This window comes from Collinsella tanakaei (genome assembly GCF_016902615.1).
Taxonomy (GTDB): Bacteria; Actinomycetota; Coriobacteriia; order Coriobacteriales; family Coriobacteriaceae; genus Collinsella; species Collinsella tanakaei_A.
Genome location: NZ_JACJMB010000005.1, coordinates 57,672 through 113,196, shown reverse-complemented (window position 1 = coordinate 113,196; position 55,525 = coordinate 57,672). Strand labels below are relative to the sequence as shown.

At 65.1% G+C, this 55,525-nt stretch carries 58 protein-coding genes and 5 tRNA genes; 54 read left to right on the top strand and 9 right to left on the bottom strand.

Annotated elements, in window-relative coordinates:
- Positions 1–233 precede the first annotated feature (233 nt).
- The 27 genes from rpsP to H6A21_RS03080 all read left to right on the top strand — a co-directional run bounded on the left by rpsP (position 234) and on the right by H6A21_RS03080 (position 25,102).
- Positions 234–587: a 30S ribosomal protein S16 gene (gene rpsP, locus H6A21_RS03210; RefSeq protein WP_204560135.1), complete on the top strand. Its 354-nt coding sequence runs from the start codon at positions 234–236 to the stop codon at positions 585–587.
- 62 nt (positions 588–649) lie between these two features.
- Positions 650–895 carry a KH domain-containing protein gene (locus H6A21_RS03205; RefSeq protein WP_204560169.1) on the top strand — a complete coding sequence of 82 codons (246 nt, stop codon included), beginning with the start codon at positions 650–652 and terminating at the stop codon, positions 893–895.
- A gap of 32 nt (positions 896–927) precedes the next feature.
- Positions 928–1,434, top strand: coding sequence for a 16S rRNA processing protein RimM (locus H6A21_RS03200; protein WP_342636042.1), 507 nt, complete (start codon positions 928–930; stop codon positions 1,432–1,434).
- 9 nt (positions 1,435–1,443) lie between these two features.
- Positions 1,444–2,232: a tRNA (guanosine(37)-N1)-methyltransferase TrmD gene (trmD, locus tag H6A21_RS03195; RefSeq protein ID WP_204560133.1), complete on the top strand. Its 789-nt coding sequence runs from the start codon at positions 1,444–1,446 to the stop codon at positions 2,230–2,232.
- A complete protein-coding gene (gene lepB / locus H6A21_RS03190; RefSeq protein WP_342636041.1) occupies positions 2,229–2,789 on the top strand; it encodes a signal peptidase I in 561 nt (186 codons plus the stop codon). The genes trmD and lepB overlap by 4 nt, the downstream gene beginning before the upstream one ends.
- Before the next feature lie 133 nt (positions 2,790–2,922).
- On the top strand, positions 2,923–3,825 hold the full coding sequence (locus H6A21_RS03185; protein ID WP_204560132.1) for a glycine--tRNA ligase subunit alpha: 903 nt from the start codon (positions 2,923–2,925) through the stop codon (positions 3,823–3,825).
- Position 3,826: 1 nt separating this feature from the next.
- On the top strand, positions 3,827–5,920 hold the full coding sequence (gene glyS, locus H6A21_RS03180) for a glycine--tRNA ligase subunit beta (protein WP_204560131.1): 2,094 nt from the start codon (positions 3,827–3,829) through the stop codon (positions 5,918–5,920).
- 197 nt (positions 5,921–6,117) lie between these two features.
- Positions 6,118–6,459, top strand: coding sequence for a 50S ribosomal protein L19 (gene rplS, locus H6A21_RS03175; protein ID WP_204560130.1), 342 nt, complete (start codon positions 6,118–6,120; stop codon positions 6,457–6,459).
- Positions 6,460–6,610: 151 nt separating this feature from the next.
- Entirely contained in the window at positions 6,611–7,399 is a 789-nt protein-coding gene (locus H6A21_RS03170) for a ribonuclease HII (RefSeq protein ID WP_204560129.1), read from the top strand.
- Between the two features lie 176 nt (positions 7,400–7,575).
- A complete protein-coding gene (locus tag H6A21_RS03165) occupies positions 7,576–8,043 on the top strand; it encodes a YraN family protein (RefSeq protein ID WP_204560128.1) in 468 nt (155 codons plus the stop codon).
- Positions 8,025–9,554, top strand: coding sequence for a YifB family Mg chelatase-like AAA ATPase (locus H6A21_RS03160; protein WP_239462600.1), 1,530 nt, complete (start codon positions 8,025–8,027; stop codon positions 9,552–9,554). Before H6A21_RS03165 ends, H6A21_RS03160 begins: the two co-directional genes overlap by 19 nt.
- Positions 9,541–10,467 (top strand): DNA-processing protein DprA, encoded by a 927-nt coding sequence (gene dprA, locus H6A21_RS03155; protein ID WP_204560127.1) that lies wholly within the window; start codon positions 9,541–9,543, stop codon positions 10,465–10,467. The genes H6A21_RS03160 and dprA overlap by 14 nt, the downstream gene beginning before the upstream one ends.
- Before the next feature lie 29 nt (positions 10,468–10,496).
- Positions 10,497–11,834 carry a methylenetetrahydrofolate--tRNA-(uracil(54)-C(5))-methyltransferase (FADH(2)-oxidizing) TrmFO gene (trmFO, locus tag H6A21_RS03150; RefSeq protein ID WP_204560126.1) on the top strand — a complete coding sequence of 446 codons (1,338 nt, stop codon included), beginning with the start codon at positions 10,497–10,499 and terminating at the stop codon, positions 11,832–11,834.
- Positions 11,835–11,836: 2 nt separating this feature from the next.
- Positions 11,837–12,781, top strand: a complete 945-nt coding sequence (locus H6A21_RS03145) for a tyrosine recombinase XerC (RefSeq protein WP_342636040.1) — start codon at positions 11,837–11,839, stop codon at positions 12,779–12,781.
- A 236-nt stretch (positions 12,782–13,017) separates the two neighbouring features.
- Positions 13,018–13,785: a 30S ribosomal protein S2 gene (rpsB, locus tag H6A21_RS03140; RefSeq protein ID WP_204560125.1), complete on the top strand. Its 768-nt coding sequence runs from the start codon at positions 13,018–13,020 to the stop codon at positions 13,783–13,785.
- A gap of 57 nt (positions 13,786–13,842) precedes the next feature.
- The gene (tsf, locus tag H6A21_RS03135; RefSeq protein ID WP_204560124.1) at positions 13,843–14,715 is read left to right on the top strand and encodes a translation elongation factor Ts; all 873 of its coding nucleotides are present in this window, start codon (positions 13,843–13,845) and stop codon (positions 14,713–14,715) included.
- Between the two features lie 201 nt (positions 14,716–14,916).
- Positions 14,917–15,639 carry a UMP kinase gene (pyrH, locus tag H6A21_RS03130; protein ID WP_204560123.1) on the top strand — a complete coding sequence of 241 codons (723 nt, stop codon included), beginning with the start codon at positions 14,917–14,919 and terminating at the stop codon, positions 15,637–15,639.
- A gap of 2 nt (positions 15,640–15,641) precedes the next feature.
- Positions 15,642–16,175: a ribosome recycling factor gene (gene frr / locus H6A21_RS03125; RefSeq protein WP_204560122.1), complete on the top strand. Its 534-nt coding sequence runs from the start codon at positions 15,642–15,644 to the stop codon at positions 16,173–16,175.
- A gap of 1 nt (position 16,176) precedes the next feature.
- Positions 16,177–16,968, top strand: coding sequence for an isoprenyl transferase (locus H6A21_RS03120; RefSeq protein ID WP_204560121.1), 792 nt, complete (start codon positions 16,177–16,179; stop codon positions 16,966–16,968).
- A gap of 111 nt (positions 16,969–17,079) precedes the next feature.
- Complete coding sequence (locus tag H6A21_RS03115) at positions 17,080–17,961, top strand: phosphatidate cytidylyltransferase (RefSeq protein ID WP_204560120.1); 882 nt, start codon at positions 17,080–17,082, stop codon at positions 17,959–17,961.
- Entirely contained in the window at positions 17,958–19,151 is a 1,194-nt protein-coding gene (gene dxr / locus H6A21_RS03110) for a 1-deoxy-D-xylulose-5-phosphate reductoisomerase (RefSeq protein WP_204560119.1), read from the top strand. The genes H6A21_RS03115 and dxr overlap by 4 nt, the downstream gene beginning before the upstream one ends.
- Positions 19,152–19,176: 25 nt before the next feature.
- Entirely contained in the window at positions 19,177–20,532 is a 1,356-nt protein-coding gene (locus H6A21_RS03105; protein ID WP_204560118.1) for a M50 family metallopeptidase, read from the top strand.
- A 12-nt stretch (positions 20,533–20,544) separates the two neighbouring features.
- Positions 20,545–21,612 carry a flavodoxin-dependent (E)-4-hydroxy-3-methylbut-2-enyl-diphosphate synthase gene (gene ispG / locus H6A21_RS03100; RefSeq protein WP_204560117.1) on the top strand — a complete coding sequence of 356 codons (1,068 nt, stop codon included), beginning with the start codon at positions 20,545–20,547 and terminating at the stop codon, positions 21,610–21,612.
- A 157-nt stretch (positions 21,613–21,769) separates the two neighbouring features.
- Positions 21,770–23,473 (top strand): proline--tRNA ligase, encoded by a 1,704-nt coding sequence (locus H6A21_RS03095; RefSeq protein ID WP_204560161.1) that lies wholly within the window; start codon positions 21,770–21,772, stop codon positions 23,471–23,473.
- 241 nt (positions 23,474–23,714) lie between these two features.
- Entirely contained in the window at positions 23,715–24,296 is a 582-nt protein-coding gene (locus H6A21_RS03090; RefSeq protein ID WP_204560116.1) for a haloacid dehalogenase-like hydrolase, read from the top strand.
- A 150-nt stretch (positions 24,297–24,446) separates the two neighbouring features.
- The gene (locus H6A21_RS03085; RefSeq protein WP_204560115.1) at positions 24,447–24,701 is read left to right on the top strand and encodes a hypothetical protein; all 255 of its coding nucleotides are present in this window, start codon (positions 24,447–24,449) and stop codon (positions 24,699–24,701) included.
- A 5-nt stretch (positions 24,702–24,706) separates the two neighbouring features.
- A complete protein-coding gene (locus tag H6A21_RS03080; protein ID WP_204560114.1) occupies positions 24,707–25,102 on the top strand; it encodes a hypothetical protein in 396 nt (131 codons plus the stop codon).
- A gap of 42 nt (positions 25,103–25,144) precedes the next feature.
- Here the strand turns inward: H6A21_RS03080 and H6A21_RS03075 are convergent.
- From H6A21_RS03075 to H6A21_RS03065, 3 genes are all read right to left on the bottom strand, one after another.
- Positions 25,145–25,217, bottom strand: a tRNA-Ile gene (locus H6A21_RS03075).
- Between the two features lie 50 nt (positions 25,218–25,267).
- Positions 25,268–25,340, bottom strand: a tRNA-Ala gene (locus H6A21_RS03070).
- Between the two features lie 284 nt (positions 25,341–25,624).
- A tRNA-Ala gene (locus H6A21_RS03065) sits at positions 25,625–25,697 on the bottom strand.
- A gap of 272 nt (positions 25,698–25,969) precedes the next feature.
- Here H6A21_RS03065 and H6A21_RS03060 point away from each other — a divergent pair.
- The 25 genes from H6A21_RS03060 (at position 25,970) to H6A21_RS02945 (ending at position 47,380) form a co-directional block, all read left to right on the top strand.
- Positions 25,970–26,839: an HAD-IIB family hydrolase gene (locus H6A21_RS03060; RefSeq protein ID WP_204560113.1), complete on the top strand. Its 870-nt coding sequence runs from the start codon at positions 25,970–25,972 to the stop codon at positions 26,837–26,839.
- A gap of 141 nt (positions 26,840–26,980) precedes the next feature.
- A tRNA-Val gene (locus H6A21_RS03055) sits at positions 26,981–27,055 on the top strand.
- A gap of 71 nt (positions 27,056–27,126) precedes the next feature.
- The gene (locus H6A21_RS03050; protein ID WP_204560112.1) at positions 27,127–29,172 is read left to right on the top strand and encodes an ABC-F family ATP-binding cassette domain-containing protein; all 2,046 of its coding nucleotides are present in this window, start codon (positions 27,127–27,129) and stop codon (positions 29,170–29,172) included.
- Positions 29,159–29,455 carry a hypothetical protein gene (locus H6A21_RS03045; protein ID WP_204560111.1) on the top strand — a complete coding sequence of 99 codons (297 nt, stop codon included), beginning with the start codon at positions 29,159–29,161 and terminating at the stop codon, positions 29,453–29,455. Before H6A21_RS03050 ends, H6A21_RS03045 begins: the two co-directional genes overlap by 14 nt.
- A 9-nt stretch (positions 29,456–29,464) precedes the next feature.
- Positions 29,465–30,148, top strand: a complete 684-nt coding sequence (locus tag H6A21_RS03040) for a site-2 protease family protein (RefSeq protein ID WP_204560110.1) — start codon at positions 29,465–29,467, stop codon at positions 30,146–30,148.
- A 121-nt stretch (positions 30,149–30,269) separates the two neighbouring features.
- Positions 30,270–31,073, top strand: coding sequence for a segregation/condensation protein A (locus H6A21_RS03035; RefSeq protein WP_204560109.1), 804 nt, complete (start codon positions 30,270–30,272; stop codon positions 31,071–31,073).
- Between the two features lie 3 nt (positions 31,074–31,076).
- Complete coding sequence (scpB, locus tag H6A21_RS03030; RefSeq protein WP_204560108.1) at positions 31,077–31,793, top strand: SMC-Scp complex subunit ScpB; 717 nt, start codon at positions 31,077–31,079, stop codon at positions 31,791–31,793.
- Positions 31,786–32,637: a pseudouridine synthase gene (locus H6A21_RS03025; RefSeq protein WP_239462599.1), complete on the top strand. Its 852-nt coding sequence runs from the start codon at positions 31,786–31,788 to the stop codon at positions 32,635–32,637. Before scpB ends, H6A21_RS03025 begins: the two co-directional genes overlap by 8 nt.
- Positions 32,634–33,317, top strand: coding sequence for a (d)CMP kinase (cmk, locus tag H6A21_RS10905; RefSeq protein WP_239462598.1), 684 nt, complete (start codon positions 32,634–32,636; stop codon positions 33,315–33,317). Before H6A21_RS03025 ends, cmk begins: the two co-directional genes overlap by 4 nt.
- Positions 33,318–34,046: a lysophospholipid acyltransferase family protein gene (locus H6A21_RS10900; protein WP_239462597.1), complete on the top strand. Its 729-nt coding sequence runs from the start codon at positions 33,318–33,320 to the stop codon at positions 34,044–34,046.
- Positions 34,047–34,049: 3 nt separating this feature from the next.
- On the top strand, positions 34,050–34,919 hold the full coding sequence (locus H6A21_RS03015; RefSeq protein ID WP_204560107.1) for a 4-hydroxy-3-methylbut-2-enyl diphosphate reductase: 870 nt from the start codon (positions 34,050–34,052) through the stop codon (positions 34,917–34,919).
- The gene (locus H6A21_RS03010) at positions 34,909–36,426 is read left to right on the top strand and encodes a DUF512 domain-containing protein (protein ID WP_204560106.1); all 1,518 of its coding nucleotides are present in this window, start codon (positions 34,909–34,911) and stop codon (positions 36,424–36,426) included. The genes H6A21_RS03015 and H6A21_RS03010 overlap by 11 nt, the downstream gene beginning before the upstream one ends.
- Before the next feature lie 12 nt (positions 36,427–36,438).
- Positions 36,439–37,785: a ribosome biogenesis GTPase Der gene (gene der, locus H6A21_RS03005; RefSeq protein ID WP_204560105.1), complete on the top strand. Its 1,347-nt coding sequence runs from the start codon at positions 36,439–36,441 to the stop codon at positions 37,783–37,785.
- Positions 37,785–38,468 carry a glycerol-3-phosphate 1-O-acyltransferase PlsY gene (gene plsY / locus H6A21_RS03000; protein ID WP_204560104.1) on the top strand — a complete coding sequence of 228 codons (684 nt, stop codon included), beginning with the start codon at positions 37,785–37,787 and terminating at the stop codon, positions 38,466–38,468. Before der ends, plsY begins: the two co-directional genes overlap by 1 nt.
- An 11-nt stretch (positions 38,469–38,479) precedes the next feature.
- On the top strand, positions 38,480–39,487 hold the full coding sequence (locus H6A21_RS02995) for an NAD(P)H-dependent glycerol-3-phosphate dehydrogenase (RefSeq protein ID WP_204560103.1): 1,008 nt from the start codon (positions 38,480–38,482) through the stop codon (positions 39,485–39,487).
- A gap of 30 nt (positions 39,488–39,517) precedes the next feature.
- Positions 39,518–40,204 (top strand): ribulose-phosphate 3-epimerase, encoded by a 687-nt coding sequence (gene rpe / locus H6A21_RS02990; RefSeq protein WP_204560102.1) that lies wholly within the window; start codon positions 39,518–39,520, stop codon positions 40,202–40,204.
- Positions 40,201–41,364 carry a cysteine desulfurase family protein gene (locus tag H6A21_RS02985; RefSeq protein WP_428840754.1) on the top strand — a complete coding sequence of 388 codons (1,164 nt, stop codon included), beginning with the start codon at positions 40,201–40,203 and terminating at the stop codon, positions 41,362–41,364. Before rpe ends, H6A21_RS02985 begins: the two co-directional genes overlap by 4 nt.
- 6 nt (positions 41,365–41,370) lie before the next feature.
- A complete protein-coding gene (locus tag H6A21_RS02980) occupies positions 41,371–42,189 on the top strand; it encodes a Nif3-like dinuclear metal center hexameric protein (RefSeq protein WP_204560101.1) in 819 nt (272 codons plus the stop codon).
- Positions 42,186–42,905 (top strand): zinc ribbon domain-containing protein, encoded by a 720-nt coding sequence (locus H6A21_RS02975; RefSeq protein WP_204560100.1) that lies wholly within the window; start codon positions 42,186–42,188, stop codon positions 42,903–42,905. Before H6A21_RS02980 ends, H6A21_RS02975 begins: the two co-directional genes overlap by 4 nt.
- Positions 42,906–44,111, top strand: coding sequence for a bifunctional phosphopantothenoylcysteine decarboxylase/phosphopantothenate--cysteine ligase CoaBC (gene coaBC / locus H6A21_RS02970; RefSeq protein ID WP_204560099.1), 1,206 nt, complete (start codon positions 42,906–42,908; stop codon positions 44,109–44,111).
- Positions 44,112–44,373: 262 nt separating this feature from the next.
- Positions 44,374–44,450, top strand: a tRNA-Pro gene (locus H6A21_RS02965).
- Between the two features lie 254 nt (positions 44,451–44,704).
- Positions 44,705–45,460 (top strand): CDP-alcohol phosphatidyltransferase family protein, encoded by a 756-nt coding sequence (locus H6A21_RS02960; protein WP_204560098.1) that lies wholly within the window; start codon positions 44,705–44,707, stop codon positions 45,458–45,460.
- 41 nt (positions 45,461–45,501) lie between these two features.
- Positions 45,502–45,936: an FHA domain-containing protein gene (locus H6A21_RS02955; RefSeq protein WP_204560097.1), complete on the top strand. Its 435-nt coding sequence runs from the start codon at positions 45,502–45,504 to the stop codon at positions 45,934–45,936.
- A 2-nt stretch (positions 45,937–45,938) separates the two neighbouring features.
- On the top strand, positions 45,939–46,814 hold the full coding sequence (locus tag H6A21_RS02950; RefSeq protein WP_428840753.1) for a MerR family transcriptional regulator: 876 nt from the start codon (positions 45,939–45,941) through the stop codon (positions 46,812–46,814).
- 32 nt (positions 46,815–46,846) lie between these two features.
- Positions 46,847–47,380 (top strand): adenine phosphoribosyltransferase, encoded by a 534-nt coding sequence (locus H6A21_RS02945; protein WP_204560096.1) that lies wholly within the window; start codon positions 46,847–46,849, stop codon positions 47,378–47,380.
- 403 nt (positions 47,381–47,783) lie between these two features.
- Here the strand turns inward: H6A21_RS02945 and H6A21_RS02940 are convergent, their stop codons facing one another.
- Positions 47,784–48,431: a DUF1836 domain-containing protein gene (locus H6A21_RS02940; RefSeq protein ID WP_239462596.1), complete on the bottom strand. Its 648-nt coding sequence runs from the start codon at positions 48,429–48,431 to the stop codon at positions 47,784–47,786.
- 147 nt (positions 48,432–48,578) lie between these two features.
- Between H6A21_RS02940 and H6A21_RS02935 the strand changes: the two genes are divergently transcribed.
- Positions 48,579–49,454, top strand: coding sequence for a DegV family protein (locus tag H6A21_RS02935; protein WP_204560095.1), 876 nt, complete (start codon positions 48,579–48,581; stop codon positions 49,452–49,454).
- Between the two features lie 650 nt (positions 49,455–50,104).
- On the opposite strand, the gene H6A21_RS02930 is transcribed toward H6A21_RS02935, so the two are convergent.
- Entirely contained in the window at positions 50,105–51,046 is a 942-nt protein-coding gene (locus H6A21_RS02930) for an NAD(P)/FAD-dependent oxidoreductase (protein ID WP_204560094.1), read from the bottom strand.
- Positions 51,047–51,201: 155 nt separating this feature from the next.
- Between H6A21_RS02930 and H6A21_RS02925 the strand changes: the two genes are divergently transcribed.
- Positions 51,202–52,512: an MGDG synthase family glycosyltransferase gene (locus H6A21_RS02925; RefSeq protein WP_204560093.1), complete on the top strand. Its 1,311-nt coding sequence runs from the start codon at positions 51,202–51,204 to the stop codon at positions 52,510–52,512.
- Positions 52,513–52,592: 80 nt separating this feature from the next.
- Here the strand turns inward: H6A21_RS02925 and H6A21_RS02920 are convergent, their stop codons facing one another.
- From H6A21_RS02920 to H6A21_RS02905, 4 genes are all read right to left on the bottom strand, one after another.
- Positions 52,593–53,906, bottom strand: a complete 1,314-nt coding sequence (locus H6A21_RS02920; protein ID WP_204560092.1) for an NCS2 family permease — start codon at positions 53,904–53,906, stop codon at positions 52,593–52,595.
- 65 nt (positions 53,907–53,971) lie between these two features.
- Positions 53,972–54,415, bottom strand: coding sequence for a dUTP diphosphatase (gene dut, locus H6A21_RS02915; protein ID WP_204560091.1), 444 nt, complete (start codon positions 54,413–54,415; stop codon positions 53,972–53,974).
- A gap of 4 nt (positions 54,416–54,419) precedes the next feature.
- On the bottom strand, positions 54,420–54,863 hold the full coding sequence (gene nrdR, locus H6A21_RS02910; RefSeq protein WP_204560090.1) for a transcriptional regulator NrdR: 444 nt from the start codon (positions 54,861–54,863) through the stop codon (positions 54,420–54,422).
- A 124-nt stretch (positions 54,864–54,987) separates the two neighbouring features.
- Positions 54,988–55,410 carry a LysM peptidoglycan-binding domain-containing protein gene (locus tag H6A21_RS02905; RefSeq protein WP_204560089.1) on the bottom strand — a complete coding sequence of 141 codons (423 nt, stop codon included), beginning with the start codon at positions 55,408–55,410 and terminating at the stop codon, positions 54,988–54,990.
- Positions 55,411–55,525: the final 115 nt, after the last annotated feature.

Here is a 55,525-nt window from a genome sequence, read left to right as displayed (position 1 = left end):
GCGCGACATCGCCCCGGTGGCACCAAACCACCCCGCCCCCGATGGAGACAAGGGAGATGCATGGTTTGTGAAGAGCTTGCATTCTGGACGGTAGTGGTCAAAATATGGATTTGCCTGCGGCCATTCCGAAGAAGTCGCTCTCACGGGCTTCACCAGCTCGGGTCGTTGGCGTATGATAACAACTTGTTTGTCTGTAGTTGCAGCTGAATGCTGCGTAGTTGGAGGAGTTTTAAGTGGCAGTTAAGATCCGCCTCGCTCGTCATGGTTCCCACAAGCGTCCGTACTATCGCGTTGTCGTTGCCGACGCCCGTTCGCCGCGCGACGGTCGTTTCATCGAGGAGGTCGGTCGCTACAACCCGCTGACCAACCCCAAGACGATCAACCTCGACATCGAGAAGATCAACGACTGGAAGTCCAAGGGCGCTCAGCTCACCGACGCCGTGGCCGCCCTGGTCCGCGCCGCCGAGGAGGGTCCGAAGACCGAGACCGTCGTCAAGAAGTCCAAAAAGCAGCTCGCCCGTGAGGCCGAGGAGGCCAAGAAGGCCGCCGAGGCTGCCGCTGCCGAGGCTGAGGGCACCGAGGAGTAACGTTGTCCGAAGAGCTCAACGAGAGCGTCGAGACACCCGAGGAGCTCGAGGGCGCAGAGGGGATGCTGTCCGATCGCATCGCCGACCTCGTCGAGTACCTCGTTGTCAACATTGTCGACGACGCCGATGCGGTGAGCCTTGAGGTGATCGATAGCGAGACCTCCTCGACTATCGAGGTCATGGTCGCTCCTGACGACGTGGCCAAGGTCATCGGCCGTCACGGTCGGACCATCAAGGCGATTCGCACGCTGTCCCGGGCGCTTGCAGCCCGGCTCGGCACTTCGGTTGAGGTAGAGGTCTTGGGGTAGCCTTGACGATTGCTTATCGAAACATAGCCCGTGTGGTCGCACCCCACGGGATCAAGGGGGAGGTCACCGCGGAACCGCTGCGGGGCCTTCCTTTCCTTTTGCATGAGGGCATGACGGTCGCGCTTACGCCGCCGGCGCTCAACCGCGACCGCTTCTGCCGCGTCATCTCGACCGACGCGGCAAGCGGGCTCACGGCGTTTTCGGGCATTGACTCTCTCGACGCCGCGGAGGGCATCGCCGGCTGCTATGTGCTCGCCTGCACCGATGAGGTCGACGCGGGGCCGCTGGTGGCCGCAGCCGACGACCTTATCGGGCGCACCGTCATCGATGCGCGCTACGGGGAGCTCGGCCGCATCATCGAGATCATGGAGACACCCGCCAACGACGTGTGGGTGTGCGACGGGGGCGCCTACGGCGAGGTCCTCGTACCCGTCATCGAGCCGGTCCTCGATGCCATTCCCGAGGCGGGTGCTATCTCCGTGCACGTGATGGACGGCATCGTGGACGCTCCGGCGCCCGAGGCCGACGCCGGAAAGTAGGGGGAGACCATGCTCATCGAGACCCTGTCGGTGTTCCCCGAGATGTTCGAGCCGGCCATGTCGACGTCCATTCTCGGGCGCGCGCGGCGCTCCGGCCTTTTCGACTTCGCCGCCTACGACCTGCGCGACTGGACGCACGACCGCCACCGCACCGTCGATGACGAGCCCTATGGCGGGGGCCAGGGCATGCTCATGAAGGTCGAACCGCTCGCAGAGGCGATCGACGACATCGCGAGCGTGGGACCGAGGCCCCATGTGGTCTTCTTCACGCCCTGCGGCGACGTGTTCGACCAGACGGTCGCCGAGCGCCTGTCCCACGAGGAGCGCCTGCTGTTTGTCTGCGGCCGCTACGAGGGGATGGATGAGCGGGCATACGCATATGCAGACGACCGCCTCTCGATCGGCGACTACGTGCTCACAGGCGGCGAGCTCGCCGCCATGGTCGTGACCGATGCCGTCGTCCGGCTTCTTCCCGGGGCTTTAGGCGACGAGATGTCGAACGTGGACGAGTCCTTCTCGACGGCCCCCTCAGGCGGTCTGCTCGAGTACGCTCAGTACACGCGCCCGGCTGAGTTTCGCGGCGCGCGCGTCCCGGACATCCTGCTGTCGGGCGACCATGCCAAGGTGGATGCCTGGCGGCGCGAGAACGCCATCGAGCGAACCTGCCGCTGGCGGCCCGACCTGATCGGGCGCGCCGACCTGAGCGCGCCGGAGCGCGCGCGGGCGGAAGAGCTCATCGAGCGCTTTCACGGCGCCGCATCTGCTAACGACGGTGAAGAGGAGGAGACGGTATCGTGACATCGAACGGCAACTCGTTTTTCCGCAGCATCCTCGAATGGGTGGTCATCTTCGCCATCGCCATCGGGGCCATGCTGCTCATCCGCACCTATGTGGTCGAGCCCTACGTCGTGCCGACCGGCTCCATGGAGACGACCATCGAGATCGGCGACCAGGTGTTCGCCGAGAAGGTGACCATCAATCTCGGCAACATGCCCCAGGCCGGCGACATCGTGGTCTTCCATAACCCCGACGCCACCAACGAGCACGATGTTCTCGTGAAGCGCGTCATCGCCACCGCGGGGCAGACCGTCGACTTCCAAGACGGCAAGGTCGTCGTCGACGGGCAGGTTCTCGACGAGCCCTATGCGCAGGGCAGCTCCTACCCGCTGGCCTCGCAGGCACCCGGCGTTGCGCTGAGCTATCCCTACACGGTGCCCGAGGGGTGCGTGTGGATGATGGGGGACAACCGCGAGAACTCCGCCGACTCCCGCTATTTCGGACCCGTCTCGCAAGACGAGCTCATCGGCATCGCGGTCGTGCGCTATTGGCCATTGAACCGCATCGGCCTGCTGTAGGCCACCGCACGCGTCCAGCGCCTGGAGCTTTCAGGATTAATTTGCAACCACTGCGTTTCAGCCCATCCGCGCGTGTGCCGGATGGGCTATCATTTTGGACCGTATGAACATACTCGTCGAGGGGAACACAAGGATGGACAATTCCGCCCTCTCCTTCCAGGAGATCATCCTGCGCCTCCAGCAGTACTGGGGCTCACACGGCTGCGTCATCATGCAGCCCTACGATTCCGAGGTCGGCGCCGGCACGTTCCACACCGCAACGACCCTGCGCAGCCTCGGTCCCGCCGCATGGCGCACCTGCTATGCGCAGCCCTGCCGCCGTCCCGCCGACGGCCGCTACGGTGAGAATCCCAACCGCATGCAGCACTACTACCAGTTCCAGGTGCTCATCAAGCCGAGTCCCGCGAACTCGCAGGAGCTCTACCTCGACTCGCTGAAGGCCATCGGCCTCGACCCGGCCGACCACGACGTGCGCTTCGTCGAGGACGACTGGGAGTCTCCGACGCTCGGCGCCTGGGGTCTCGGCTGGGAGGTCTGGCTGAACGGCATGGAGGTCACTCAGTTCACCTACTTTCAGCAGGTGGGCGGCATCGAAGTCGATCCCGTGCCCGTCGAGATCACCTACGGTCTCGAGCGCCTCGCCATGTACGTCCAGAACGTCACCTCCGTCTACGACCTCGTCTGGAGCTATCTGCCCGACGGCACGCCCATGACCTACGGCGACGTGTTCCTGGAGAACGAGCGCGAGTTCTCGGCATACAACTTCGAGGTCGCCAACGTCGAGATGATGCGCCAAAAGTTCGACGACTACGAGCGCGAGTGCCATTCCTGCCTCGAGGCGAAGCTGCCGCTGCCGGCCTACGACTGCGTCATGAAGTGCAGCCACGCCTTCAACATCCTCGATGCCCGCGGCGCCCTGTCCGCCGTCGAGCGCGCCAACTACATCCTGCGCGTCCGCACCGTGGCCAAGGCCTGCTGCGAGGCCTATCTGGCCGAGGTCGCCGGCGAGAAGCATACCGAAGGGGAGGTCGCCTAACATGGCAGAGATCCGTGACGTTCTGTTCGAGATCGGTACGGAGGAGATGCCCTCCGCGCCGCTCATGAATGCCGTGAAGCAGCTGCCGAAGCTCGTAGCTGGCGGTCTCGACGCCGCCGGGCTCGCCCATGGCGACATCCGCGTGCTCTCCACGCCGCGCCGCCTGGCGGTCCTCACCTCCGTGGCGACCGAGACCGAGGCGGTCCACGAGGTGAAGCGCGGCCCTGCGGCCACTATCGCCTTCGACGAGAACGGAGAGCCCACGAAGGCGGCGGCGGGCTTTGCCCGCAAGTGCGGCATCGACGCCTCCGCGCTCGTGCGCCGCGAGGACACCGACGGCCGCGAGTATGTCTTCGCCGAGAAGGACATTCCGGCGGCTCCCGCCATGCCGCTGCTCTCGACCCTGTTCCACGACGTGATCGCGAACCTCGAGTGGCCGAACTACCGCAGCCAGCGCTGGGGCTCCACGCACGAGACGTTCGTGCGCCCGATCCGCTGGATCTGCGCGCTGATGGGTTCCGAGGTCATCCCGGTGACGTATGCCGACGTGACCTCCTCCAACACGACGCGCGGCCACCGCGTGCTCGGCCCCGGAGACCACATCGTTGCGGAGCCCGCCGTCTACGAGCAGGTGCTCGAGCAGGCGGGAGTCCTGTCCGAGGAGCGGCGACGCTCCGTCATCGACGAGGGCATCGCCAAGATCGAGGCCGAGCGCGCCGGAGCGCACGTCGACACCCCGAAGAAGGTGCTCGACGAGGTCGTGAACCTCTGCGAGTGGCCGACGGTGCTCGTGGGCAAATTCGACGAGGAGTTCCTCGCCGTCCCGCATGAGATCATCTGCGAGTCCATGCTCTCGAACCAGCGGTACTTCCCGATCTACGACGTCGAGGGCAACCTCACGCGCGAGTTCGTCGTCGTGGGCAACGGCAAACCGGAGAACGCCGAGCGCATCATCGACGGCAACGAGCGCGTCGTGCGCGCCCGTCTTTATGACGCGAAGTTCTTCTACGACGAGGACCTCAAGGTCCCGCTGGAGGAGTTCCGCAGCCGTCTTGCCTCCGTCGGCTTCCAGGAGAAGCTCGGAACGGTACTGCAGAAGTCCGAGCGCATGGAGGATCTGGCGCTCGCCATCGCCCAGGCCGCCCATATTGGCGCCCATGCGGCATCCGACGCCCAGCGCGCCGCGCATCTCGCCAAGGCCGACCTCGTGAGCTCCGCGGTCGTGGAGTTCACGAGCCAGCAGGGCGTCATGGGCGGCTACTACGCCCTGGCGGCGGGAGAGTCCCCTGAGGTCGCCGCCGCCATCCGCGACCACTACCGTCCGCGGTTCGCCGGCGACGATCTGCCCGAGGGCATCGCCGGCTGCATCGTGGCGGTCGCCGACAAGCTCGACACCATCGCCGGCATGTTCGCCATCGACGAGCCGCCCACCGGCTCCAAGGACCCCTTCGCGCTTCGCCGCAGCGCCATCGGTATCCTGAACATCCTGCGCGAGCGCCTGCACTGCGGGTACGAGGAGCTCGTCGGCCCCGCGCTCGACGCTTATGCCGAGCAGGGCCTCGCCTTCGACCGCGACGCCGTCGCCGCCTCCGTGTGCGCCTTTATCAAGGGTCGTATGGAGCAGATGGCCCGCGACGAGAAGATCTCGGCTGACACCGTCGCCGCCGTCTCCGCCGGCTCGGTTTGCGCACCGGTCGATTACTTCGCGCTCGCCCACGCCCTCGAGGACGCGCGCGAGAGCGACCCGGAGGCGTTCGAGAACCTCGCGACCGCATACGCCCGCGCGAGCCATCTCGCCGACGGCGCCCTCGGCTGCGATGTCGACGCCGCCCTCATGGGGGAGGCCGAGCTCTCGCTCATGCACGCCACGGACGCCGCGCGCGAGTACGTCCAGACCGCCCTTGCCGACAAGGACTTCAAGGCGGTCATCTCCGGCCTGGCCGGTCTCCGCGAGCCCATCGACCGCTTCTTCGATGACGTCATGGTCATGGACGACGACCAGGCGCTTCGCGAGAACCGCCTGCGCCTGCTCAACCGCTTCGAGGCCGTCTTCAGCGGCATCGCCGACATGGGCGCCCTCGCGAAGAGGAAGTAGTCTACACCCCCTTGAAGCTCGAGCGCGTCCCGCCTGCCTCGCAAGACGGCTCCGGCGGGACGCGGTGTGCGTTCATCACAGGAACTACGCGACTTCGGCCTTGCGCAGCCTTTCGGCTTGCGTATAATAGTCACGTTTGTTCAACCCATGTGTCGTCACGAGCGTGCGGCACCTCTGGCAAGAGTTAGGAATCGATTATGGATTACATCCGCGCAATCGAGCGCCAGGATATCCGCGAGGATATCCCGCAGGTCCGCGTTGGCGACAACGTGAAGGTCCACTACCGCATCAAGGAAGGCGACCGCGAGCGTATCCAGGTCTTCCAGGGCGACGTCATCCGCATGAGCGGTGGCTCCTCCCGCGAGACCTTCACCGTCCGCAAGATCTCCTTCGGCATCGGTGTCGAGCGTACCTTCCCGCTGCACAGCCCGAAGATCGCCAAGCTCGAGGTCATCCGTCACGGCCGTGTCCGTCGCGCTAAGCTCTACTACCTGCGCGACAAGATCGGCAAGGCCGCTCGCATCCCCGAGAAGCGCTAGTCGATTCGCAAACAGGAAGCCGTCCTTCGGGGCGGCTTTTTTCATGTACCGATTTCGCGCGAACCACAGATGGCGTGCGGCTCCTGTTTTCAGCACACGACCCCTCGCGCTATCCTTGGGGGAGCAAAAGACAGCAAGCGAGGGGATGCAGATGGCGAACATGACGAGCTCGCGGCCGGCGAGCCAAATCGCTGCCGAGTTGAAAAGCGCCCAGATCGAGGAGATCGAGGACCTCGCGCTGAGGTATCGCGAAGACCCGCGCGTACAGGTGCAGAAGGCCCTCGCGAGCGCCCTTCGCCGCCTCGAGAAGACCCGGGCCGAGCAGCAGCGCGTCGAGCAGATGTACCGGACTATGGCTGAGCTCGGCGGCACGGGTGTCGTCGTGGGCGTCGACGAGGTCGGCCGCGGCTCCGTTGCCGGTCCGCTGACGGTCTGCGCCGTCCAGCTTCCCGCAGAACCCATCATCTGGGGCCTGAACGACTCCAAGCAGCTCACGCCCGCCCGCCGCGAGGCGCTCGCCGCCCGCATCGCCGAGGTTGCGCTCGCGATCGGCATCTACCATGTTCCTCCCGAGGATATCGACCGTGACGGCATGGCCAAAAGCCTGCGCGTGGCCGTCGCCGGCGCCGTAGCCGACACGGGCGTCGCCCCTGACCGCGTCCTCATGGACGGCAATCCCTTGGGCGCCGTGCCCGGCGAGGTCGACGTAGTGCATGGCGACGCCACGGTGGCCTGTATCGCCGCCGCCTCGATCGTGGCCAAGGTCACCCGAGACGAGATGATGATCGAATACGACGCCGAGTATCCCGGCTATCACCTCGCGCAGTCGAAGGGCTACGCCTCGGCCGAGCACATCGCGGCCATCCGCGAGCACGGCCTGACCCCCATCCATCGGGTGAGCTTCTGCGGAAACTTCCTGGAAACCGCACGTCTGTTCTAGGTTCCCACCGCTCGCACACGCCGCTTCCGTACCTGCCGGAGGACAGGGTGCGAGCATCGCGGTTGGACGCAGAACCGCATCAGCGCAGCATCCTGTCCGTCAACGGTTGCCTTTCGCGCCCTTCGCTGTCGGGACGCACGTCAACACTGGCGCGCACCCGACAGAAAGGAGCGATTATGCTGGAGCGTACACGGCACGGACGGGATCGGAACTGGGACCTGCTGCAGGCGATGCTGGACGATCCCGATGCCCTGGAGGAGCTCACGACAAGCGAAGTCGGACGGGTGGGGGAGGCGCTCGCGCTCGCCTACCTTGAAGATCGCGGCTACACACTGGAGGAGCAGAACTACCGGTGCTCCGAGGGCGAGGCGGACCTCATCATGTTCGATGAACAGTCTGAGGAGATCGTGCTGGTCGAGGTGAAAACCCGGCGCGCGAGAAGGGGAGCGCGCGACATGTTCCCCGAGCTCGCGGTCGACGAGCGCAAGCGGGAGCGCTACGCCCGCATCGCCGCCCGGTTCTGCATGGAGAACTTCCCGGTGTTCGCCATCCGCTTCGATGTGATCGGGGTCTCGTTGAAACCGGGCCCCTATGCCGAGGTCGAGCACCTCGTCGGAGCCTACGAATGGGACAGCGAGCGATGAGCGGATACGGGGTGTTCGCCGTCCACGCCGCGTGCGTCCGCGGCGTCGAGGCGGTGCCCGTGACCGTAGAGGTGTCCATGGCCGATGGACTCCCGGGCATCGCGATCGTCGGCATGGCGGATTCGAGTGTGCTCGAGGCGCGCGGCCGCATCCGGTGCGCCCTGCGCTCGGCAGGCTATTCTGTTCCCCGGAAATCCATCACGGTGAACTTGGCGCCCGGCGACATGCGCAAGACGGGCTCGGGGCTCGATCTGCCCATCGCCGTCGCCATTCTTGCCGCCTCCCATCAGATTCCCGCACGCGGCATCGATCGCTGCCTGTTCGTGGGCGAGCTCGCCCTGGATGGCTCGGTCTGCCCGGTTCGCGGCGAGGTCGCCTACCAGATGCTCGCCCGCGAGCGCGGCCTTGCCCTTGTGAGCCCGCAGGCAGACACCCACGTACACATCGAGGGCATCGAGCACGGCTGCCTGGCGCACTTGGGGCCGCTGCGCGCCGGCATCGACGAGGCGGTGTCCGCGGCCAGGCAACCCCCTGAATCCTCCACCGCACCTGATGAGACCCTCGATTTCTCAGACGTGGTGGGCCAGGAGGTCGCCAAGCGCGGCATGGTCATCGCAGCGGCAGGGGAGCTCGGCCTGCTCATGGTCGGTAGCCCCGGTTCGGGCAAGACGATGCTCGCGCGCCGCATGACGTCCATCTTGCCCGCCATCGATGAGCGGGCGCGCCGAGAGGCCCTCTGCATCCACTCGGTGTGCGGCGAGGACCTGCGCGGCCTGCTTGCGGGGACCCGTCCGTTTCGCAGCCCGCACCACAGCATCTCGGCGGCGGGACTTGTGGGCGGCGGACGGCCGGTGCGTCCCGGGGAGATCAGCCTGGCGCATGGCGGGGTGCTGTTTCTCGACGAGCTGTCCGAGTTTCCCTCGAATGTCTTGCAGACACTGCGCCAGCCCATGGAGGCGGGTTCTGTCCGGATCGTACGCGTGGAGGGCGCCTACACGTTTCCCGCACGGTTCCAGCTGCTCGCCGCCTCGAACCCCTGTCCCTGCGGCTACCTGGGGGACCGCGAGGTGCCCTGCACCTGCGCGCCGTCGGCTATCCAGCGCTACCGGGCGAAGCTCGCCGGACCGCTCGCCGACCGCATCGATATCTCCATCGATGTCTTTCGACCCGACCCGGAGGCGATCGTGCGCGGAGCGCAGGGTATGGGCTCGGCCGAGATGCGCGCTTTGGTCGAAGCTGGCCGGGCCTATCGGCGTTCCCGCGAATCTGCGCACGCCGCTTGCCACGACATCCGCGGGACCGACGGGGCGATCGCGGCGTTCGATCTCGATGAGGATGCAGGCGAAACGCTCGTCGCCCTGGCACGCGGCTCCCACCTCACCGGCCGCGCCATGATCCGACTGTGCCGCATCGCGCGCACGATCGCCGACATCGCCCAGGAGGCGCTCGTTAGGCGCGACCACATCCTCGAGGCGTCCATGTTCAGGAGGTCATCTGATGACGAAGCATAATACGCGCATCGAGATCCACCTCGGTGACGCCAATTATCCTGAAAGCCTGCTCGACCTGCCCGCGCCGCCGCGAGCCCTCTATGTCCGCGGGGACCCCGCCGTGCTGCACACCCCCGCCCTTGCCATCGTGGGCGCACGGAGCGCCACGCCCTATGGCCTCGCCGTGGCGGAGGCCATGGCGACCGTCGCCGCGGAATCCGGCATCACCGTGGTCTCAGGCGGCGCCCGCGGCTGCGACCATGCGGCGGGGGCAGCCTGCCTGCGCGCGCATGGGCGCCACGTCGTCGTGCTCGGCTGCGGGGCGGATGTCGTCTACCCGCGCTCATCGGCACCCCTCATCGACCGAACGCTGGACGAAGGAGGCGCGGTCGTTTCGCTCGAGCGATGGGGCACGACCCCTCGGCCCTACATGTTCCCCAAGCGCAACCGCGTCATCGCGGCGCTCGCCCGCGCAGTCTGCGTGACCGAGGCGGGCCTGCCGTCCGGCACGTTCTCCACGGCCGATACGGCCACGGAGATCGGCCGTGAGATCCTTGCCGTGCCGGGATCGATCTTAAGCCCCACCTCACGTGGTGCGAATCAGCTCATCGCGAACGGCGCATGCTGCATCGTCGACGAGGAGTCGCTTGAGGTCGCGATCTCACGAATCTTCGGCACGCTGCGCCACGTTCTGCCCGAGCATCCGAGCGCACTGGGGCCTGACGAGCGCGACGCCCAGCTCATGGCTGCCCTCACGGCGAGTCCCCTGCGGGCAGACGACATAGCAGCCATGCTGGGCATGGACCCCGTCTCATGCCTCTCCTACCTCTCCGGGCTCGTCGTTGAGGGCCGAATCGAGCGGCTCGTTGATGGAAGGTTTTCGCCGACGGTCACCGCGCTCCACGAGATGTCGGCAATCATGCACAATAGGTAGGATTGCAACAACGACGATGGGGAGGACCGATGGACGAGATGCGCGCGATCGTGGTGGGCGGCGGCCTGGCGGGAAGCGAATGCGCCTGTCAGCTTGCCGATCGCGGGGTCAGAGTGCGCCTGTACGAGATGAGGCCGAACACCTCCTCGCCTGCGCACCATACCGACCACCTCGCCGAGCTCGTCTGCTCCAATTCGTTCAAGTCGACCCGCTTCGACTCGGCAGCGGGCCTGCTCAAGCATGAGCTCGAGCAGATGGGCTCCGTCCTCATGTCCTGTGCTCAGCGCGCCGCCGTTCCCGCCGGCGGCGCGCTCGCCGTCGACCGCGAGCGCTTCTGCGCCCTCGTCGAGGCCGAGGTCGCCGCGCGCCCGCTCATCGAGGTTGTGCGTGAGGAGGTCACCTCCATACCGCAGGGCCCTGTCGTCATCGCCGCAGGCCCCCTGTGCTCGCCTACGCTCTCTCAAGCGGTTCACGAGCTCGTGGGCGGCGAGTCCCTCTCGTTTTTCGATGCGGCCGCGCCGATCGTGGACGCCTCCACCCTCGATATGGACGTGCTCTTCCGCCAGTCGCGCTATGACGAGGCGGGTCGGGGCGATTACCTCAACGCGCCGATGAACAAGGAGGAGTACGAGGCCTTCATCGAGGCCCTCGTCGGCGCCGAGCGCGTCGTGCTCAAGGACTTCGAGACCGGCGACCTGTTCCAGGCCTGCCAGCCGGCAGAGGAGGTCGCGCGCAAGGGCATCGACGCCATCCGCTTCGGCGCGATGAAGCCGGTCGGCCTGAGCGATCCGCGCACCGGCAGACGCCCCTGGGCCGCCGTGCAGCTGCGCGCGGAAAACGAGGCCGGCACCGCCTACAATCTCGTCGGCTTCCAGACGAACCTCACCTTCCCCGAGCAGCGCCGCGTCTTCCGCATGATCCCCGGCCTGGAGCACGCCGAGTTCTTCCGCTACGGCGTCATGCACCGAAATACCTTCGTCGATGCGCCCCGCGTGCTCGACGGCACCTTCCGCGTGCCCGGCACGAGCGTGCGCCTCGCCGGCCAGATCACCGGCACGGAGGGCTACACGGAGGCCATCGCCTCCGGCCTGCTCGCGGCGCTGAACACGTATGCGGACCTCATCGGCGCGCCGGCGCTCGAGCTTCCCGCCACGGGCGCCCTGGGTTCGCTGGTGGCCTACGCGACGGACCCCGCCACCGTCGACTACCAGCCGATGCACGTGAACTTCGGCATCGTGCCGCCACTTGAGGACGGACGGCGTCGCTCCAAGCGCGACCGCTATGCCGCCTATGCCGAGCGGGCCGAGCGCGACCTTACCGCCTACCTTGCGACCAGGGGCGACCTCGGTCTCGCACAAGAGGAGTAGGCGTGGCCGCGGCTGATGGAACCGCCTTTGCCGACCTGATCGACTCGTTTCTCAGATACTGCGAGAGCGTGCTCGGCGAGTCGCCCGAGACGATTCGGGCCTACACCTCGCATCTGGCCGCGTATGAGCGGTGGCTTGCGCGCGAGGGCGTCGACGGCCGAGCGGTCGGCGTGCGCGACCTCCGCCGCTACCTTGCCGACCTTCGCAGCGCGCGGTATGCACCGCGCACCGTCGCCGCGCACTTCTCCTCCATCCGCTCGCTCTACGGCTGGCTCGCCGAGACCGGGGAGGTGGCGTCGGACCCCGCCTCGGCCCTGTCCGCCCCGAAGCTTCCGCGCTCGCTGCCCCGCGCGCTTGCGCACGAGCAGCTCGCCGCCCTGCTCGCCGCCCCCGACCTCACCTGCGCCGACGGGGTGCGCGACGCCGCCATGCTCGAGCTGTTCTACGCGTCGGGCGCGCGCATCTCGGAGCTGGCGGGCCTCGAGGTGCAAGATATCGATGCCCGCACGGGATCGGTGCGCCTGTTCGGCAAGGGGAGGAAGGAGCGGATCGTGCCCATCCACCGGCGCGCGCTCGACGCGCTCTCCCGCTACGTCGACACCGCGCGCCCCGAGCTGCTCGCGCGCGCCAAGGGGGCACCTGCGCGCACCCGTGCGCTGTTCATATCCGGACGGGGCGCGCCCATGTCGGTGGCAAGCCTGCGCTACCGCTTCAAGGTGCTCGCGCGCGCCGCGGGCCTGCCGTCCGACGTGAGCCCGCATGCGCTGCGCCATACGTTCGCCACGGACCTGCTGGAGGGCGGGGCGGATCTTCGCAGCGTCCAGGAGCTCCTTGGCCACGCGAGCCTGCAGACGACCCAGGTCTACACCCACGTCACCCCGGAGCGCCTGAAGGCGGCCGTGGCCCAGGCCCACCCACGCGCAGCCGGGGCTGCCGGCGACCGCTAGGGCTGCCGGCCGCCGCCGTGGCCAGACGGCACCACAAGCTGCACACATCGCGTGCATTGCGGTTGGATTTATATACCGTAGCTGCTATCATGCTTCAGGTTGCGCTTTTGCGCGACTGCACCTATCACACACGTGCGGCTACTCGCGAGCCGTGGTGCCCGGGGCATCGGTAGCTCAAGCCCGGGTGGCACGCGAGGCTGGATGCCTGCACGGAGGCGAACCACAGGAGGTACACCATGGCTACCAAGATCAATATCCGCACTCTTCTCGAGGCCGGCTGCCACTTCGGTCACCAGACCCGTCGCTGGAACCCCAAGATGCGCCCCTACATCTTCGGTGAGCGCAACGGCATCTACATCCTCGACCTCAAGCAGACCATCGTCTCGGCCGACGCTGCCTACACGTTCCTCAAGAACACCTGCGCCCACGGCGGCAAGGTCCTGTTCGTCGGCACTAAGAAGCAGGCTCAGGAGGCCGTGAAGGCCGCTGCCGAGCGCGCCGGCATGCCCTACATCAACCAGCGCTGGCTTGGCGGCATGCTCACGAACTTCGTGACCATCCGCTCCCGCATCAACCGCATGGAGGAGCTCGAGGGCATGGTCGCCGACGGCTCCATGGCCCTGCGCGGCAAGAAGGAGCAGGCCGTCCTCGGCAAGGAGCTCGCTAAGCTCCAGACCAACCTCGGTGGCGCCCGCGACATGAAGTCCCTGCCTGCGGCCCTCTTCGTCATCGACACCAAGCGCGAGGAGAACGCCATCAAGGAGGCCCGTCGCCTGCACATCCCGGTCGTCGCCCTCATCGACACCAACTCCGATCCGGACGAGGTCGACTACGGCATCCCCTGCAACGACGACGCCATCTCCGCTGTCTCCCTCATGTGCGAGCTGTTCGCCGACGCCTGCCTCGCGGGCACCGGCAAGGAGCAGATCTCCGAGGCCGAGATGGCCGGCACCGCCGAGCCCGAGCAGGCCGCTGAGGCTGCGACCGAGGCCGCTACCGAGTAACCAGGTCCCACGAAACGTTTCCTCTAAGAGGTTTTTCGATTCGAAAGGAAAGCATCCATGGCTCAGATCACTGCCGCAATGGTCAAGCAGCTCCGCGAGATGACCGACTCGCCGATGATGGAGTGCAAGAAGGCGCTCGTCGAGGCTGAGGGCGATATGGACGCCGCCGTCGACATCCTGCGCAAGAACGGTCTCGCCGCTGCCGCCAAGAAGGCCGGCCGCGACACGAACGAGGGCGCTGTCGCCGCCTACGTGTCCGCTGACGGCACCGCCGGCGCGCTCGCCGAGGTCGCCTGCGAGACCGACTTCGTCGGCTCCAACCCCAAGTTCACCGGCTTCGCCGCCAAGGTCGCCGAGGTCGCCTGCAATGTCGAGCCGGCTGACGTCGACGCTCTGCTCGCTGCCGACATGGACGGCGAGACGGTTCAGGACGCCCTCACCGAGATGATCCACATCATCGGCGAGAACATGAAGATCTCCCGCTTCGCCATCCGCAAGCCCGCCTCCGGTGCCGTCTCCAGCTACATCCACATGGGCGGCAAGATCGGTGTCCTCGTCGAGTTCTCCTTTGAGAAGCCCGAGACCGCCCAGAACGAGGCCTTCAAGACCTTCGCTCACGACGTCGCCATGCAGGTCGCCGCGACCGCCCCGATCAGCGCCGTGCGCGAGGACGTGCCGCAGGCCACCATCGACCACGAGGTCGAGATCTACAAGGCTCAGGCTGCCGAGTCCGGCAAGCCCGAGGCCATCCAGGAGAAGATGGCCCACGGCCGTCTCGAGAAGTTCTTCAAGGGCTTCGTCCTGAACGAGCAGGAGTTCATCAAGGATTCCAACATGACGATCAAGCAGTACGCCGAGAAGACCTCCAAGGAGGTCGGCGACACCATCAAGGTCGTCGCGTTCGACCGCCTCGTGTGCGGCGAGAACTAACCTCACCCGTCATGTGACATCAAGCAGGCCATGGAACGTCTATGGCCTGCTTTTTTGTGAGTCGATACGGCAACGCGCATGCGCGGGTATAAGCCATGCACGTCGGCGCACCCGCGCGCAGCCGTACAGCCGATTTCCCCATGGGCGGCATCGCAAACGCTGCTAGAATGAGTTGCAGCTGAATCACGTTAGGAGGACATCTTGTCTGGCTACCTCTATAAACGCGTGCTCCTGAAGCTTTCAGGCGAGGCACTGATGGGGGAGGGCCGCTTTGGCATCGACCCCGATGTCACCGAACGGCTCGCGCATCAGATCAATCAGCTGCACAAAGATGGAGTCGAGGTCGGCATCGTCGTGGGCGGCGGCAACATCTTCCGCGGCCTCGCCGGTTCCGCCAAGGGCATGGACCGCGCCCAGGCCGACTACATGGGCATGCTCGCAACCGTCATGAACGCGCTCGCCCTGCAGGATGCCTTCGAGCGCGTCGGCGCGTCCTGCCGCGTCATGAGCGCCATTCAGATGAACGAGGTCTGCGAACCCTATATCCGCCGCCGCGCCATCAACCATCTCGAGAAGGGCGATATCGTCATCTTCGCCGCCGGTTCGGGCAATCCGTACTTCACGACCGACACCGCCGCCGCGCTGCGCGCCTGCGAGATCGGCGCCGAGTGCCTGCTCAAGGCCACCAAGGTCGACGGCATCTACGACAAGGACCCCGTCGCCCACGAGGACGCCGTCCGGTTCGACCGTATCACGCACCATGAGGTGCTCGTCCGCGGCCTGCAGGTCATGGACTCCACGGCGGCGGCGCTTTGCCAGGACAACCACTTGCCTATCATCGTCCTTAACATCGAGGGCGAGGAGAATATCAAGCGGGCTCTCATGGGCGAGCCCATCGGAACCGTCGTCGTTCAGGAGGATTAACCATGGCAGATATCACCACCCAGATGGACAAGTCCATCGAGGCCCTGAAGCATAATTTCAGCAAGGTCCGCACGGGCCGCGCCAACGCGAACATCCTCGCTGACATCACCGTCGACTACTACGGCGTGGCCACGCCCATCACCCAGGTCGCTGCCGTGAAGACGCCCGAGGCGCACATGCTCATCGTCGAGCCGTGGGACAAGGCGCTCGTCAACGCCATCGTGAAGGCCATCTCCGCATCCGACCTGGGCATCACGCCCTCCTCGGACGGCTCCGTCATCCGCCTTCCGTTCCCCGCGCCCACCGAGGAGCGCCGTCGCGAGCTCGTCAAGGAGTGCCGAGAGCTCGCCGAGCAGGCGAAGGTCGCCATCCGCAACATCCGCCGCGACGCGAACAACAAGCTCGATCGCGACGAGGAGCTCACCGAGGACGAGGTCCGTCGCGAGCAGGCGAAGGTCCAGAAGCATACCGACGAGTACGTCAAGAAAATCGAGGAGCTGCTGAAGGCCAAAGAGGCCGAGGTCATGGAGATCTAGCTTGCAATACGATCAGGACAAATTCACCGAGTTCTTCGCCGACGCGCCCGCCGACATCGACATGGGCGCCCTCGATATGAATCGGATCCCGCGCCATATCTCATGCATCATGGACGGCAACGGCCGCTGGGCGACCGCCCGCGGCCTTGCCCGCACCGAGGGGCATAAGGCGGGCATCGTCTCGCTGCGCGAGATCATCACCGCTGCGGTCCGACTCGGCGTGGACGTCCTTTCCGCCTACGCGTTCTCGACGGAGAATTGGAACCGCCCCAAACACGAGGTGGCGGTCCTCATGCACCTGTTCGCTAAAACGTTCATCGACGAGCTGCCGCTGCTCAAGCGCGAGAACGTCCGCGTCGTCTTTCTGGGTGACATCTCGGCGCTTCCGTCGCGCACGCGCGAGGTGTTCGAGTACGGGCTTGCCGAGTGCCGCGACCATACGGGCATGACGCTCGCGTTGGCTGTCAACTACGGCGGCCGCGCCGAGCTCGTGCGCGCCGCTCGCGAGCTGGCGCGCGACGTCGTCTCCGGCACGATTACCGCAGATGACATCGACGAAGACGCGATCTCGGCGCATCTCTATACCGCCGGCCTTCCCGATCCCGAGCTCGTCATCCGCACCTCGGGCGAGATGCGCGTCTCGAACTACCTGCTCTGGCAGATCGCCTATGCCGAGTTCTACATCACCGATACCTATTGGCCCGATTTCGATCGCTGGGGGCTCATCCGCGCGATCCTCGCCTTCCAGGGCCGCGACCGCCGCTTCGGAGGGCTGAGCGCACCTGCGCGGTAGCGAACCGCCGATCCAGAGCCTTACGTCCGGCTCAATGTCTGCCGGCGAGAGCCGTCTCGATCGGCGTTTGCTTTTGGGTGCTGCCTGCCGTCCGCACAAGGAGAGCAACTGTTGGACACATCTCGAGAACCACAATCGACCGTGCGCGAGCAGAAGGACGCGTCGTCTGAAACCCGGTCGCGCAATCCGCTCCACGGCCTTTTCGTCCGCGCGGGTTTCGGACTGATCTACGCCGGCCTGTTTATCGCCTGCCTGCTGATGGGCACACTTACCACCGCGCTGTTCGTCGCGGCGATGAGCTGGCTGTGCTGCTTTGAGTTCTACCGCATGATGCGCCTCGACGGGAAGGTCCCCAACGAGCTGCTCGGCCTTGCCGCAGCGGTCCTGTTCCCGCTCTCGGCGCTCGTCCACCCCTTATGGCTCACCGCGCTCATCTTCCTTCTCGTGCTCTCGCTCGGCCTGTGGTACGTCTATTCGCCGCGCACCCGCATCGCCGACGTCGCCGTGACGGCGTTCGGCCCCATCTACACCGGCTTCATGATGTCGGCCATCGTCCTTCTGCGCGAGGCCATCCCCGGCTTTCCCGGAGCGCTGCTGACCGTGGGGGTCTGCGCGTCGCTGTGGGTGAGCGATTCGTTCGCCTACCTCGTGGGCAGCCGGATCGGCAAGCACAAGATGGCGCCCAAGATCTCTCCCAACAAGAGCTGGGAGGGCTTTTTCGGCGGTCTCGTCGGCTCGGCGATCATCTGGTGCATCCTGTGGGCGACGGGGCTGTACGACCTCGATCTCGTCCTCGCTATCGGCATTTCCCTCGCCGTCGCCATCCTCGGCGTGTTCGGCGATTTAATCGAGAGCCGTATCAAGCGCGGTGTGGGCGTGAAGGATTCCGGCAACCTCATTCCGGGCCACGGCGGCATGCTCGATCGCTCGGACTCGCTGATATTCGGCTGCATCACCGCTTATCTCCTGCTTATGATCGGAGGCGTCCTATGAGCGTTCTCGCACCATCGCATCCGCTTGGCGCGCCCGCGGGGCGCCTGCGCGTGGCCATTCTCGGCTGCACGGGATCCATCGGCACCCAGGCGCTTGACGTCTGCCGCCAGCATGCCGACCGCCTCGAGGTCGTGGCGCTGACGGCGCATGCGCGCACCGCCGAGCTCGTGGCCGCAGCGCGCGAGTTCGGCGTCGCCCGTGTCGGCGTGACCGACCCAGCCCACGCGCACGACGCCGCCCTTGCCGACCTGCCCGAGCACACCACCTGCCTTATCGGCCCCGATGCGGCCGTCGAGCTCGCCTGCGCCGAGGACGTCGACTGCGTGCTCGTCGCCATCGTGGGCGCCGCGGGCCTCGCCGCGAGCGCCGCCGTGCTCGAGACCGACAAGCGCCTGGCGCTCGCCAACAAGGAGTCTCTCGTCGTCGGCGGCGATCTGCTCATGCCCCGCGTGCGACCCGGTCAGCTCATTCCCGTGGACTCCGAGCACGCGGCGATCTTCCAGTGCTACCAGGGCGAGTCCGCCGCGCAGGCCCACGCCATCTGGCTCACCTGCTCGGGCGGCCCCTTCTTCGGCCGCACCCGCGAGGATCTCTCTCGCGTCACGCCCGCCGAGGCGCTCGCGCACCCCACCTGGAACATGGGCGCGAAGATCACCATCGACTCGGCCACCCTGATGAACAAGGGCCTCGAGCGCATCGAGGCCATGCACCTGTTCGGCGTCGATATGGAGTTTATCCGCATCGTCATCCAGCGCCAGTCTAAGATCCACTCCATGGTGGAATACGACGATGGATCGGTGATCGCCCACCTGGGCGCCTCGGACATGCGCATTCCCATCCAATACGCGTTCTCCTACCCCGATCGCTGGTCGACGCCGGCGCCGCGCGTCGACTTCCGCACCCTCGGCTCGCTCGACTTCGCCGCGCCCGACGCCGAGACGTTCCGCTGCCTGGCGCTCGCCGAGCAAGCGGGGCGGACGCGCGGAACCCTGCCCTGCGTCATGAACGCAGCCAACGAGGTCGCCGTCTCCGCGTTCCTTGCCGGAGCCTGCTCGTTCACCGACATCGATGCGATTGTCGAGCGCTGCATGGACGCGCACACCGTCGAGCCCGTGCAATCGCTCGAGCAGCTCGCCGACGTCGACGCCTGGGCGAGGCGCACGGCAGAGCACATGCTCGCCGCCCGATAGGCTCACGATATCCGGCAGGTTGCCCATGGACCATATCATCGGTTTTCTCTCGGCGCTCTTCTGGGGCGTCCTCACGTTCTCGTTTCTCGTCTTCATCCATGAGGGCGGGCACTTCTTGGCGGCGCGCGCCTGCAAGGTGCGCGTGACGGAGTTCTTCTTGGGCCTGCCCTGCCGCGTGAACATCCATCGCCGCTCCCGCCGCATCGGCACGAAGTTCGGCGTCACCCCCATTCTGCTCGGCGGCTACGCCGCGATCTGCGGTATGGAGAACGCAACCGCCCCGTGCGCCGCGCGCGTGCTCGCCGAGGTGCATCGACGCGGATCCGTTCGGGTCTCAGAGCTCGCAGATGCCCTCGATCTCTCCGAAGATGACGTCCAGGAAGCCTGCGCCCAGCTTCTGAGCTGGGGCTCCGTGGCTCCGCGCTATCTTGAGGGCGACGGACCGGAGGGCAAGTACTATCCCAGCGCGTACGCCGCCATGCCGCGTGACGCCGCCGGCAACACGATCTACGACGGCCGCGCGTTCGACCGCGCCCACGCAACCGCGGAGGGCGAGGCCTGGGAGCCGACGATGGGGGAGGATGCGTTCTATGCCCAGGAGCGCAGCCACACCTACCTCGGCCTCGGGTTTTTCCGCCGCTCTGCGATCCTTTTGGCCGGCATCTTCGTGAACGTCGCCTGCGGCATCCTTTTGCTCATGAGCGTCTACTCCATCATCGGGTTCGACGTGCCCGTCGACGTGAACCAGATCGGCTCGATCGAGGCGTCATCGCCCGCGGAGGCGGCAGGCCTTATGGCAGGCGACACGATCGATGCCGTGAACGGCGTCGCGGTCGACTCCTGGATGGACGTCATCAACGAGGTGCGCGCCTCCGAGGACGAGCCGCTGACCCTTGATTACACGCGCGATGGCGTGTCCGCCTCGGTGACTATCGAGCCTGCGGAAGACGGCACCATCGGCATCTACGTTCCCTACGAGCGATACCGGCTCAACATCGCCGACTCGTTCAGGCTCTCCATCGATTACGTCTATCAGACCGTCGCCGGCATCTCGCAGCTGCTCACGCCGTCGAAGACGATGGAGGTGCTCGACAACTCCGCATCGGTCGTCGGCATCTCGGTCATGAGCGCGCAGGCGGCCGCCAGCGGGCCTGCCACCTACCTCGCCTTCGCCGCCTTGATCTCGCTGTCGCTCGGCTTCATGAACCTGCTTCCCATCCCCCCGCTCGATGGCGGCAAGTTCCTGATCGAGATCATCCAGGCGATCTTCAAGCGCGACGTGCCCCCGCGCGTCCAAACCGCGCTCTCGTTGGCGGGCATCGTGCTGTTCGCGTTCATTTTCCTCTACGTCCTGCGCGGGGATATCCTGCGCCTGCTCTAGGGAGGCACACCTATGGCAACTCGTGATACGGCGCGTGCGCGCACGCGCGCGGCGATCGTGGGCGGCGTCCGCATCGGCGGCGGGGCCCCCGTCGTCGTGCAGTCCATGACCTGTACCGACACCCATGATGAGCAGGCCACGCTCGCCCAGGTGCGCTCTCTCGCCGATGCGGGCTGCGACATCGTGCGCGTGACCGTTCCCGACGAGGATGCGCTCGCTCCCTTCGCGAAGATTTGCGCCGAGGCGCCCGTCCCGATCGTCGCCGATATCCACTTCGACTACCGGCTGGCCATCGGCGCGGTGCGCGCGGGTGCCGCCAAGCTCCGCATCAACCCCGGCAACATCGGCTCCTGGGAGAAGGTCGACGCCGTCATCGACGCGGCGGGGGAGGCCGGCGCCGCCATCCGCATCGGCGTGAACGCCGGCTCGCTCGAGCGCGACATCGCCGAGCGGGCGGACCTCACCCAGCCTGAGAAGCTCGTTGCATCGAGCCTGCGCTTCGTCGAGCACTTCGAGCAGCGCGGCTTCACGAACATCGTGCTTTCCGCCAAGGCGCACAGTGTACCCACGACCATCGAGACGTACCGCGCTCTGTCCCGCGAGCTTCCGCAGGTTCCGCTCCATCTCGGGGTGACCGAGGCGGGCACGGTGCGCCAGGGCACCATCAAGAGCTCGGTAGGGCTCGGGGTGCTGCTCGCCGAGGGGATCGGCGACACCCTGCGCGTCTCGCTGACCGCCGACCCGGTGGAGGAACCGCCCGTCGCCTGGGGCATTCTGGAGTGCCTGGGTATCCGCCGTCGCGGCCCGGAGCTCGTGAGCTGCCCCACCTGCGGCCGCACGCAGGTCGATCTCATCCCGATCGCGACCGAGGTCGAACGCCGGCTGCAAACCGTGACGAAACCCATCTCGGTTGCCGTCATGGGATGCGTCGTCAACGGTCCGGGCGAGGCGTCCGACGCCGATGTGGGCGTGGCGTGCGGCCGCGGGTGCGGCCTGCTTTTCCGCCATGGCGAAGTCACAAGGAAGGTCAGCGAGGATGACATCGTCGATGCCCTCATGGAGGAGATCGACCGCCTGTAATTCCGTTGTCCTCATCGGGGGCGTCTCCAAACAGCCCCGTCCCCGATGAGGACAACGGTCCCGAGGTTCCCGGTATGCGCTATCATGCTGGTTTGTATGTCTGATAGGCCAATCGAGAGCACAGGGAGTACCCATCGTGTCTAGCAAAACCCGCGTCATGAAGATGTCCGCGCTCTATGCGCCCACCCTGAAGGAGGATCCCGCCGAGGCCGAGCTCGCGAGCCATCGCCTGCTGCTGCGCGCCGGTATGATCCGCAAGCAGGCTGCGGGCCTCTACTCCTACCTGCCGCTCGCCTGGCGCTCGCTCAAGAAGATCGAGAACATCGTCCGCGACGAGATGGATGCCGCCGGCGCGCAAGAGATGCTCATGCCCATCCTGACCGATGCCGAGCTTTGGCGCGAATCGGGTCGCTGGAACGCCTACGGTCCGGAGCTCATGCGTGTGACCGACCGTCACGATCGCGAGTTCGCCCTCGGTCCCACGCATGAGGAGACCGTCACCGACCTCATCACCAACGAGCTCCGCAGCTACAAGCAGCTCCCCGTGAACCTCTACCAGATCCAGGACAAGTTCCGCGACGAGATGCGTCCCCGCTTCGGCCTCATGCGCGGTCGCGAGTTCATCATGAAGGACGGCTACTCGTTCTCGGCGACCCAGGAGTCGCTGCAGGAGATCTACGACGACATGAAGCAGGCCTACGCCAACATCTGCGAGCGCGTGGGGCTGCACGCCCTGCCCGTCGTGGCGGACTCCGGCCAGATCGGCGGCGACACCTCCGTCGAGTTCATGGCGCTTGCCGATGCCGGCGAGGCGGCCCTCGTCTACTGCGATGAGTGCGGCTTTGCCGCCGACGAGGAAGCTGCGGCCACGAAGGTCGTCGTGACCGAGGGCCCGGGCGACGGATCGCTGCAGAAGGTCCACACCCCCGGACTGGGCACGATCGAGGCGGTCGCCGCCTTCTTCGGCTTCCCCGAGAACGGCACCCGCAAGTCGCTCGCCCTCATCGCCGAGGACGGCACGCCCGTCGTCTGCATTGTCCCGGGCGACCACGAGCTGAACGAAATCAAGGCTGAGCACCTCTTCGGCGCCTACCACCTCATGACTGACGAGGAGCTCGAGGCCAACGACCTGCACAAGGGCTTCATCGGGCCGGTGAACCTGCCGAAGGGCATCCGCCTGGTCGTCGACGAGAGCCTGCGCGAGTCCACCAAGTGGGCCTGCGGCGCCAACGAGGTCGACTACCACTACACCGGCGCCTGCCCGGGCCGCGACTTCACGGTGGACGAATGGGCCGACCTCGTGACCGTGAAGGCCGGCGATCCCTGCCCGCACTGCGGACGTCCGCTCGCCGGTGCGCGCGGCATCGAGGTCTCGCAGGTCTTCCAGCTCGGCACGAAGTACTCCGAGGCCATGGGCGCCACGTTCGCCGACGAGAACGGCGAGGAGAAGCCCTTCCTCATGGGCTGCTACGGCGTGGGTGTTTCCCGCACGCTCGCGGCCATCGTGGAGCAGCACAACGACGAGAACGGCATCATCTGGCCGGTCTCCGTCGCTCCCTTCGAGGTCTCCGTCATCGCCCTCGATAAGAAGGGCGAGGCCTTCGAGGAGGCTGCGAAGCTCGCCGACAAGCTCGCCGAGGCCGGCATCGAGGTCGTGTTCGATGACCGCGCCGAGCGCCCGGGCGTGAAGTTCGCCGACAACGACCTCATGGGCTTCCCGTTCCAGCTCATCGTCGGCAAGCGCGGTCTTGCCAACGGCACCGTCGAGCTCAAGGTCCGCGCGACCGGCGAGCGCACTGATGTCGAGCGCGCCACGGCGGTCGACACGGTAGCGCAGATGGTCATCGCCCAGCGCGCATAGCGCCGCGCGCATCAAACGGTTGTGTTCGCCCCGGTAGCGGCCCTCACGGTACCTGCTGCCGGGGCTTCGCTATAGGAAGCGCCGATACGGGTATAGTGCTTCTGTAGGGCAACAATCGGTCGACAGACAGTCGACCTTTGTAAACAAGGTGTCAGGATGCCGCAAGGGGAGCGCGCCTGTCTTGCCGCATGCCCTAAGATGGCTGCTGCAGGGCGGCAGGGGAGAGGAGAGGGCACCGTCGATGCGCGTACTGGATTTCGACAACACGATCTACGACGGCGAGAGCCCGCTCGACTTCTATCTCTTCTCGTTGCGCTACCGCCCCTCGAACCTCCGCTACATCACTCCCGTCATCAAGAACCTCGTGCGCTACCAGCGCTCCCGCAGCTCCCGTGAGGATATGGAGCGCGCGATCAGGCGCTACGTCCACGGCTACCTCACCTCCTTCGACGACATCCCGGCCATGGTCAACGCGTTTTGGGACACGCATATGCACAAGATCAAAACGTGGTACATGCCCCGTCCCGACGATGTGATCATCACCGCCTCGTTCAACTACACGATGGACGAGATCTGCCGGAGACTCGGCATCGATACGTGCATCTGCTCCACCATCGATTACGATACGCTCGAGCTCAAGCACCTCAATTTCGGCGAGAACAAGGTCCGGGCGTTCAAGGCCGCCTTCGGCGACGACGCGGTGCCGGACGAGTTCTATACCGATAACCTCGTGGACAGGCCCATGCTCGAGTACGCACGCGCCTCGTACCTGATCAAGGGCAATCGCGTCGTCCCCTATCAGAAGGTCGGCACGGCGCAATAGCGAACAGCCCTCAGCATGCTTTACGCGCCTTGACTCCGGATAGGGTTATGACCTTTATACGTAAGGTCTCGTTTGACACCCTCCACTCTGCTCGTGTGAACTTTGGTCGGGAACAATATCGGGCGCTTGCCGCCCCTCAAGGACACGTCGATGGCTGACTCCATGCGCATCCGCCCACCCGACCCCTCTGATCGGGTAGCCGGGCTTGCGAGCTCTATCATCCATGCGTACCATGGCGAACACGACGCCGATGCCGCCCTCGCGCTGCTGGCGGACCCCTTCAGCTGGATCGGTGCCGATGAGGGCGATGGCGGCATCGGGATACCGTGTCGTGCGGCATCCTGCGTTTCGCGCATGATGCACGAGGCGTCTACCATCTGCAGGTTTTCAACCATGCCTCCGTAGAGCTCATGGGTGCCTCCGATGCCCAGCTTCAGGCCCAGGACTGGAGTCAGGGCATCTGCCCGCTTATGGACATCGATGACGCGGTGAAGCTCGCGCGGCGCATGGGAGAGCTCTCCCATGCCGGCGATACGGTTTCGGCCGTCTGCCATATCGTCCAGCGAGACGGATCGACGCGCTTCGTGAACTCCATCAACCGCTTGGTGGCGCCGACAGGGGAGGGTGATATCATCCAAAAGCTCGTGCTCGACATCACCGAGCATGTGGAGATCGAGCGCGCACTCGTCAAGATCAGCTACGAGGACGCCCTCACGCACCTTTTCAACCGCTCCCGATTCCGCAGGGACCTCGAGAACGAGCGCTTCGCCGGCGCGCAGCACCTGGGTATCGCTTATTCTAGATAAGAAAACCCGGGAAACGCATGTTCCCGGGTTGAAGCGATCGGGTGGGCCCAGCAGGATTCGAACCTGCAACCCAGGGATTATGAGTCCCCTGCGCTAACCGTTGCGCCATGAGCCCGATATAAGAAAACAGCCTCCGGTATCCCGAAGGCTGCGATGTCTCTTGGGTGGAGACGAGGGGAATCGAACCCCTGACCTCTTGACTGCCAGTCAAGCGCTCTCCCAGCTGAGCTACGCCCCCAAGCGGTGCGGGAAATAATATACGCAAACGTGCCGGGGATTGCAAGGACTATTTTCAGAAAAGTTTTCTGAAAACGGGAATGCGAGGCCGTCGATAATCATCGCCGCAGAGAGACCACGTGACTTGGCATGAAAAGAACGAGGGAATGCGCTCGCACGGATCGTTTTGAGGGAACCTGATGCGGGCAATCAGCCCCGCGCGCGCTTCAGCCAACGCAGCGTCCAGCCAAGCCATGGATGAAAAAAGGGTCATTGCCAAAGCAATGACCCTGAACACGTAAGGGGTGGAGACGAGGGGGATCGAACCCCTGACCTCTTGACTGCCAGTCAAGCGCTCTCCCAGCTGAGCTACGCCCCCGTGCGGTGCGGGAAATAATATACGCAAACCAAACTAGGTTTGCAAGGGGAAATTTCAAAATATTTTTTTCGCCCTGGCCGACGTGCGTATATGGCGGGCATTCCGTTTACGATCCGTTTGCGCCCGACGAAGCTCGACGGTGCAACTCGCTATCTATAACCCCTATGAATTCAACGAGCGGTCCCATTCATCGGTGTGCGGATATGCACAATACAGCACAGGCACGTTCTTTGTACCCCCAACAACCTGTCACATCTTGTCCAAGGAGCACCATGGCCAATTTCGATATCATCGCCTTCGATCTCGACGGCACGATCTTCGCGGAGCCGCACAAGCAAATCATGTCACCCCGCGTTGAGCGCACCCTCGCTGCTGCCCACGATGCCGGCGTGCTGACCGCCGTCGCGAGCGGACGTCCGACGGGAATGCTCGGCAGCCATGTATCCTCGCTGCCCTTCGTCGACTGGCATATCACGGTGAACGGCGCCTGTGTCAGCGACGCGCGTACGGGCGCCATCATCTCCGAGCGCACGCTCCCGCGCCCGCTCGCGCTCGACACCATCGACTTCATCAACCGTGCGGCAAACGGGGCGCGCGTCGGGTGGAGCATGTTCTCCGGCGGCACGGCCTATTTCGACGAGACGCTCGCGAAGATGTTCGATCGCGACCATCCCGCCGGGGAGAGCTTCAGCTTCGTCGAAAGCGCTCTTGCGGAGGGAAACGACGTGGCCGTGATGACCTCGGCGCGCATGCTCACCGAAACCCTGGTCGAAGGCCCCGACAAGCTCGGCGCCTCGTTCGAGACCGTCGAGGAGACCCAGCGCGTCCTCGACGAGCTGGTGCGCTCGGGCGCCCATGACCTCGAGATCGCGCAGGTCGGCCCCGACGAGATCGAGATCACGCGCAAGGGAGTGGGGAAGGGCTCTGCGCTCTCCATCCTGTGCGAGCACCTGGGTATCGGCGAGCGCCGCGCCGTGGCGTTCGGCGACTCGGGCAACGACGCCACGTTCGCCGACGTGCCCTGCACCTTTGTGGCCATGGGCAACGCCGGCGAGCACATCAAGCGCATCGCCGACGACGTTTGCCCGAGCGTGCGCGAGGACGGCGTCGCCGTCTGGCTTGACGAGCATCTCGGGCTGTAGGATCGCAGCGATTCCGGGTATTCGCGCAGGCGGGCAGGCGCAAACATGACCTCTTGTCAGGCGCATGCGAAATCTTTTCTCAAATTTATCGTTGGCTCGCCCGGAATTGTGTGTTAGTATCTTCTTCGCCGAAAGGCACACGGGCGTTTGGCTCAGGGGTAGAGCACATCCTTCACACGGATGGGGTCACAAGTTCAAATCTTGTAACGCCCACCATCGAACAGACAGGGCTGCAGGCAACTGCAGCCCTTTTGCTATGTAGAGATGTTTCGAGAAAGACGCGGATCATGATCCTTTTGGTCGACAAGATCGAGAAGAGCTTCGGCGCCCGCACGCTGTTTTCCGGCGCGTCATTCCAGATCAATGCCCATGAGCGCTACGCCCTCGTGGGTCCAAACGGTGCCGGCAAGACCACGATGCTCAAGATCATCATGGGCATCGATGCGCCGGACGCCGGCGAGGTCACCTACGCCAAGGACGTGAACGTGGGCTATCTCGAGCAGGAGACGAAACTCGCTTCCGACAAGCCCATCATCACGGAGGTCATGGACGCCGCCATCGAGATCCGCTCCATGGGGGAGCGCGCCGAGGAGCTCCAGGTGAAGATCGCGGAGGCCGATGCGGACGATCCCGCGCTCAATGCCATGCTGGAGGAGTACGGCCGCGTCCAGGACCGCTTTGAGCACCTGGGCGGCTACGAGCTGGAGAGCAACGCGCGCCAGATCCTGTCGGGCCTGGGGTTCAAGCCCGATGACTTCGACAAGCCCTGCTGCGAGTTCTCCGGCGGCTGGCAGATGCGCATCGCGCTCGCGAAGCTCTTCCTGCGCCGCCCGGATCTACTGCTGCTCGACGAGCCCACGAACCACCTCGATCTCGAGAGTGTCCAGTGGCTGCGCGGCTTCATCTCCAACTACGAGGGCGCCGTCCTCATCGTCTCCCACGACCGTGCGTTCATGGACGCCTGCGTCGACCATGTCGCCGCGCTCGAGAACCGCCGCGTGACGACCTACACGGGCAACTACAGCTCCTATCTGAAGCAGCGCGAGGACAACCTCGAGCAGATGCGCGCCAAGCGCGCCGCGCAGGAGCGCGAGATCGCCCACATGCAGGTCTTCGTCGACAAGTTCCGCTACAAGCCCACGAAGGCCGCCCAGGCGCAGGAGCGCATGCGCCGCATCGAGCAGATCAGGCGCGAGCTCGTCATCCTGCCCGAGGGCCACAAGCACGTCGATTTCAAGTTCCCCGACCCGCCGCGCTCGGGTGACCAGGTCATCGCGCTCGAGCACGTGTCGAAAAGCTATGAGGACAAGCACGTCTACAGCGATATCGACCTCAAGCTCTACCGCGGCGACCACGTGGCGCTCGTCGGCCCAAACGGCGCGGGCAAGTCCACGCTGCTGAAGATGATCGCCGGCGTCGAGCGCCCGAGCTCGGGCGCCATCGAGCTCGGCACGAACGTGGGCGTCGCCTATTACGCCCAGCACCAGCTCGAGGGCATGAAGGAGTCGAACACCGTCCTGCAGGAGATCGACTCGGTCGCCCCCACCTGGACCGTGCCCCAGCAGCGCAGCTTGCTCGGCGCCTTCCTGTTCACCGGCGAGGACGTGGACAAGCGCGTCTCGGTACTTTCCGGCGGCGAGCGGGCGCGCCTGGCGCTTGCCAAGATGCTCGTGGCGCCCGAGGCGCTGCTGTGTCTCGACGAGCCCACGAACCACCTGGATATCGATTCGGTCGACATGCTGGAGAACGCCCTCAAGCGCTTCCCGGGAACCATCGTGCTCATCAGCCACGACGAGCACCTCGTGCGCGCCGTGGCGAACCGCATCGTGGACATCCGTGACGGCAAGATGCGTGTCTTCGACGGCGACTACGACTACTACCTGTTCAAACGCGAGGACCTCGCCGCCCGCGCGGCGGCTGAGGCCGAGGCGCGCGAGCAGGCACACACCAAAAAGGCCGCCTCGAAGGCCGACGGGGGAGGCCGCACGCTTCGCCGAACCCATGAGGGTAGCGTGCCCGCAGCGGAGCCATCCGGCAAGAAGACGCGCGAGCAGAAGCGCGCCGAGGCCGAGGCCCGCACCGAGCTCAACCGCCGCCTCAAGGGCACGAAGGACCGCCTGAAGAAGGTCGACCGAGAGCTCGAGCAGAAGCGTGCCCGCTATGACGAGCTCATGGAATTGATGGCCTCCGAGGAGCTCTACGCCGATCAGGAGAAATTCAACGAGGCGCTTGCGGAATATAACGGTCTGAAGAAGTCCATCCCGGCGCTCGAGGACGAATGGCTCGAGCTCTCGACGACGATAGAGGAGGAAACGGCACGTGGACGTTCGTAGGGCGGCGGCGATCGCGCTCACGGTGCTCTCGGTCGCGTTTCGCATCGCGGCTGTCGCCTTCGCCGTCCTCACGGTGCTGTTGTGCTTCCCGAGCGCAGCGGCACGCCTCGGCATCACCGGGTTCGTCATCGACCTCTCGCATGCGCTGCCCGACCTCATCCAGGGCTACGGCCTCGTGACCTCGCCGTTCGGCGGCGTCTTCCGCCTGGACTTCGCGCTCGCCTGCGCGGGCCTGTTCATCCTCGATTACTTCTGCCAGCGCATCGCGTACAAACTCCGCTAGAAGGGCACCATGAACGTCGACTACCTCATCTCGCTCATCTTGACCGCCGCCGCGCTCATCCTCGCCATCGTCATCCACGAGAGCGCGCACGCCCTGGTGGCCTACCTGCTCGGCGACAAGACGGCGCGCTCGCGCGGCCGCGTCTCCTTGAACCCGTTGAACCACATCGACCCGTTCGGCACGGTCATCTTGCCGCTGCTCATGCTCGCGGCGGGCGGCCCGGTGTTCGCGTTCGCCAAGCCCGTACCGGTCTATCTGGGCAACCTCAAGCACCCGAAGCGCGACGAGGTCCTGGTGGCGCTTGCCGGCCCCGCCTCGAACATCCTGCTCGCCGTCATCGCCGCGCTGCTCGCCCGCATCCTGTTGGCAACCGCCGGCTCGAGCTCGGCGCTTCTGGCCGTCGTGCCCCATGTCGTGAACTTCCTGTTCACGTTCCTGTCGGTGAACCTGTCGCTCGCCTTCTTCAACCTCATCCCGCTGCCCCCGCTCGACGGCTCGTCCATCCTCGTGCCGTTTTTGCGCGGGCGCGCGCTTCAGACCTACTACGAGATCCAGCGCTACGCCATGCCGATCCTCATCATCGTCCTCTACCTGCTTCCGACGGTGCTCCATATAGACCTGGTGAACCTCTACTTCCGCTTCACGTACTATCCGGCGGCAAACGCGCTGCTCTCCTTCGCCCTCGGCATCTAGGAGGCACAGGGCACAGCGGGGCGGGCAGACCACGCGCGTTGTGAATTCGCCGCACACGCCACCAAACACGGTAGAATCGTGAAGGGAAACCGCATCGGGCAGCAATGGGGGAGGGTAATCCGTGTCGTATCGCGTCACCACGCAGGCGTATTCCGGCCCATTTGACCTCCTGCTTCAGCTCGTGAGCCGCCAGAAGGTCGACATCGGCTCCATCTCCATCAGCGAGGTCGCCGAGCAGTACCTCGCCGAGGTCGATCGCCTGGGCGCGCTCGACCTGGATGTCGCGAGCGACTTTCTGCTCGTGGCCGCGACGCTGCTCGATATCAAGGCCGCCTCGCTCGTGCCGGACGACGAGCCGCGCCGGCGCGCCACCGAGGATGACGACCTCGAGGACTACGCGGACCTCGACGGCGAGAGCCTGCGGGAGGTCCTGATCGCCCGTCTGATCGCCTACAAGCAGTTCAAGAGCGCAGCGGCGGCCCTCGGCGCCCGCATGGAGGCCGAAGCCCGCATGCACCCGCGCGTGGCGGGGCCCGACCCGGAGTTTCTGAACCTCGTTCCCGACTACCTCGCGGGCATCACGCTGCGGGGGCTCGCCGTCATCTGCGCCGACCTCGATGGACGCCGCGAGACGTTTCTGCTCGAGGCGGAGCACGTCGCGCCGAAGCGCCTGCCGCTTGAGCTCACCGTGGCCTCCGTCGACCGCGTCACGAGCGCGCGCGGCACGCTCACCTTCGGTGACCTGCTCGACGGAGACTCCACGACCGAGCAGGTCGTGGCGACGTTTCTGGCCGTTCTCGAACTCGCCAAGCGCGGCGCGGTGGAGCTCGAGCAGCCCCGCGAGTTCGGCACCATCACCATCACCCGTGTGGCGGGAGCCCCCGCCTACCAACCCGGCGAGGCGCTCGCCATCGAGGAGGGCTGATATATGGAAGACCTGGAGACCCTCGACCCCTCGTCGCTCAAAGGCGCCCTGGAGGCGCTGCTGCTCGTCTCGAGCGACCCGGTCAGCGCCAGCGCGCTCGCCAGCGTTCTGAACGTCGCGCCGGGCGAGGTGGCCTCGCTGCTCGCCGAGCTCAAGGTCGAATACGAGGAGCGCAACCGCGGCTTCCAGCTGCGCGAGGTTGCCGGCGGCTGGCGCCTCTTCACGCACCCCGCCTTCCATGAGCAGGTGGAGCGGTTCGTGCTCTCCTGGGACACCCAGAAGCTCAGCCAGGCGGCCCTGGAGACGCTCGCCGTCATCGCCTACCACCAGCCGGTGACCCGCGAGAAGGTGAAGGGCATCCGCGGCGTGAACTCCGATGGCGTCATCTCATCGCTCGTCGACAAGGGCCTTGTCCGCGAGATGGGGCGCGACCCCCAGCGCGGGCAGGCCATCATCTACGGCACGACGACCGTCTTCCTCGAGAAGTTCGGCCTGCGCAGCATCCGCGATCTACCCGACCTCGAGCAGTTCGCCCCCGACGAGCGCACGCGCCAGTTCATCCGCGAGCGCCTCTCGGGCCGCTCCATCGAAAGCACGCTCGAGGAGACCGACGAGGAGTTGGAGGAGGAGCGCGACCTGCTCGCCGATGGCGAAGACGACGATCCGGATGCCGACCTCATGATCATCGGCAACGCGACGGATGAGGAGTTCGATGAGTAGACCCATGCCACCGGAAGATCCCCTAACCGGGGAGCTGATCGTTCCCATGCGCCTGCAGCGCTTCCTCGCGCGCGCGGGCGTGGCGAGCCGGCGCGGCTCGGAGGACCTCATGACCGCCGGGCGCGTGCGCGTGAACGGCACCGTCGTCAGCGAGCTCGGCAGCAAGGTCGACCCCGCGCACGACATCGTGGAGGTCGACGGGCGCCGCGTCGAGCTCGGGAGCGCCCCAGTGCACATCATGCTCAACAAGCCCGCAGGCTATCTCACGACCATGAGGGATCCTCAGGGCAGGCCCTGCGTGGCGTCCCTCGTGCCGACCGAGCGCTACCCCGGGCTCTACCCGGTCGGCCGCCTCGACATGGACACCACCGGCCTTCTGCTCTTCACGACCGACGGCGACCTGGGCCAACGGCTGCTCCACCCTTCGATGCATGTGAGCAAGCGCTACGTGGCGCTCGTCGACGGGCGCGTCCGCGACCGGGAGCTCGAGCCGCTGCGCGCCGGCATCATGCTCGACGACGGGCCGTGCCAACCCGCGCGCTGCCGCATCCTCTCCGCACGCGAGGCCCAACAGGTCGCGCCGCACGGTCTCGGGGACTTCGAGACCGCCGTCGAGGTCATCATCCGCGAGGGCCGCAAGAACCAGGTGAAGCGCATGCTCGGCCGCATCCACCACCCGGTGCTCGCCCTGCACCGCTCCGACTTCGGGCCGCTTTCGCTCGCCGGCGTCGAGCGCGGGCGCTGGCGCCTGCTCACGCCCGCCGAATCGGAGGCCCTGGCACGCGTCTCGGCCGAACGCGCCGCACAATCAAAACCCACCACCAACAGGAGGAATCGCGCATGATCATCGCCATCGACGGGCCGGCGGGCTCGGGCAAATCGACCATCGCCGACGAGCTCGCGCGGCGCTTCGGCTTCACGAAGCTCGACACGGGCGCCATGTACCGCACCGTCGCCCATGTGAGCGCCTCGCGCGGCGTCGACCTGGATGACGAGGGGGCCGTGGGGGATGTCGCCCGCGCGCTCGACATCCGCTTCGAAAAGCGGCCCGACCGCATGCACGTGCTCGCCGACGGCGTCGACGTCACGCGCGAGATCCGCACGCCGGCAACCGACCGCATCGTCTCGAAGGTGTCGGCCTACCCGAGCGTCCGCGAGGCCATGCTCGGCTGCCAGCGCGCCTTCGCCGCCGGCCGCGACGTCGTCGCCGAGGGGCGCGACATCGGCACCGTGGTGTTCCCCGACGCCGAGCTCAAGGTCTTCCTCACGGCCGACCCCGCCGAGCGCGCGCGCCGGCGCGTGCTCCAGCGCCACCCGGAGGGCGCGCCCGATGCGGACGCGCTTGCCCGCGAGGTCGAAGAGACCCTTGCCGACCTGCGCCGCCGCGACGAGCTCGACGCCCAGCGCGCCTGCGCGCCCCTGCGCGCCGCCGACGACGCCGTGCGCATCGATTCCACCACCCACTCGATCGACGAGATCGTCGAGCGCATCGGCGCGCTCGCTGACGCCAGGAGGGACGCGTAGATGAAGTTCTTCTCATCCACCGCAGAGGATTACTACGACAACGGCATGCGCGACTACCCCGTGGCCGTGCGCGCGGGCTACGCCGTCATCCTCGGCATCCTCTACGCGTTCACGAAGGTCATGTGGCGCTGTTCGTTCGATAACATCGAAAAGATTCTCGACCGCACGGACGACACCGGCTGCGTCATCATCTCCAACCACACCTCCATGGCCGAAGTCGTCGCCATCGTCGTGCTCCTATGGCGCCGCGGCCGCCGCGTGCGCCCCATCTTCAAGTCCGAGTTCAACAAGACCGGCATCGTCCGGTGGTTCTTCGCCCGCGTGGGCGGCATCCCGGTGGACCGCGGCACGGCCGACATGAAGTCGCTGCGCCGTGCGAGTCACGCCCTCGGCCGCGGCGAGGACATCCTCATCTTCCCCGAGGGCACGCGCATCCGCACCGACGACCAGCCCGTCGAGGTCCACGGCGGCTTCGCCATCATCGCGCAGATGGGCAAGGCCCCGGTCCTCCCCATGGCCGTCTGCGGCTTCCGCGACATCACGCCGAGCGGTCACCACCTCATGCGCCCCCTGAAGTGCTGGATGCGCTTCGGCGAGGCCGTGCGCACCGAAGACGCGCCGAGCGAACTCAAGCGTCGCGAGAAGACCCAATGGGTCGAAGACGAGGCGACCCGCCGCATGTACGCGATCCGCGACGAGCTGCGTCGCGAGCACCCCGGGAGGTTCTAGCCCATGCCGAGTGCACCCATCATCGAGGTCGCCGCGCACGCCGGCGTCTGCTACGGCGTCGAGCGCGCCCTGTCCATGGCGCACGAGGCCGCCGCGAGCGCCCCGGCTCCCGTCCAGACGCTCGGCCCCCTCATCCACAACCCGCTCGTTGTCCGCGAGCTCGGTGAGGCCGGTGTGGGCCTTGCCGACACGCTCGACGAGGCTCCCGCCGGTTCGGTCATCATCCGCGCGCACGGCGTCGTGCCCGCCGTCATCGACGAGGCGCGCCGGCGCGGCCTTGCGGTGATCGACGCCACCTGCCCCTACGTGAAGCGCGTCCACAAGGCCGCCGAGCGCCTCGTGGACCAGGGTTACCAGCTCATCGTGGTGGGGGAGAGCGGCCACCCCGAGGTCGAGGGCATCATGGGGCATGCCGACGGGCGCGCCCTTGTCGTGAGCACGCCTGATGACCTGGCGACGCTCGAGCTCGAGCGCCGCGTGGGCGTCGTCGTCCAGACGACCCAGACGCAGGCCGCGCTCGCCGCGGTGGTGAGCGCCCTTCTGACGCGCGTCGACGAGGTCCACGTCGTGAACACCATCTGCTCTGCCACCCAGGAGCGCCAGGCATCGGCGGCCGCGCTCGCCGGCCGCGCCGACGTCATGGTCGTCGTCGGCGGCAAGAACTCCGGCAACACCCGCCGCCTGGCCGAGATCTGCAGCGCGCGCTGCGCGGCGACCCACCATATCGAAGATGCGAGCGAGCTTGACGCAGCCTGGTTCGCGGGCGCCGTGCTCATCGGCGTCACGGCCGGCGCGTCGACCCCGGCCGCGCATATCGAGCGCGCCGTCGCGCGCATCCGCGAGCTGACGGGAGGGGCGGACGATGTGCGCTAGCACCACGCCGATCGAGGCCCTCGATCCCAGAAGGGACATCCCCACGACCGCGCCCGCAGGGGAGCGGGACGACGAGTGCGCCCGTGGCGGCCTTCCCACCATCGCCAGCTATGCGGGCGCCCATGCCGACTACGCGCCGTCGCGCCACCCGGATGAGCGGGGGGCGCGCGTCGCGGCCGTCATCCCGGAGTCTCCCGCCGACGACGCGGGCATCGAGCCGGGCATGCGCGTCCTCACGGTGAACGGCGAGCCGCTCACCGACATGATCGTGTGGATGTGGGAGACCGACGAGGACACCGTCGACCTCACCGTCTTCGACCCCCGAGACGACACGACCTGCCCGTGCACCCTCGAGCGCTTCGAGGGCGAGGACTGGGGCATCGAGTTCGACGGCGCCGTGTTCGATGGCATGCGCACCTGCGTGAACGCCTGCGTGTTCTGCTTCATGACGATGCTGCCGAAGAACAGCCGCGATACGCTCTCCATCCGCGACGACGACTACCGCCTGTCGTTTCTGCAGGGCAACTTCGTCACGCTCACGAACATGAGCGACGAGGATGTGCGCAACGTCATCGACCGCGCGCTGTCGCCCATGAACGTGTCGCTCCACGCCATCACGCCCGAGGTGCGCCGCGCCATCATGGGGAGAAACGCCGCACGCGGCCTCGAGGTGCTCGAGCGGCTCATGGCCGCCGACATCGAGATACATGCGCAGATCGTGCTCTGCCCGGGCATCAACGACGGCGAGGAGCTCGACCGCACGCTCGCCTACTGTGAGGACCATCCCCAGATCACGAGCCTCGGCATCGTGCCGCTCGGCTTCACGAAGCACCAGAAGCGCTTCTCCCGCTCGTTTTCCGACGACCCCGCGGCGGCTCGCGCCGTCATCGAGCAGGTGCGGCCCTACCAGGAGCGCGCCTACGCGCGCTTCGGCCGCCACACGTTCCAGATGTCGGACGAGTTCTACCTCGACGCGCATGTTGAGGTGCCACCCGCCGCATGGTACGACGGGTACCCGCAGTACTACGACGGCATCGGCATGATCAGGAGCTATATCGACGACACGGACACCCTGACCGCAAACCCAAAGCGCCTCGCCGCCATCAAAAGCGCCCTGGCAGCGCACTCGATGCGCCTGGTCGCCGTATCCGGCACCTCGGCCGCGCCTACGGTCGCCCGCCTGGTCGCCCACCCCGCACTCGGCGGCTCCGTCATCGCGATCGAGAACCGCTACTTCGGCGGCAACGTCGACGTGACCGGTCTTATCTGCGGCTGCGACCTGCTCGACCAGCTGCCGGAGGACCTCGCGGGCGTTATGCTCTTTATTCCCAACGTGATGTTCAACGCAGACGGAATGACGCTCGACGAGTATTATCGTAATGATATAGAGCATGAGCTCATACGTCGTGGTGCCGAGGTGCATGTCGCCTCGACCATGCCCCATGAGCTCATCGGTGCCCTCGAGAGTACGCTCGGTCTTGCAGAGAGGCCAGCCCGATCTATCTAGGAGCAGAGAGCTATGAAACCTGTCGTTGCGATTGTCGGACGCCCGAATGTCGGCAAATCGACGCTTGTCAACCGACTAGCCCAGACGCAGGACGCCATCGTCCACCAGAGCCGCGGCGTGACCCGCGACCGCTCGTACTACGACGCCGAATGGAACGGCCGCGAGTTCACGCTCGTCGACACCGGCGGCATCGAGCCCATGAAGAGCGAGGACGTCTTCGCCGCCCCCATCCGCGACCAGGCGCTCGCCGCCGCCGAGGAGGCCTGCGCGATCCTGTTCGTCGTCGACGGCACCGTCGGCGTCACCGAGGAGGACGAGTCCGTCGCGCGCATGCTCAAGCGCGTCCACAAGCCGGTCTTCTTACTCGTGAACAAGCTCGACAACCCCGACCGCGAGGAAGAGCGCCTCTGGGAGTTCTACTCCCTCGGCGTGGGCGACCCGCTACCCATCTCCGCCCTGCACGGCCATGGTACGGGTGATCTGCTCGACGAGGTCGTCGCGCTGTTCCCCGACGAGAGCGAGCTTGAGGACGAGACGCCCGACGACGGAACGCTCTCCATCGCCATCATCGGGCGCCCGAACGCCGGCAAGAGCTCGCTGTTCAACAAGATGATCGGCTCGCAGCGCTCCATCGTCTCCGACGTGGCCGGCACGACGCGCGACGCCATCGACACGGTCGTCGAGCACGCCGGCAAGCGCTACCGCATGGTCGACACGGCGGGCATCCGCAAGAAGAGCACCGTCTACGAGAACATCGAGTACTACTCGATGGTGCGCGGTCTGCGTGCCATCGACCGCTCCGACGTGGCCCTGCTCGTCGTGGACTCCTCGGTCGGCATGACCGAGCAGGACCAGAAGGTCGCGAACCTGGCCATCGAGCGCGGCTGCGCCCTCGTCATCCTGCTCAACAAGTGGGACCTTCTGACCGACGACCAGACGCGCGAGCACGTCATGGAGACGGTCGCGCGGCGCATGACGCTCGCGCCGTGGGCTCCCGTCCTGCGCATCTCGGCGCTCACCGGCCGTTCCATCGAGAAGATCTGGGCGCTCGTGGATGCCGCCGCGGACGCGCGCGCGGCCCGCGTGTCGACCTCCGCGCTCAACAAGCTGCTCACCGACATGCGCGAGTTCGGCCACACCGTCGTCGACGGCAAGCGCCGCCTGCGCATGCACTACGTCACCCAGACCGGCACGAAGCCGCCGACGTTCACCTTCTTCGTAAACCATGTCGACCTCGTGAGCGACTCCTACCGCCGCTACATCGAGAACCGCATGCGCGATGCGTACGGCTTCAAGGGCACGCCCATCCGCCTGCGCTTCCGCAAGAAGGAACAGCGCGACGACAAGGGTGATAGGTAATGGAGCCGATCTCCTACTGGCCGCAGCTCATCGCGTGCATGGTCGCCTCCTACCTCATCTGCGGCATCCCGTTCGGGCTGATCCTCGGCCGCCTTATGGGCCATGTCGACATCCGCAAGTCCGGCTCGGGCAACATCGGCACGACGAACGCACTGCGCGTTGCCGGGCCGAAGGTCGCCGCGCCCACTTTGCTGTTCGACGTGCTGAAGGGCGTCGTGTGCATCAACGTCTCGCGCCTGGTCATCGCGGGCGCGCTCGGACCTGCGGCGTACCTTATCCAGCCTGCCGAGGCGCTTGACTGGGTCATCTCGCTCGTCGCCCTCGCCTGCCTCTACGGTCATATCTTCAGCCCGTATCTGAAGTTCCACGGCGGCAAGGGCATCGCCACCGGCGTCGGTATCCTGTTCGGCTACTTCTGGCCGCTGGCGCTCGTGCACCTCGCCATCTTCATCGTGCTCGTCGCCATCACGAAGTATGTGTCGGTGGGCTCTATCGTCACCGCCGCCGTCGTGCCTCTGACCATGTACATCGCCTTCCCGAACATGACCTTCGCCTCGCTCGCCATCTGGGCGCTCCTCGGCTGGACGGTCGTGTGGGCGCACCGCGGCAACATCAGAAAACTGCTCGCCGGCAACGAGAACAAGCTCTCGTTCAAGAAGAGCTCCGGCGACACGAGCAAATAGGGGAGTTGTCCATGAAGATCACGGTCATCGGCTCGGGCTCTTGGGGCACGGCCATCGCAGGCCAGGCTGCCGCCCACGTCGACGAGGTGTGCATCTGGTCGTTCGGCGGCGAGGCGGTCGACGGCATCAACGAGCATCACCGCAACAACCTCTACCTGACCGACTACACGCTGCCCGACAACGTCTGCGCGACGGCGTCCTACGAGGAGGCCATGGCCGGCACCGACGGCATCATCTTGGCCGTGCCGTCGGCCTTTTTGCGCTCGGTGCTCGAGGGGGCGGCGCCCTACATCGACCCCAAGACCCCCGTGCTCACCCTCACGAAGGGCATTGAGGAGAAGACGGGCTTCCTCATGAGCGAGCTCGTGGCCGACTGCATCGGCAACACGTCGCGCATCGCGGTGCTCGCCGGCCCCAACCACGCCGAGGAGGTCTGCCGTGGGTGCCTCTCCGCTGCGGTCATCGCCGCCGAGGACACGGCCGTAGCCGAGTTCTTCAAGGGCGTGCTACTCTCCGGCCATTTCCGCATCTACGTGGGCGAGGACCTCGTGGGCGTGGAGATGTGCTCGGCGGTGAAGAACGTCATCGCCATCGTGTGCGGCTACCTCGTCGGCATGGGCTACGGCGACAACACGCTCGCGCTCGTCATGACGCGCGGCATCGCCGAGATCAGCCGTCTGGTGCACGCGCGCGGCGGCAACCCCATCACCTGCATGGGCCTCGCAGGCATGGGCGACCTCGTGGTCACCTGCACCTCGCACCATTCGCGCAACCGCACGTTCGGCGAGGCGCTCGCGCACGGCGGCACGCTGGAGGAGTACCAGAAAAAGACCCACATGGTCGTCGAGGGCGCCGCGGCGGCGAAAAGCGTCGCCGATGTCGCGCGCACGCTCGGCGTCGACGCCCCGATCACATTCGCGCTCGAGGCCGTGCTGTGGCGCGGCGTCGCCAAGGAGACGGTCTTCAACGAGCTCATCGAGCGCTTCCCGACCGAAGAGTTCTACGGCATGGACGACTAGCGAGACCCCAAGAGAAAGGCTTGACCCCCGATGCTCGACACCGCGAAGGTTTCCCCCTCCATTCTCTCCGCCGATTTTCTGCATCTCGGCGAGGATCTCGATCGGGTCGCGAACGCCGACTACATCCACGTCGATGTCATGGACGGGCACTTCGTCCCCAACCTGAGCTACGGCACCACGATCGTGGAGGCGGTGCGGCGTGCGACCGACCTGCCCATCGACGTCCACATGATGGTCTCGAATCCCGATGACACGATCGACTGGTACGCCGATGCGGGCGCCGACCTTATCACGGTTCACTACGAGGCCGCGACCGATCTTTCCCGCATCATCGACCGCCTGCATGACCGCGGCCTTGCCGCCGGCGTCGTGCTGAACCCGGCTACCCCGGTCTATGTGCTTGAGGACGTCCTCACCCGCATCGACCTCGTCCTCATCATGAGCGTGAACCCCGGGTTCGGCGGCCAGGGCTTCATCGAGGAGACCTACGAGAAGCTTCGCCGGCTGAAGCGCCTGTGCCACGAAGTGGGTGCCGATCCCCTCATCCAGGTGGACGGCGGCGTCGGCACCGCGAACGCGCGCAAGCTCGGCGAGGCGGGAGCCGACGTGCTCGTCGCAGGGTCGGCGGTCTTCCGTGCCGAGGACCCCGGCCAGGTTGTAAGCGAGCTCCGCGAGCTTGCGACGGAGGGCATCCGAAGCGGAAGGGCCGCGCTGTGACCGAGATAACGCCGGTCAACCTCGACTACGCCGCCTCGACGCCGATGCGCCCCGAGGCGCGAGCCGCGCAGGCTGCCTACGACGCATCCGACATCGCCGGCGCGAACCCCAACTCCCTGCATACGCTCGGCCGCAAGACCGCCCTCGAGCTTGAGCGCTGCCGGCGCACCGTCGCCCGCACCCTCGGGTCCCGCGTGCGTGCCAGCGAGGTCATCTTCACCGGTGGCGGCACCGAGGCGAACCACCTCGCGCTCGCGGGCATGGCCGAAGGCGCCCGGGAGCACGACCGTGCGCGCACGCGTGTGCTGGTGAGCGCCATCGAACACGACTCCATGCTCGACAACCTGCCGGCCCTGCGCGCCGAGGGCTTCACGGTGGAGCTGCTCCAGCCGAACCCCCAGGGCATCGTGGACATCGAGGAGCTCGAGGCGCACTTGACACCCGATGTCGCCCTCGTGTCCGTCATGCTCGCAAACAATGAGACGGGCGTCGTGCAGCCTATAGCCGAACTCGCTGCCGCCGCCCGTCGGGCGGGCGCCCTCTTCCACACCGACGCCATCCAGGGATACCTCCACATCCCCTTCGATGTGAATGAGCTCGGCGTGGACGCGCTCTCGCTTGCTGGCCATAAGATCGGCGGGCCCGTCGGCACGGGCGCCCTCTACCTGCGCAGCCGCACGCCACTGCGCCCCCAGATCTTAGGCGGCGGCCAGGAGTCGGGCAGGCGCGCCGGCACACAGGACGTCCGCACCATCGTCGCCCTCGCCGCGGCAGCCGAGGCGCTGCACCCGCATGTGGCCGCAGATGCCGCCCGCATCCGCACGCTCGCCGATAGGCTCTACGAGCGCCTCTGCGTGCACCCGGCCATCCACGCGACAATGGGGGACTGGACGAGCGTCGAGCGCCTGCCCGGCATCGTCTCCGTCACCGTCGACGGCCACGACACCGAGGAGCTCGTCTTGAAGCTCGATGCTGCCGGCTTCGAGGTCTCAGGCGGCTCGGCCTGCTCGAGCGCGAGCCTCGACGCGAGCCATGTGCTGACCGCCATGGGCATCGCGCGCGAACGGGCGCTCGGGGCGCTGCGGATCTCCTTCGACGACCGCGTGGACCCGAAGGACCTCGACCGCTTCGCCGATACCCTGCTGAACCTGATGGGATGATGCGTCATGCTCGTACGTGAACTGGAGCGCGCGCTGCTTGCGGCGTTTCCGCGGCAGAACGCCGAATCGTGGGATCATGTGGGCCTGTCGGTCGGAGAGCCGGATGCCGAGGTCGCAGGTGTCGCTATCGCGCTCGATGCGACCGTCCGCTCGATCGAGGAGACCCTGGCGGCAGGCGCGAACGTGCTCGTCACCCATCACCCCGTCTACCTGAAGGCTCCCGATGCCTTCACGCCGCCCGCCCCGGAGCGTCCCAGCTCCTCGGCTGTCATCTACGCTGCTGCCCGGCAGGGCGTGAGCGTCATCTCGCTCCATACGAACCTCGATCGCTCCCGCGAGGCGCGCGAACTGCTGTGCGCCCTCATCGGCGGCACGTCCGCAGGGTCGCTGGAGCACCCGGACGACGCAGATGCCCCCGGCCTCGGCGCCATCTGCGAGCTGCCGGACACCGTGACGCTCGGCGAGCTCGCTGCGAATTGCGCCGATCGCTTCGGCGGCGCGCCGCGCGTCTGGGGAGCACCGGAGACGCCCGTCCGGCGCATCGGCATCCTCGGCGGATCGCTCGGGTCGTTCGGTGAGGACGCCATCGCGCTCGGTGCCCAGGCGATCGTCTGCGGCGAGGCGGGCTACCACGTCTGCCAGGACCTCGCCGCGCGCGGGTGCCCGCCGATCCTGCTCGGCCATGACCGCAGCGAGGAGCCGTTTGGCGCTATCTTGATGAATGCCGTCATCCACGCCGGCGTAGACGCCGCGTGCGTGCGTAGAATTACACACCCGGACCAATGGTGGACCGTATCGACCGGAAACGAACAGGAGCGCTCATGAGCGTTGGAACCCTTCTTCTCGACCTGCAGGACCTCGACCTCGAACTCGCGCGCAACCGCGCCGCGCTGAACGCCATGCCCGAGATCGCCGAGCTTGCCAAGAAGCGCCGCGCCTACCAGAAGCTGAAGGCCGAGGCGACGAAGCTCTATGCGCAGCGCAAGGACATCGAGACCTACCTCAAGGACCTCGAGGGGCAGGAGATGGATGCGAACGATGACGTCCGCATCGCGCAGCAGAACACCGACTCCTCCGACTACCGCGCCGTCCAGGAGCTCGAGCTTAAGCTGTCAAACCTCGCCAAGCAGCTCGATAAGATCGCCTACGATCGCCGCGAGTACGAGCGCCAGCTGGCCGACATCACCGCCAAGCAGAATCAGCTCGCCGACTACACCGCCAAGTTCGAGGCGGCCTTCGTGGCCGACACGAAGGCTGCGCGCGAGAAGGCCGCAGAGCTCACCGAGAGCATCGAGCGCGCCGAGCGCGAACGCGCCCACGTGCTCGAGCAGATCCCTGAGCAGCTGCGCAAGCGCTACGAGAAGGCCGCGGCGGCCCACGGCGGGCTTGCCGTCGAGCGCCTCGAGGGCAACGTGCCGAGCGTCTGCCGCATGGCGCTGCAGGCCTCCTCGATGTCCGACCTCGCACGAGCCACCGGCGACATCACCGAATGCCCCTACTGCCACCGCATCCTTATCATGAACGAGGACGGTGAGGAGTAGGTGAGCGATCCTGTCGGCAGCCCGTGCGTGCTCCTGTGCGTCACCGGCTGCATCGCCGCATACAAGAGCTGCGAGATCGTCCGGTGCCTGCAGCGCGCCGGCGCGCGCGTCAAGGTCCTCATGACCGAGCACGCCGCGCAGTTCGTCGGTCCGACGACGTTTCGCGCCCTGACGCACGAGAAGGTCGCGATCGGCCTGTTCGATGACCCTGAGGACCCCATCCATCACATCTCGCTCGCCCAGGAGGCCGATGTGGTGCTCGTGGCGCCGGCGACGGCGAACATCCTCGCCAAGATGGCACACGGCGTCGCCGATGACCTGATGTCCACGACGCTGCTTGCCACGAAGGCGCCCATCGTGGTGGCGCCCGCCATGAACGTGGGGATGTGGGAGGCCGAGGCCACGCAGGAGAACGTCCGCACGCTCCAGCGCCGCGGGATCACCGTGATCACCCCCGATGCGGGCTACCTCGCCTGCGGAGACGTTGGCGGCGGCCGCCTGCCCGACCCGTGGCGCGTGGCCGACCTCGCCCTCGTCGCCGCCGGAACGACCGGTCCACTTGCCGGCGAGCGCGTGCTCATCACGGCAGGCGGCACGCAGGAGCCCATCGACCCGGTGCGCTACATCGGCAACCGCTCGAGCGGCAAGATGGGCGCCGCCCTGGCGCGCGCCGCCTCCCGCCGGGGAGCCGACGTCACGCTCGTGCTCGGGCCCGCCTCCGTCGAGCCGCCCGCGGGCGTCGCCTGCATACAGGTTCAGACTGCCGCGCAGATGCTCGATGCGGCGCGCACCGCATTTGCCGACGCCACGATTGCCGTCTGCGCTGCAGCCGTCGCCGACTACACCCCGGCGCGCCCGGCAGACCACAAGCTCAAGAAGTCCGTCGAGCCGCTCGATACGGTCGAGCTCGTGGAGACGGCCGATATCCTCGCCGAGCTCTCCCGCGCCAAGGGCGGCCGCGTGGTCATCGGCTTTGCCGCCGAGACATCTGAGGTCGTGGCGTACGCCGAGCGCAAGCTCGCCACCAAAGGCTGCGACGCCATCGTGGCAAACGACGTGAGCCGCGCGGATTCGGGCTTCGGTGCCGACACCGACAAGGCCTGGTGGATCGACCGCACGGGCGCCACCGAGCTGCCCTGCATGAGCAAGACCGATCTGGCAGACACCATCATGGAGCGTGCCGTAGCCCTGCGCCACGCGCACTAGGGTAACTCTGGGTGTCCTCTTCGGGGACGGGGTAGTCCTGCCGCGCACGCCCTAGCACGCGCGCTCTCGATGCCCACCGCTGACGAGATCTGCGGCTGGGCGAGCCGTCCGGACGGCGAGCGGGTACTTATCAAGTCGCATTGACTCACACATGAATCCCCTGCTCATAACCTAATTTCCAAGAAAGTTGAAAAAACCTCTTGCATCGGGATTCGGAGGTGAGTATAGTATCCCTTGCTGTCAGCGAGACAGCGCATCGCTTCGGGACGTGGCGCAGCTTGGTAGCGCACTTGACTGGGGGTCAAGGGGTCGCTGGTTCGAATCCAGTCGTCCCGACCAGAAGCTTCAAGGCCAGCCTTCGGGCTGGCCTTTTTTATGTATCCATCATCCGTATATCAGAACTTACCTCCATGTAAGCTCCAAAAGTCCAGCAATCACCTGTCCGACACCGTCCCCACGCGCGCGCTTTCCCCCGTACCGCCCCGGTACCGCCGCATCAACTTGCTCATTCTTTTATGGTGCTTGCGTTACCGTCAGTCCAATCGGGTATCATTCCTCTAGTAAATTGCCAGCAAGAGCAATAGGGGAGCGACGTGAACCTCAAGAAGAAGATCAAAAAGGAGCTTATCGGCACGTCCGACTATCCCTCGAATAAGATTTTCACCATCTCCAACTTCATCACGTTCACGCGCCTCGTTCTCACATTCGTGTTCCTCTACCTCTTCATCAACAACGAGAACCGCTACGTCGCGCTTGCCGTCTACGCCGTCGCCGCCTCCACGGACTGGCTGGACGGCCAGATCGCCCGCATGACGAAAACCGTCAGCTGGCTCGGCAAGATGATGGACCCCGTCGTGGACCGCGCCCTGCTGTTCACCGGCGTCCTCGGCTTGGTCGGTCGCGGCGAGCTGCCCATCTGGGTCTGCGCGCTCATCATCGGTCGCGACGTCTATCTTGCCTGCGGCAATCTCGTCGTCCGTCACTTCCATAAGCGCCCGATCGATGTCGTCTACACCGGCAAGATCGCAACCGCCCTGCTCATGAGCGGCTTCTCGCTCATGCTGCTCGGTTTGCCCATCGTCGACGGCCCCCACCTCGTCGACGCTTCCATGACAATGCTTCCGGGACTGAACGGCCAGCCCGTCCCGCTCGGCATCTTCTTCGTGTACGGCGGCGTCATCTTCTCAATGATTACGGCCATCGTGTACACCGCAAAGGGCGCCATGGCGATCAAGCACGCCATCCAGCATCCCGAGGACGAGGATGTCGATTTCCTCAATCCGGAAATTGACGACTCCGATGATGTGCGCGACCCCGACACCGCCACAGCCCACGGTGGGGTAGAATAGACCTATCTGTTCGATTACCTTTCACGACGTGGGGAGAAACCATGACTGATATGCTTCATAATCCTACCGGCGTCGACCTGGCTGGAGATTCCACGTGCGTCTTCCGCATGCCTGTCGACGACGCCACGGTGCCGGACCTCATGAAGAGCGCCAAGAACCCCACGCCGGTCCTCACCATCATCAAGGGGCCTCAGACGGGCAACACCTTCGAGCTCGAAGGCACCGAGACCACCATCGGTCGCGATCCTGCGAACGCGATCTTCCTGAACGACATGACCGTGTCGCGCTCCCACGCCAAGATCATCAAGAACGCCGCCGGCGTCATGATCGAGGATCTGGGCTCGCTGAACGGCACGTGGGTCGACGGCGCCATCGTCAACTCGGCACCGCTGCACGACGGCTCTTCGGTGCAGATCGGCACATTCACGCTGATCTATCATGAGAGCCAGGCGGAGCGCATCGAAACCGGTGAGTAACGGTGGCTGAACGCAGTTACCTGAGCATCGGACAGGTCGTCAACTTCCTGCGCGGGGCATACCCGGACCTCTCGAACTCGAAGATTCGCTTCCTCGAGGACGAGGGGCTCATCACGCCTCACCGCACACCGAAGGGGTATCGTCAGTACTCCAAGGAAGACGTGGACCGGCTCGAAGTCATCCTGCATCTGCAGAAGACGCGCTACATGCCGCTGAACGTCATCAAGCAGAAGCTCGACAGCGCAACCGACCTCTCGACGCTCGCCTACGAGGTGGGCCTGCTTTCCGACCTGCCGATGAAGCAGGAGCCGAAGGAGACCCAGCAGAAGCTCCATCCCATCGAGGATATTCCGGACCTGCTTGGCGTCGAGATCTCGTTCATCCGCGCGCTTGCCGACAACGACCTCATCCGCATCGTCCGCAGCCCGCAGAACCGCGAGCTCGTCGACGGGCGCGACTTCAAGATCATCCGTTTGTGCGCCGAGCTCAACCGGTTCCACATCGAGCCGCGCAACCTGCGCCAGTACGTCGTGTCCGCCAACCGCGAGTCCCCGATGTTCGAGCAGGTGCTCATCGCCATGATGGGCTCTGACGATTCCGACGACGAGCGTGACACGAAGCTCGAGCGCGCCTTCACGAAGCTGCACGATCTCACCGACGGCGTCCATACGGCGCTGCTCAAGAACCGTGTGTTCGAGTCGCTCAACGCGGTCGTCGAGGACGCGGACCTTGACGACATCGACGATGAGATCTCGCGTGCGGAGGCGGCAAAGCAGGCAGCTACCGAAACCGACACCGAAGATACCTCGAAGAAGAAGTCTTCGCGCTCCACACCGCGGACGCGTCGCAGCACGTCTCGCAAGGCAAGTGACAAGTAAGCTGAAATCTGGAAAGGAACCCCAAGGAATCCATGGCAGATTTTGATTTTGAGTCCCGTATCGTCAGCATTCCCGACTTTCCCGAACCGGGTGTCATCTTCAAGGACATCACGCCCCTGTTTGCTGACCCCGACGCGCTCGATGCGGCCGTCGATGCGATCGCCGCGCATTTCGCCGATGCCGGCGTGACCAAGATCGTCGCTCCGGAGGCTCGCGGATTCATGATCGGAGCTCCTATCGCCTACAAGCTCGGCGTCGGCTTTATTCCCGCCCGTAAGCCCGGCAAGCTTCCCCGTGCCACCGTCTCGGTCTCCTACGAGCTCGAGTACGGCACGGACACGCTCGAGATCCACGAGGACGCCATTGAGCCGGGTGACCGCATCCTGCTCATCGACGACCTTATCGCCACTGGCGGCACCCTAAGCGCTGTGGCCAAGCTGGTACAGCAGATGGGCGCCGAGATCGCAGGCTACGGTTGCATCCTCGAACTCGATGCGCTGAAACCGCGCAAGGTGCTCGACCCGAACGGAACGACCGACATCTTCACGCTTATCCATGTGAAGTAGCGCATAACAACAGCAAGCATCTTTTTGAGGGGCGTCCTGCAGCGCCCCTCTCCTGTTTTAAAGCCGCCGCATCCCGCTTCCCAGTCATCGCCAGGATGCTCATAGTGGCGTGAACGCGCATCCGGCAGTCCAGGCCTCGCGAGGTGGCCAATCTGTCCGAAATGCAGCTTGATGATCAGCGTCTCACCGCGCGGCTCGGCCCCTGCGAGACCTCGAGGGCCTACTTTCAGTACTTTTGAGAGACCATTTTTTAAGCGACCACAACACTGTCGATTCGTTCAGACAAAAGCGCAGGTAGATATAGGTGTCCATTTTGTACGCTTTGGCGTCTCGTGAGAGCGGCTCGAAAAAAGTACTGATAGTAGCACCTCGAGGCCCAGAGCCGAGCCGAAGGGCCTCCGAACTACCGCCGCCTGTCCTCTTCGTATGCCGCATCGTAGCCGCAATACGCCAGATAGCTCATCAAAAAGGCCTTTGAGGCGAACGCGGCGGCCGCGCTCCGGACGAGCACGCTCTCACGCGTCACTACGTGGGCGCTGTCCTCGTGTTGAGCGGTACCGGCCGAAAAGGCATCGGCGACCGCATGGTTCAGCTCGGTCGCGATATAGTCGAATGCGACCTCGACGGGATACGTCATAAGCTGGATGGTGAACATCCGCGCAATGGCATCCATGGAGAGGAACTGTTTGAAGACGCAGATCACCAGCAGCCGGGCTATCTGCTCGCGCCCATAGAGCTTCTTCGTCGGGGCGGGCACCAAGCGCTGCTTGACGTAATTGTTGACCATGGCAGGAGTGAGCCAGGGTCCCTCCGCGCAAGAGGACAGAGGAGCGAGCACACCCTCGATGTAGCCGATAACCTGATCGCGATACAGATTGACATGGGGCAGCTCATCAAAAGAGGGAAAATGGAACTTCGACGCAGCCTGCGCGACATCGGATTTCAGGAACGCATCGGGTAGCGCCGTAGGGGAGAGGTCCTCGGCGGCAATATGCCTCGAAGTATCGGACATCGGAATGATCGTTGCCAAATGCTCCATGGCGCTCTCCATCCTTGCGTGAGTCCCGGCTCACAATTGAGCATACTCCTCAGTTCGATACTAATCTAGAATCAAATATTGTGATATCTGGTTTTACATACTAGAAGCCGGCTGCAGGCGTATACTGGGGTCAGCGTTCGTCAAGCGAAAGGAATCCCAATGTCTTGGGCAATCGTGACCGATTCAAGCTGCAACCTCCGTGCATGGAAGCCCACGGCTCCGAATACGTCCTTTTATTCTGTCCCGCTGACGATTCATGTGGGCGCAGAGGAGTTCGTGGATGACGAGAACCTCGACGTCGCCGAGCTGAACCGCTGCGTCGCTTCGTCAGAGGAAGCCTCTTCAAGCTCTTGCCCGAGCGTCGGCATCTGGGCGGAAACCTTCCGCACCGCCGATAACGTCATCGCGATCACCATCTCCGAGAACCTGTCTGGAAGCTATGAGGCGGCCTGCACGGCGCGCAACATCGTGATGGATGAGTACACGCGCGAGCATGCGGGCATCGTGTCGGGCAAGAACATCTACGTCCTGAACTCCCGCGCCACAGGCGGCAAGATGGAGCTCATCGTCGAGCTGCTGGATCAGTACCTGGCAGAACACCGGAACGCCACGTTCGATGAAGTCGTGACATATATCGCACACCTAGACGATTGCTCCACGGTTCTGTTCTCGCTCAGCAGCTACGACAACCTCATCAAGAGCGGCCGCATGCCCCGCCTAGCCGGGTCCATCGCCAGCAAGCTCAACATCCGCATGCTCGGCACAGCGAGCGACGAGGGAACGATTAAGATCATCGGGCCCACGCGTGGCGAGAAGAAGATGCTCCGCAAGGTTATCGAGTGCATGAAGGCAGACGGCTACAACGGCGGTCTCGCCTATATCGACCACGTCGATAACGAGCGCGCCGCAAGCGACCTCAAGGCGGAGATCGAGGCCGCGTGGCCGACCGCCACGGTGCGTCTGCTGCCGTGCGGAGGCCTGTGCTCGTACTACGCTGAGGAATCCGGTCTCATCATCGGATTCGAGTGGGCATAACCGTTTGAACAGCATGTTCTAGATGAAACCAACGGCCCTTCCTGCGACAGCGTGGGAAGGGCCGCTTTCCTTGGAATGTAACTCGTTCCAAGCTTACTTTACATAACATATATTATCGTGAATTCATACATGCTTTTCCAAGATAGTCTTAGCACGGGCATCAAGATACCGTCGAAAACCATACATAGAGACGAACCGGCTTTCGCCATCATAACGCGACTCACAAAAGACGGATTCGTCTCGCATTCGCAGGCGCCATCGCGAAGCACGCGGCGACGTCTCAGGAATACACACCGGTGCGCCTCGCTCACAGCACGCATATGACGAATCAAATATGGCACCATTGTATCGATTGGCCCAAAATGACTTGTCGACCAACCGAAGGCTCCGAGCCGGCATGTCCATGTTTTTCGGTACGCGCATAAGCTCCAACTAAGCCCACAAAGCCGTACATGCCGGCATCCGAATGCGGCCAACATGCAACCAGTCAATTCCATTTGATGCCGGTATGCGATCGATTGCCCGACTATCGCATAGCGAAGGACACCGCGCACGCTCTTCGAAACGAGCGCACGCGGTGTCCCCTATCACCTATATAGTTAGGTACCGAAGTGTATACACCACTCAGAAAGCACGTGCAGACGACCGCGTTATCGAAGCCCCTCGACATAAGAATATGCCGACGTCGCTGCGATGGCGCCATCGCTCACGGCGGTCACGACCTGGCGCAGGCGCTTGGAACGCATATCGCCCGCGCAGTACAGGCCAGGCGTCCGGGTCGCCATGCCGTCGTCGGTGAGCACTCCCCCGTCGGGCGCCCTGTCGACCAGAGGGGCGACAAGCTCGACAATCGGATCGGTTCCCGCAAACACGAACACGCCGACCGACCCCTGCGGGAACGTCTCGGTGACCGAACAACCCGTCTTGTTGTCGGTAAACGTGATCGCAGAGATCAGCTGCTCGCCCGACACCTCAGCAATTGAGGTCGAATAGCGCACGGACACGTTATCGCGCGCAAGCAGGCTGTCGACGCGACCCTTCGGAGCTCGGAACTCGTCACGACGAACGACCATGGTGACCGACTTGGCAATATGGGAAAGATAGAGTCCTTCCTCGCAGGCGGCGTTTCCGCCACCGACGACGAAGACGTTCTTTCCGCGATAGAACATGCCGTCGCACGTCGCGCAATACGAGACGCCGCGCCCGCGGAAGGTGTCCTCGCCCACAAAGCCGACGGTCCGAGGCGCGGCACCGGTTGCCACGATCACGCTCAAAGCGAAGATGGCGTCCCCGTCGGTTTGGATGACAAACGTACCGTTCTCGGCCCGCTCAAGGCCCGTCACCATAGCGTAGACAATCTCGGCACCCGCCGCTTCCGCATGGTCGAGCATCCTCTGGCCGAGCTCGGGACCCGATACGTCCGGAAGTCCGGGATAGTTATCGATCACATCGGTCGTGGCGATCTGGCCACCCGGCATACCCTGCTCGATGATGGCGGTCGACATGCTGGACCGAGCCGCATACAGGGCAGCGCTGGCGCCCGCAGGGCCGGCGCCGATGATGGCGACGTCGTAGATCTTCTCATCTTCCATGGATGATCCTCCCATCACGAAGTTTGCCTTCTCGTACCCACTTGAGTTCATTCGCATTCACAGGGCGCACACGTCAGCTATATCCTATGTTCATTCAATCGAAAAGCGCAACACGTACAATAATAAGGTGTCTGACCGTATTCGAGGGAGATGTGATGGCCCAGCAGGATTCGCAACCAGAACGCCTTGGCGTGCCCTCCGATCAGCCTCAGGATGAGACCGGAGCGCAGGCGGAAACGGATACCCGAGCGCCGCTCATCACCATCATGCACGCTTCGGTGGGCTCGGGCCACCGAGCGGCGGCAAACGCAGTCGCGCAGGCGATCGAGCGCATGCGCGGCGCCGAGGGCATTCCAGAAAACGTCCGCGTTGAGGTGATCGACGTCTTGGACTTCGGCCGCATCAAGTTCGACGGCAACAAGACCGCCGCTGCCTTCACGGGAGCCACCAGGCCAATCTACGATATCTGCTGGCGCTACACGCTGACAGGCCGACTGCTGTGGGGAGGCGGAACGGGATGGTCCCGCGTGATGTTCCCCGCATTCAACGCCTATATCGAGAACAAACGTCCCATCGCGGTGATCGCCACGCATATCACCGCCGCGAACGTCGCTGTGGGCGCACGCATGATCACCGGCATCGACTACCCGCTCGTCTGCATCCCGACCGACTACGAGACGGAAGGCTGGTGGCCGCACAAGGAAACCGATCTGTTCTGCGTCGCCACCGAGTTCATGGCCGAGACGCTCCGCCCGCGCCATGTCGAGGATTCCCGCATCGCCATCACCGGCATCCCCATCCGTGGCGGATTTGACGATGAATTGGATATCGATGCGTGCCGCGAGCGCTTCGGCTTGCCGAAAGACAAGCGCATCGTACTCGTAATGGCCGGTGCGAGCCTGCCGCAGCCCTATGTGCGGTTTCGAGCAGCCATCGAGGAGACGCTTCCCTACCTGCGCAGCTTCGAGCAGATGCACTTCGTGTTCCTGCCGGGGCGCGATAAGGACTACGCTCAGAAGCTCAATCGGATCTTCACGGGCATGAAACTCGAGAACGTCAGCGTTCTGGACTACGTCGAGGACATGGCATCGCTCATGCGCTCCTCCGACCTCGCGATCCTCAAATCCGGCGGTCTGGCCGTCACCGAGTGCCTATGCGCCAGGCTCCCGATGATTCTGTTGGGCAAGTCATATGGCCAGGAGAAATCCAACACGGCGATGCTTACTGGGTTCGGCGCCAGCATGCATGCAACGACGTCGCGCGAACTCATCTTGACGCTTCGCCACCTGCACGACAACCCGATGGCCCTGCAGGCGCTCCTGATCAACGCCGAGCCGCTGCGCAAGCCGCACGCCGCAGAGGATATCGTGCGCGATACCATGCGGCTCGTGAACGGACCGCGCCGTACGCGCGAGCGGCACTTCGCCGAATTCTATTGGGGCGATAAGCCCGCCCACATCCGTTAGCTGTGCCCAAGCGATACAAGAATGGGGTCCTCGATGAGGACCCCATTCATTTCATAGTTCTAGGGATGCGCGCAGCGAATCTAGAGCAGCAGGAAGTACGCCAAGAACGCTGCGGCAGCCACCCACATGAGCGGGCGAATCTGCTTCACGCGGCCGGTAACGATGGCGACGACGACGTAGGTGATGAAGCCGAGGCCGATGCCGTTCGAGATGGAATAGGTGAACGGGATGCCGGCGATGATCATGAACGTCGGGAAGCCGTCGAGCACGTCGAACCAATCGATCTCGGTGACTTCGCTCATCATGAGGAAGCCGACGAACACCAGGGCGCCGCAGGTGGCAGCGGAGCTGATGCAGGAGATGAGCGGCGAGAAGAACGCCGCGAGCAAAAACAGGATGCCCGCGAGCACCGAGGTCAGGCCGGAGCGACCGCCGTCAGCGGCGCCCGAGGCGGACTCGACGAACGTGGTGATGGACGATGCGCCCATGAGACCGCCCACAGCAGCGGCCGCGGAGTCGACGATAAGGATCGGCTTGATGTCCTCGACCTTGCCGTCATCGGTCAAAAACTCGCCCTGCTTCGCGACGGCCATGGCGGTACCCATGGTGTCGAAGAAGTCGCTCATCATGAGCGAGAACGCGAACAGCAGGATCGTCGGGGTCGTGATGGCCTTCACGATACCCATCACGCCGTCGGCATCGGCCATGAAGGGCGCGCCGAACGTCGAGAAATCGAGCGGGGCGACGACACCGGTCGGGGCCTGGGTGACACCCAGCGGAATACCGCAGATAGCGGCGATGAGGATGCCCCACAGCAGCGAGCCCTTGATGCTCATGGAATACAGGATGACCGTGGCGACGATGGAGATGAAGCCGACGAGGAACGTCGGATCGGTCACGTTGCCGAGCGCGACGAGCGTGTCCTCATTCGCGAGGATGATGCCGCCGTCCTTCAGGCCGATCATCGCGATGAAGAGACCCAGGCCGATGGAGATGCCGTGGCGCAGCGAGACCGGAATCGCGTCCATGATGGCCTCGCGCAGACCACAGAGCACGAGCAGAAGAATGGCGATACCCTCGATGAACACGACCGCCATGGCCGTCTGCCAACCGAGGCCCATCGCGCCGCACAGCGTGTAGGCGACGATGGAGTTGATGCCCATGCCCGACGCGCAGGCAAGAGGACGGTTGGCGAAAAGACCCATCGCGATCGTCATGACGCCGGCGCCCACGCAGGTGGCCGTCACCGCAGCCGTCATGGGTACGCCGCCCGCCTCAAGAATCAGCGGGTTGACAACGATGATGTAGGCCATAGCCAAGAAGGTCGTAAGACCCGCCCTCAGCTCGGTCGACACCGATGAGCCGCGCTCACCCAATTTGAAGAACTGTTCCATGTTCCCTTTCCCCCTCAGAAACGACAAAAGCGCCCCCTGTGGGGCGCTTATTCTTCGGCACCGCCTTAGACGGTACCGCTGGAACCGAATCCACCCGTCCCGCGATCGGTCGCATCGAGTTCATCGACCTCAACCAGATGCACAACGGGGACCTGCTGGATCACGAGCTGCGCGATGCGCTCACCGCGCTCGATAACGATAGGTTCATGCGCGTCGAGATTGACGGCGATGACCTTGAGCTCGCCGCGATAGTGCGCATCGATGAGACCGGGCGTGTTCGCGATGGAAAGGCCGACCTTCAGCGCAAGGCCGCTGCGGGGCTGCACGAAGCCGGCGTACCCGTCGGGCAGGCCGATGGCGAGACCCGTAGGAATCAAGACGCGCTCGAACGGAGCGATCGTCACCGTCTCGTTTGCACGCAAATCAAGTCCGGCATCCCCTTCATACGCGTAAGAAGGCAGCTGAACCGATGGGTCGAGCCGCTTGATCGAGACGTTCAATTCCTGCATCACATCACCTCAACCTGTTGAGTTCATCGATGAACTCATCGACATCCTGAAAATCCCGGTAAACAGAAGCAAAGCGAATATAGGCGACCTTATCGAGCTTCTGGAGACGCTTCAGGACCATCTCGCCGATCTCGTCGGATTCGACGGCCGTGAGCGTGCGACCGCGGAGCTCATGCTCGATATCGTCGATCAGCCCGTTGAGAGCGGAAAGGTCGATATCGCGCTTGGAGGTGGCGCGCATCAGGCCCACGAGCAGCTTGTTGCGGTCGAAGGGCTGCGTCGTCCCGTCGCGCTTGATAACCTCAATGGGATCCTCGCAGCGCTCAAACGTCGTGAAGCGGTATCCGCATGAACGGCACTCGCGGCGACGCTTGATGGCATTGGTGGCGTCTTGCATACGGGAATCGACGACACGGGTATCGTCCTTGCCGCATTTGGGACAGCGCATGGAACCCCTTTCCTGTTCGTCTGCCGAGGAACGTTGTTCAGGATACCACGCATCACGGTGGGAATCGGCACGAGCCCGTCTTTTAACTAACCGAAAGCCGATGGAAACGCCGGTGTGTCAAGCGTTAGCGCGCAGGAACGACCAGCCTCTGTCCGGCGCGCAGCATGCCGTCGGAAAGATCGTTCCAGGCGCGGACGATGCTCACGGTCTCACGCGTGCCGACGCCATCGGCGGGATGGGCATCCGCGATGGACCAGAGCGTGTCGCTCGGCTGGACGACGATCTCGAGGCGATCCGAAGAGGCTAGGGCCTGATCGTAGGCGGTCTGGTCCAAAGACAGAAAGGACAGACCCGCGAAGACGGCACCGATGACGATGGCGACGGCACACAGGTAGGACGCCACGCGCCGGGCAAGCGGACGAACGAGGGCGGCAGCGGTCGTGCTCGCAGAAACAAGGCCCTTCGTACCGTTGACAACGGTAAACGCGGTATGAGCGGGCTCGTATGCGAGAGCAAGGTTGCCGGAGGTGTAGGTGGTGCCGTTCATGTATATCTCCTCTCGTCTTGTTGACGATGGTAGGTATATCGCCTCGCGCGGACATTTTTCTGGCGTGAGAACGCGTGTTCGTATATGATTATGGTCGAACAGTTGTTCCCCGTCA

What these genes read in the sequence shown, in the direction of transcription:
- H6A21_RS03205 (WP_204560169.1), top strand. Translation starts at nt 650, where the DNA reads ATGCTGTCCGATCGCATCGCCGACCTCGTCGAGTACCTCGTTGTCAAC.
- trmD (WP_204560133.1), top strand. Translation starts at nt 1,444, where the DNA reads ATGCTCATCGAGACCCTGTCGGTGTTCCCCGAGATGTTCGAGCCGGCC.
- H6A21_RS03185 (WP_204560132.1), top strand. Translation starts at nt 2,923, where the DNA reads ATGGACAATTCCGCCCTCTCCTTCCAGGAGATCATCCTGCGCCTCCAG.
- glyS (WP_204560131.1), top strand. Translation starts at nt 3,827, where the DNA reads ATGGCAGAGATCCGTGACGTTCTGTTCGAGATCGGTACGGAGGAGATG.
- rplS (WP_204560130.1), top strand. Translation starts at nt 6,118, where the DNA reads ATGGATTACATCCGCGCAATCGAGCGCCAGGATATCCGCGAGGATATC.
- H6A21_RS03170 (WP_204560129.1), top strand. Translation starts at nt 6,611, where the DNA reads ATGGCGAACATGACGAGCTCGCGGCCGGCGAGCCAAATCGCTGCCGAG.
- H6A21_RS03165 (WP_204560128.1), top strand. Translation starts at nt 7,576, where the DNA reads ATGCTGGAGCGTACACGGCACGGACGGGATCGGAACTGGGACCTGCTG.
- H6A21_RS03160 (WP_239462600.1), top strand. Translation starts at nt 8,025, where the DNA reads ATGGGACAGCGAGCGATGAGCGGATACGGGGTGTTCGCCGTCCACGCC.
- dprA (WP_204560127.1), top strand. Translation starts at nt 9,541, where the DNA reads ATGACGAAGCATAATACGCGCATCGAGATCCACCTCGGTGACGCCAAT.
- trmFO (WP_204560126.1), top strand. Translation starts at nt 10,497, where the DNA reads ATGGACGAGATGCGCGCGATCGTGGTGGGCGGCGGCCTGGCGGGAAGC.
- rpsB (WP_204560125.1), top strand. Translation starts at nt 13,018, where the DNA reads ATGGCTACCAAGATCAATATCCGCACTCTTCTCGAGGCCGGCTGCCAC.
- tsf (WP_204560124.1), top strand. Translation starts at nt 13,843, where the DNA reads ATGGCTCAGATCACTGCCGCAATGGTCAAGCAGCTCCGCGAGATGACC.
- frr (WP_204560122.1), top strand. Translation starts at nt 15,642, where the DNA reads ATGGCAGATATCACCACCCAGATGGACAAGTCCATCGAGGCCCTGAAG.
- dxr (WP_204560119.1), top strand. Translation starts at nt 17,958, where the DNA reads ATGAGCGTTCTCGCACCATCGCATCCGCTTGGCGCGCCCGCGGGGCGC.
- H6A21_RS03105 (WP_204560118.1), top strand. Translation starts at nt 19,177, where the DNA reads ATGGACCATATCATCGGTTTTCTCTCGGCGCTCTTCTGGGGCGTCCTC.
- ispG (WP_204560117.1), top strand. Translation starts at nt 20,545, where the DNA reads ATGGCAACTCGTGATACGGCGCGTGCGCGCACGCGCGCGGCGATCGTG.
- H6A21_RS03095 (WP_204560161.1), top strand. Translation starts at nt 21,770, where the DNA reads ATGAAGATGTCCGCGCTCTATGCGCCCACCCTGAAGGAGGATCCCGCC.
- H6A21_RS03090 (WP_204560116.1), top strand. Translation starts at nt 23,715, where the DNA reads ATGCGCGTACTGGATTTCGACAACACGATCTACGACGGCGAGAGCCCG.
- H6A21_RS03085 (WP_204560115.1), top strand. Translation starts at nt 24,447, where the DNA reads ATGGCTGACTCCATGCGCATCCGCCCACCCGACCCCTCTGATCGGGTA.
- H6A21_RS03080 (WP_204560114.1), top strand. Translation starts at nt 24,707, where the DNA reads ATGGGTGCCTCCGATGCCCAGCTTCAGGCCCAGGACTGGAGTCAGGGC.
- H6A21_RS03060 (WP_204560113.1), top strand. Translation starts at nt 25,970, where the DNA reads ATGGCCAATTTCGATATCATCGCCTTCGATCTCGACGGCACGATCTTC.
- H6A21_RS03050 (WP_204560112.1), top strand. Translation starts at nt 27,127, where the DNA reads ATGATCCTTTTGGTCGACAAGATCGAGAAGAGCTTCGGCGCCCGCACG.
- H6A21_RS03040 (WP_204560110.1), top strand. Translation starts at nt 29,465, where the DNA reads ATGAACGTCGACTACCTCATCTCGCTCATCTTGACCGCCGCCGCGCTC.
- scpB (WP_204560108.1), top strand. Translation starts at nt 31,077, where the DNA reads ATGGAAGACCTGGAGACCCTCGACCCCTCGTCGCTCAAAGGCGCCCTG.
- H6A21_RS03025 (WP_239462599.1), top strand. Translation starts at nt 31,786, where the DNA reads ATGAGTAGACCCATGCCACCGGAAGATCCCCTAACCGGGGAGCTGATC.
- cmk (WP_239462598.1), top strand. Translation starts at nt 32,634, where the DNA reads ATGATCATCGCCATCGACGGGCCGGCGGGCTCGGGCAAATCGACCATC.
- H6A21_RS10900 (WP_239462597.1), top strand. Translation starts at nt 33,318, where the DNA reads ATGAAGTTCTTCTCATCCACCGCAGAGGATTACTACGACAACGGCATG.
- H6A21_RS03015 (WP_204560107.1), top strand. Translation starts at nt 34,050, where the DNA reads ATGCCGAGTGCACCCATCATCGAGGTCGCCGCGCACGCCGGCGTCTGC.
- H6A21_RS03010 (WP_204560106.1), top strand. Translation starts at nt 34,909, where the DNA reads ATGTGCGCTAGCACCACGCCGATCGAGGCCCTCGATCCCAGAAGGGAC.
- der (WP_204560105.1), top strand. Translation starts at nt 36,439, where the DNA reads ATGAAACCTGTCGTTGCGATTGTCGGACGCCCGAATGTCGGCAAATCG.
- plsY (WP_204560104.1), top strand. Translation starts at nt 37,785, where the DNA reads ATGGAGCCGATCTCCTACTGGCCGCAGCTCATCGCGTGCATGGTCGCC.
- H6A21_RS02995 (WP_204560103.1), top strand. Translation starts at nt 38,480, where the DNA reads ATGAAGATCACGGTCATCGGCTCGGGCTCTTGGGGCACGGCCATCGCA.
- rpe (WP_204560102.1), top strand. Translation starts at nt 39,518, where the DNA reads ATGCTCGACACCGCGAAGGTTTCCCCCTCCATTCTCTCCGCCGATTTT.
- H6A21_RS02980 (WP_204560101.1), top strand. Translation starts at nt 41,371, where the DNA reads ATGCTCGTACGTGAACTGGAGCGCGCGCTGCTTGCGGCGTTTCCGCGG.
- H6A21_RS02975 (WP_204560100.1), top strand. Translation starts at nt 42,186, where the DNA reads ATGAGCGTTGGAACCCTTCTTCTCGACCTGCAGGACCTCGACCTCGAA.
- H6A21_RS02955 (WP_204560097.1), top strand. Translation starts at nt 45,502, where the DNA reads ATGACTGATATGCTTCATAATCCTACCGGCGTCGACCTGGCTGGAGAT.
- H6A21_RS02945 (WP_204560096.1), top strand. Translation starts at nt 46,847, where the DNA reads ATGGCAGATTTTGATTTTGAGTCCCGTATCGTCAGCATTCCCGACTTT.
- H6A21_RS02940 (WP_239462596.1), bottom strand. Translation starts at nt 48,431, where the DNA reads ATGGAGAGCGCCATGGAGCATTTGGCAACGATCATTCCGATGTCCGAT.
- H6A21_RS02935 (WP_204560095.1), top strand. Translation starts at nt 48,579, where the DNA reads ATGTCTTGGGCAATCGTGACCGATTCAAGCTGCAACCTCCGTGCATGG.
- H6A21_RS02930 (WP_204560094.1), bottom strand. Translation starts at nt 51,046, where the DNA reads ATGGAAGATGAGAAGATCTACGACGTCGCCATCATCGGCGCCGGCCCT.
- H6A21_RS02925 (WP_204560093.1), top strand. Translation starts at nt 51,202, where the DNA reads ATGGCCCAGCAGGATTCGCAACCAGAACGCCTTGGCGTGCCCTCCGAT.
- H6A21_RS02920 (WP_204560092.1), bottom strand. Translation starts at nt 53,906, where the DNA reads ATGGAACAGTTCTTCAAATTGGGTGAGCGCGGCTCATCGGTGTCGACC.
- dut (WP_204560091.1), bottom strand. Translation starts at nt 54,415, where the DNA reads ATGCAGGAATTGAACGTCTCGATCAAGCGGCTCGACCCATCGGTTCAG.
- nrdR (WP_204560090.1), bottom strand. Translation starts at nt 54,863, where the DNA reads ATGCGCTGTCCCAAATGCGGCAAGGACGATACCCGTGTCGTCGATTCC.
- H6A21_RS02905 (WP_204560089.1), bottom strand. Translation starts at nt 55,410, where the DNA reads ATGAACGGCACCACCTACACCTCCGGCAACCTTGCTCTCGCATACGAG.